The 57,671-nt window shown below is 52.7% G+C and carries 57 protein-coding genes (1 of these 57 running past the window's edge); 18 read left to right on the top strand and 39 right to left on the bottom strand.

What is annotated here, in order from left to right; genetic code table 11:
• The 5 genes from glgA to asd all read right to left on the bottom strand — a co-directional run.
• Positions 1-359 carry the start of a glycogen synthase GlgA gene (gene glgA / locus HEN33_RS04255; protein WP_001197646.1) on the bottom strand. It extends 1,075 nt beyond the left edge of the window, so the window shows 359 of its 1,434 coding nt (coding positions 1-359); it begins with the start codon at positions 357-359; its stop codon lies beyond the left edge, outside the window.
• A complete protein-coding gene (gene glgC / locus HEN33_RS04250) occupies positions 359-1,654 on the bottom strand; it encodes a glucose-1-phosphate adenylyltransferase (RefSeq protein WP_000253975.1) in 1,296 nt (431 codons plus the stop codon). Before glgC ends, glgA begins: the two co-directional genes overlap by 1 nt.
• A gap of 17 nt (positions 1,655-1,671) precedes the next feature.
• Positions 1,672-3,645, bottom strand: a complete 1,974-nt coding sequence (glgX, locus tag HEN33_RS04245; RefSeq protein WP_000192514.1) for a glycogen debranching protein GlgX — start codon at positions 3,643-3,645, stop codon at positions 1,672-1,674.
• Entirely contained in the window at positions 3,642-5,828 is a 2,187-nt protein-coding gene (gene glgB / locus HEN33_RS04240; protein WP_001283722.1) for a 1,4-alpha-glucan branching enzyme, read from the bottom strand. Before glgB ends, glgX begins: the two co-directional genes overlap by 4 nt.
• Before the next feature lie 272 nt (positions 5,829-6,100).
• On the bottom strand, positions 6,101-7,204 hold the full coding sequence (asd, locus tag HEN33_RS04235) for an aspartate-semialdehyde dehydrogenase (RefSeq protein ID WP_000799956.1): 1,104 nt from the start codon (positions 7,202-7,204) through the stop codon (positions 6,101-6,103).
• Between the two features lie 192 nt (positions 7,205-7,396).
• Between asd and yhgN the strand changes: the two genes are divergently transcribed.
• Positions 7,397-7,990 (top strand): NAAT family transporter YhgN, encoded by a 594-nt coding sequence (yhgN, locus tag HEN33_RS04230; RefSeq protein WP_001002544.1) that lies wholly within the window; start codon positions 7,397-7,399, stop codon positions 7,988-7,990.
• A 56-nt stretch (positions 7,991-8,046) separates the two neighbouring features.
• On the opposite strand, the gene gntU is transcribed toward yhgN, so the two are convergent.
• The 5 genes from gntU to HEN33_RS04205 form a co-directional block, all read right to left on the bottom strand.
• On the bottom strand, positions 8,047-9,387 hold the full coding sequence (gene gntU / locus HEN33_RS04225; protein WP_000210111.1) for a gluconate transporter: 1,341 nt from the start codon (positions 9,385-9,387) through the stop codon (positions 8,047-8,049).
• Positions 9,388-9,390: 3 nt separating this feature from the next.
• Positions 9,391-9,918, bottom strand: a complete 528-nt coding sequence (gene gntK, locus HEN33_RS04220; RefSeq protein WP_000108320.1) for a gluconokinase — start codon at positions 9,916-9,918, stop codon at positions 9,391-9,393.
• Between the two features lie 139 nt (positions 9,919-10,057).
• A complete protein-coding gene (gntR, locus tag HEN33_RS04215) occupies positions 10,058-11,053 on the bottom strand; it encodes a gluconate operon transcriptional repressor GntR (RefSeq protein WP_000730252.1) in 996 nt (331 codons plus the stop codon).
• A 224-nt stretch (positions 11,054-11,277) separates the two neighbouring features.
• The gene (gene yhhW / locus HEN33_RS04210) at positions 11,278-11,973 is read right to left on the bottom strand and encodes a quercetin 2,3-dioxygenase (protein WP_000639821.1); all 696 of its coding nucleotides are present in this window, start codon (positions 11,971-11,973) and stop codon (positions 11,278-11,280) included.
• A gap of 122 nt (positions 11,974-12,095) precedes the next feature.
• Positions 12,096-13,133 carry an oxidoreductase gene (locus HEN33_RS04205; protein ID WP_046081071.1) on the bottom strand — a complete coding sequence of 346 codons (1,038 nt, stop codon included), beginning with the start codon at positions 13,131-13,133 and terminating at the stop codon, positions 12,096-12,098.
• A gap of 332 nt (positions 13,134-13,465) precedes the next feature.
• Here HEN33_RS04205 and yhhY point away from each other — a divergent pair, with 332 nt between their 5' ends.
• On the top strand, positions 13,466-13,954 hold the full coding sequence (gene yhhY / locus HEN33_RS04200) for an N-acetyltransferase (RefSeq protein WP_001306331.1): 489 nt from the start codon (positions 13,466-13,468) through the stop codon (positions 13,952-13,954).
• 49 nt (positions 13,955-14,003) lie between these two features.
• Here the strand turns inward: yhhY and ggt are convergent, their stop codons facing one another.
• The gene (gene ggt, locus HEN33_RS04195; protein ID WP_176262956.1) at positions 14,004-15,749 is read right to left on the bottom strand and encodes a gamma-glutamyltransferase; all 1,746 of its coding nucleotides are present in this window, start codon (positions 15,747-15,749) and stop codon (positions 14,004-14,006) included.
• A gap of 119 nt (positions 15,750-15,868) precedes the next feature.
• On the opposite strand from ggt, the gene HEN33_RS04190 reads away from it, so the two are divergent.
• A complete protein-coding gene (locus tag HEN33_RS04190; RefSeq protein WP_176262957.1) occupies positions 15,869-16,309 on the top strand; it encodes a DUF2756 family protein in 441 nt (146 codons plus the stop codon).
• Here the strand turns inward: HEN33_RS04190 and ugpQ are convergent.
• The 11 genes from ugpQ to livK all read right to left on the bottom strand — a co-directional run bounded on the left by ugpQ (position 16,296) and on the right by livK (position 27,312).
• A complete protein-coding gene (ugpQ, locus tag HEN33_RS04185) occupies positions 16,296-17,039 on the bottom strand; it encodes a glycerophosphodiester phosphodiesterase (protein WP_000073568.1) in 744 nt (247 codons plus the stop codon). The genes HEN33_RS04190 and ugpQ overlap by 14 nt on opposite strands.
• Entirely contained in the window at positions 17,036-18,106 is a 1,071-nt protein-coding gene (ugpC, locus tag HEN33_RS04180) for a sn-glycerol 3-phosphate ABC transporter ATP binding protein UgpC (RefSeq protein WP_176262958.1), read from the bottom strand. Before ugpC ends, ugpQ begins: the two co-directional genes overlap by 4 nt.
• Before the next feature lies 1 nt (position 18,107).
• The gene (gene ugpE, locus HEN33_RS04175; RefSeq protein ID WP_176262959.1) at positions 18,108-18,953 is read right to left on the bottom strand and encodes a sn-glycerol-3-phosphate ABC transporter permease UgpE; all 846 of its coding nucleotides are present in this window, start codon (positions 18,951-18,953) and stop codon (positions 18,108-18,110) included.
• The gene (ugpA, locus tag HEN33_RS04170) at positions 18,950-19,837 is read right to left on the bottom strand and encodes a sn-glycerol-3-phosphate ABC transporter permease UgpA (RefSeq protein ID WP_000099289.1); all 888 of its coding nucleotides are present in this window, start codon (positions 19,835-19,837) and stop codon (positions 18,950-18,952) included. Before ugpA ends, ugpE begins: the two co-directional genes overlap by 4 nt.
• A gap of 97 nt (positions 19,838-19,934) precedes the next feature.
• Positions 19,935-21,251, bottom strand: a complete 1,317-nt coding sequence (gene ugpB, locus HEN33_RS04165; protein WP_000803191.1) for a sn-glycerol-3-phosphate ABC transporter substrate-binding protein UgpB — start codon at positions 21,249-21,251, stop codon at positions 19,935-19,937.
• Positions 21,252-21,610: 359 nt separating this feature from the next.
• Positions 21,611-22,357, bottom strand: a complete 747-nt coding sequence (locus HEN33_RS04160; protein WP_176262960.1) for a tetratricopeptide repeat protein — start codon at positions 22,355-22,357, stop codon at positions 21,611-21,613.
• A 118-nt stretch (positions 22,358-22,475) separates the two neighbouring features.
• On the bottom strand, positions 22,476-23,189 hold the full coding sequence (livF, locus tag HEN33_RS04155) for a high-affinity branched-chain amino acid ABC transporter ATP-binding protein LivF (protein WP_000416895.1): 714 nt from the start codon (positions 23,187-23,189) through the stop codon (positions 22,476-22,478).
• Between the two features lies 1 nt (position 23,190).
• Complete coding sequence (gene livG / locus HEN33_RS04150; RefSeq protein ID WP_000082101.1) at positions 23,191-23,958, bottom strand: high-affinity branched-chain amino acid ABC transporter ATP-binding protein LivG; 768 nt, start codon at positions 23,956-23,958, stop codon at positions 23,191-23,193.
• Positions 23,955-25,232, bottom strand: coding sequence for a branched chain amino acid ABC transporter permease LivM (gene livM / locus HEN33_RS04145; protein ID WP_000803807.1), 1,278 nt, complete (start codon positions 25,230-25,232; stop codon positions 23,955-23,957). The genes livG and livM overlap by 4 nt, the downstream gene beginning before the upstream one ends.
• Entirely contained in the window at positions 25,229-26,155 is a 927-nt protein-coding gene (livH, locus tag HEN33_RS04140) for a high-affinity branched-chain amino acid ABC transporter permease LivH (protein WP_001295097.1), read from the bottom strand. The genes livM and livH overlap by 4 nt, the downstream gene beginning before the upstream one ends.
• Positions 26,156-26,202: 47 nt before the next feature.
• Positions 26,203-27,312: a high-affinity branched-chain amino acid ABC transporter substrate-binding protein LivK gene (livK, locus tag HEN33_RS04135; RefSeq protein ID WP_001353622.1), complete on the bottom strand. Its 1,110-nt coding sequence runs from the start codon at positions 27,310-27,312 to the stop codon at positions 26,203-26,205.
• Between the two features lie 423 nt (positions 27,313-27,735).
• On the opposite strand from livK, the gene panM reads away from it, so the two are divergent.
• Positions 27,736-28,119: an aspartate 1-decarboxylase autocleavage activator PanM gene (gene panM, locus HEN33_RS04130; RefSeq protein ID WP_000778764.1), complete on the top strand. Its 384-nt coding sequence runs from the start codon at positions 27,736-27,738 to the stop codon at positions 28,117-28,119.
• 200 nt (positions 28,120-28,319) lie between these two features.
• Here panM and livJ read toward each other — a convergent pair whose 3' ends face one another.
• The 5 genes from livJ to ftsY all read right to left on the bottom strand — a co-directional run bounded on the left by livJ (position 28,320) and on the right by ftsY (position 34,054).
• On the bottom strand, positions 28,320-29,423 hold the full coding sequence (livJ, locus tag HEN33_RS04125) for a branched chain amino acid ABC transporter substrate-binding protein LivJ (protein ID WP_001022009.1): 1,104 nt from the start codon (positions 29,421-29,423) through the stop codon (positions 28,320-28,322).
• A 271-nt stretch (positions 29,424-29,694) separates the two neighbouring features.
• Positions 29,695-30,549: an RNA polymerase sigma factor RpoH gene (gene rpoH, locus HEN33_RS04120; protein ID WP_000130217.1), complete on the bottom strand. Its 855-nt coding sequence runs from the start codon at positions 30,547-30,549 to the stop codon at positions 29,695-29,697.
• Positions 30,550-30,793: 244 nt separating this feature from the next.
• Positions 30,794-31,852, bottom strand: coding sequence for a permease-like cell division protein FtsX (gene ftsX, locus HEN33_RS04115; RefSeq protein WP_001042003.1), 1,059 nt, complete (start codon positions 31,850-31,852; stop codon positions 30,794-30,796).
• Positions 31,845-32,513 carry a cell division ATP-binding protein FtsE gene (gene ftsE / locus HEN33_RS04110; RefSeq protein WP_000617723.1) on the bottom strand — a complete coding sequence of 223 codons (669 nt, stop codon included), beginning with the start codon at positions 32,511-32,513 and terminating at the stop codon, positions 31,845-31,847. Before ftsE ends, ftsX begins: the two co-directional genes overlap by 8 nt.
• A gap of 2 nt (positions 32,514-32,515) precedes the next feature.
• Positions 32,516-34,054, bottom strand: coding sequence for a signal recognition particle-docking protein FtsY (gene ftsY / locus HEN33_RS04105; protein ID WP_001040621.1), 1,539 nt, complete (start codon positions 34,052-34,054; stop codon positions 32,516-32,518).
• A gap of 149 nt (positions 34,055-34,203) precedes the next feature.
• Here ftsY and rsmD point away from each other — a divergent pair, with 149 nt between their 5' ends.
• Positions 34,204-34,800: a 16S rRNA (guanine(966)-N(2))-methyltransferase gene (gene rsmD / locus HEN33_RS04100; protein WP_176262961.1), complete on the top strand. Its 597-nt coding sequence runs from the start codon at positions 34,204-34,206 to the stop codon at positions 34,798-34,800.
• A complete protein-coding gene (locus HEN33_RS04095; RefSeq protein WP_002432827.1) occupies positions 34,790-35,059 on the top strand; it encodes a DUF1145 family protein in 270 nt (89 codons plus the stop codon). The genes rsmD and HEN33_RS04095 overlap by 11 nt, the downstream gene beginning before the upstream one ends.
• A gap of 2 nt (positions 35,060-35,061) precedes the next feature.
• Here HEN33_RS04095 and HEN33_RS04090 read toward each other — a convergent pair whose 3' ends face one another.
• Positions 35,062-35,421 carry a DUF2500 domain-containing protein gene (locus HEN33_RS04090; protein ID WP_000042869.1) on the bottom strand — a complete coding sequence of 120 codons (360 nt, stop codon included), beginning with the start codon at positions 35,419-35,421 and terminating at the stop codon, positions 35,062-35,064.
• Between the two features lie 140 nt (positions 35,422-35,561).
• On the opposite strand from HEN33_RS04090, the gene HEN33_RS04085 reads away from it, so the two are divergent.
• Complete coding sequence (locus tag HEN33_RS04085; protein ID WP_000964718.1) at positions 35,562-36,188, top strand: lysoplasmalogenase; 627 nt, start codon at positions 35,562-35,564, stop codon at positions 36,186-36,188.
• Positions 36,189-36,261: 73 nt separating this feature from the next.
• Positions 36,262-38,460, top strand: a complete 2,199-nt coding sequence (gene zntA / locus HEN33_RS04080; RefSeq protein WP_176262962.1) for a Zn(II)/Cd(II)/Pb(II) translocating P-type ATPase ZntA — start codon at positions 36,262-36,264, stop codon at positions 38,458-38,460.
• Positions 38,461-38,492: 32 nt separating this feature from the next.
• Here zntA and HEN33_RS04075 read toward each other — a convergent pair whose 3' ends face one another.
• Together HEN33_RS04075 and tusA are read right to left on the bottom strand one after the other, a co-directional pair.
• Entirely contained in the window at positions 38,493-38,801 is a 309-nt protein-coding gene (locus tag HEN33_RS04075) for a hypothetical protein (protein WP_032303952.1), read from the bottom strand.
• A gap of 356 nt (positions 38,802-39,157) precedes the next feature.
• On the bottom strand, positions 39,158-39,403 hold the full coding sequence (gene tusA, locus HEN33_RS04070; RefSeq protein ID WP_000130621.1) for a sulfurtransferase TusA: 246 nt from the start codon (positions 39,401-39,403) through the stop codon (positions 39,158-39,160).
• 220 nt (positions 39,404-39,623) lie between these two features.
• Here tusA and HEN33_RS04065 point away from each other — a divergent pair, with 220 nt between their 5' ends.
• Positions 39,624-40,289 (top strand): 7-cyano-7-deazaguanine/7-aminomethyl-7-deazaguanine transporter, encoded by a 666-nt coding sequence (locus tag HEN33_RS04065; RefSeq protein WP_176262963.1) that lies wholly within the window; start codon positions 39,624-39,626, stop codon positions 40,287-40,289.
• Positions 40,290-40,361: 72 nt separating this feature from the next.
• Positions 40,362-40,919, top strand: a complete 558-nt coding sequence (gene dcrB / locus HEN33_RS04060) for a phage sensitivity protein DcrB (RefSeq protein WP_001245295.1) — start codon at positions 40,362-40,364, stop codon at positions 40,917-40,919.
• Between the two features lie 3 nt (positions 40,920-40,922).
• On the opposite strand, the gene HEN33_RS04055 is transcribed toward dcrB, so the two are convergent.
• The gene (locus HEN33_RS04055) at positions 40,923-42,173 is read right to left on the bottom strand and encodes an MFS transporter (protein WP_123057336.1); all 1,251 of its coding nucleotides are present in this window, start codon (positions 42,171-42,173) and stop codon (positions 40,923-40,925) included.
• A gap of 98 nt (positions 42,174-42,271) precedes the next feature.
• On the opposite strand from HEN33_RS04055, the gene HEN33_RS04050 reads away from it, so the two are divergent.
• From HEN33_RS04050 to nikR, 8 genes are all read left to right on the top strand, one after another.
• A complete protein-coding gene (locus tag HEN33_RS04050) occupies positions 42,272-43,321 on the top strand; it encodes an AI-2E family transporter (protein WP_000449758.1) in 1,050 nt (349 codons plus the stop codon).
• A gap of 54 nt (positions 43,322-43,375) precedes the next feature.
• Positions 43,376-43,963, top strand: a complete 588-nt coding sequence (gene acpT, locus HEN33_RS04045) for a 4'-phosphopantetheinyl transferase AcpT (RefSeq protein WP_032303967.1) — start codon at positions 43,376-43,378, stop codon at positions 43,961-43,963.
• A gap of 110 nt (positions 43,964-44,073) precedes the next feature.
• Positions 44,074-45,648 carry a nickel ABC transporter substrate-binding protein gene (gene nikA / locus HEN33_RS04040; protein WP_176262964.1) on the top strand — a complete coding sequence of 525 codons (1,575 nt, stop codon included), beginning with the start codon at positions 44,074-44,076 and terminating at the stop codon, positions 45,646-45,648.
• Complete coding sequence (nikB, locus tag HEN33_RS04035) at positions 45,648-46,592, top strand: nickel ABC transporter permease subunit NikB (protein WP_000947080.1); 945 nt, start codon at positions 45,648-45,650, stop codon at positions 46,590-46,592. Before nikA ends, nikB begins: the two co-directional genes overlap by 1 nt.
• Positions 46,589-47,422, top strand: coding sequence for a nickel ABC transporter permease subunit NikC (gene nikC, locus HEN33_RS04030; protein WP_001008972.1), 834 nt, complete (start codon positions 46,589-46,591; stop codon positions 47,420-47,422). The genes nikB and nikC overlap by 4 nt, the downstream gene beginning before the upstream one ends.
• Positions 47,422-48,186, top strand: a complete 765-nt coding sequence (nikD, locus tag HEN33_RS04025; RefSeq protein ID WP_176262965.1) for a nickel import ATP-binding protein NikD — start codon at positions 47,422-47,424, stop codon at positions 48,184-48,186. Before nikC ends, nikD begins: the two co-directional genes overlap by 1 nt.
• Positions 48,183-48,989 (top strand): nickel import ATP-binding protein NikE, encoded by an 807-nt coding sequence (gene nikE, locus HEN33_RS04020; protein ID WP_176262966.1) that lies wholly within the window; start codon positions 48,183-48,185, stop codon positions 48,987-48,989. The genes nikD and nikE overlap by 4 nt, the downstream gene beginning before the upstream one ends.
• Positions 48,990-48,993: 4 nt before the next feature.
• Positions 48,994-49,395, top strand: coding sequence for a nickel-responsive transcriptional regulator NikR (nikR, locus tag HEN33_RS04015; RefSeq protein WP_001190062.1), 402 nt, complete (start codon positions 48,994-48,996; stop codon positions 49,393-49,395).
• Between the two features lie 119 nt (positions 49,396-49,514).
• Here nikR and HEN33_RS04010 read toward each other — a convergent pair whose 3' ends face one another.
• From HEN33_RS04010 to HEN33_RS03980, 8 genes are all read right to left on the bottom strand, one after another.
• Positions 49,515-49,874 (bottom strand): type II toxin-antitoxin system HicB family antitoxin, encoded by a 360-nt coding sequence (locus HEN33_RS04010; protein ID WP_000593555.1) that lies wholly within the window; start codon positions 49,872-49,874, stop codon positions 49,515-49,517.
• Positions 49,871-50,146 (bottom strand): type II toxin-antitoxin system HicA family toxin, encoded by a 276-nt coding sequence (locus HEN33_RS04005; protein WP_001260301.1) that lies wholly within the window; start codon positions 50,144-50,146, stop codon positions 49,871-49,873. Before HEN33_RS04005 ends, HEN33_RS04010 begins: the two co-directional genes overlap by 4 nt.
• A 72-nt stretch (positions 50,147-50,218) precedes the next feature.
• Positions 50,219-51,343 carry an ABC transporter permease gene (locus tag HEN33_RS04000; RefSeq protein ID WP_024212196.1) on the bottom strand — a complete coding sequence of 375 codons (1,125 nt, stop codon included), beginning with the start codon at positions 51,341-51,343 and terminating at the stop codon, positions 50,219-50,221.
• Complete coding sequence (rbbA, locus tag HEN33_RS03995) at positions 51,343-54,078, bottom strand: ribosome-associated ATPase/putative transporter RbbA (protein WP_032185361.1); 2,736 nt, start codon at positions 54,076-54,078, stop codon at positions 51,343-51,345. The genes HEN33_RS04000 and rbbA overlap by 1 nt, the downstream gene beginning before the upstream one ends.
• Positions 54,075-55,142, bottom strand: coding sequence for an HlyD family secretion protein (locus HEN33_RS03990; RefSeq protein ID WP_088542102.1), 1,068 nt, complete (start codon positions 55,140-55,142; stop codon positions 54,075-54,077). The genes rbbA and HEN33_RS03990 overlap by 4 nt, the downstream gene beginning before the upstream one ends.
• A 62-nt stretch (positions 55,143-55,204) precedes the next feature.
• Positions 55,205-55,318, bottom strand: a complete 114-nt coding sequence (gene yhiY / locus HEN33_RS26275; RefSeq protein WP_001296785.1) for a protein YhiY — start codon at positions 55,316-55,318, stop codon at positions 55,205-55,207.
• A gap of 189 nt (positions 55,319-55,507) precedes the next feature.
• The gene (locus tag HEN33_RS03985) at positions 55,508-57,130 is read right to left on the bottom strand and encodes a DUF4049 domain-containing protein (protein WP_176262967.1); all 1,623 of its coding nucleotides are present in this window, start codon (positions 57,128-57,130) and stop codon (positions 55,508-55,510) included.
• A 261-nt stretch (positions 57,131-57,391) separates the two neighbouring features.
• On the bottom strand, positions 57,392-57,671 hold a 280-nt coding region (locus HEN33_RS03980), incomplete at its 5' end, for a DUF4049 domain-containing protein (protein WP_183083416.1).

The following is a 57,671-nucleotide window of genomic DNA, read 5'->3' as shown; positions in this document are numbered from 1 at the left end:
ATTTCTGCCCCAACCCACCCCAACAGCGCAAAACGCAATACGTTGTCAGTGTAGGCAAATAAGTTGGTATCGTGATACGGGCTTCCCGGACGATCATAGAGATGCGGCGCGTCAATCAGGTAAATGCCAACCCCGTTGTAATGGCCGAACAACAGCGTGATATGCCCAGCGAAGGTATCACGGCGAGATACCACCTGCGCATCGGTTACGCCACGGCGAATATCGGGAAATGCAGGCAACAGTACGCGAGCGTCAACGCCGTCTGCGATTTGTGCTGCGGGTAATGCCCCAATAACATCAGCCAGACCGCCGGTTTTAAGCAGCGGGAACATCTCTGAACATACATGTAAAACCTGCATTATCGCTCCTGTTTATGCCCTAACTTCCGTAGCATTTCGCGCGTTACCAGCACGATGCCTTCTTCTGAACGATAGAAACGACGTGCATCTTCCTCTGCGTTTTCACCAATCACCATGCCTTCCGGAATAACACAAGCACGATCAATGACGCAGCGGCGCAGACGGCACGAGCGACCTACCCATACTTCCGGTAACAATACGGCGGAATCAATGTTGCAGAATGAATTCACGCGAACGCGCGAGAACAGAACGGACTGCACCACCACCGAACCGGAGATCACACAACCGCCGGAAACCAGTGAGTTAAGGGTCATCCCGTGGCTACCGGAGCGATCTTGCACGAATTTCGCTGGCGGTAATGATTCATTGTAGGTGCGAATTGGCCAATTGCGATCGTACATATCCAGTTCCGGCACCACTGATGCCAGATCGAGGTTCGCTTTCCAGTAAGCTTCAAGCGTACCCACATCGCGCCAGTACGGCTCGGCATCCGGGTCGGATTGTACGCAAGAGAGCGGGAACGGGTGCGCATAGGCCAGACCGGCTTCGGTGATTTTGGGAATCAAATCTTTACCAAAGTCGTGGCTGGAGTTCTCATCGCGATCGTCTTCTTCCAGCAGTTCATACAGATAGTCGGCGTCAAAGACGTAGATACCCATGCTCGCCAGAGATTTGCTCGGATCGTTCGGCATTGACGGCGGGTTAGCGGGTTTTTCAACGAATTCGATAATTTTATCGTTCTCATCAACCGCCATAACGCCAAATGCGGAGGCTTCTTCAATCGGTACAGGCATACAAGCGACGGTGCAACGTGCGCCTTTTTCGACGTGGTCGATAAGCATACGCGAGTAGTCTTGCTTGTAGATATGGTCGCCCGCCAGGATCACCACATATTCCGCTTTGTAACGGCGAATAATGTCGAGGTTTTGCGTGACCGCATCTGCGGTGCCGCGATACCAGTTTTCCCCTTTCATTCTCTGCTGCGCTGGCAACAGATCGACAAACTCGTTCATTTCTTCATTGAAGAATGACCAGCCGCGCTGAATGTGCTGCACCAGAGTATGGGACTGGTACTGGGTGATCACGCCCATACGACGGATCCCGGAGTTGATGCAGTTAGACAGTGCAAAGTCGATAATGCGGAACTTACCGCCGAAGTGTACGGCCGGTTTTGCTCGCTTATTGGTTAAATCCTTCAGGCGGGTACCACGTCCTCCCGCCAGTATCAGGGCAACAGATTTCAATGGCAGCTGGCGCGCCAACATTAAGTGATCGTTCTTCTCTAAACTAACCATGACTAACTCCTTTTTTATCATCTCTGGAACACACACAATCCGTGTGCAGGTCCCTGCCAGACAGCCGTAATCACTGGGTTATCCTCTCCAGCGAATGGGGGAATGGCGTGCCACTCCCCAGCAGGTAAAACAATCTCTGTTACCTCAAGCGTGGCGTTAATTGCGATCAAAAAGCGATCCGAGAGCAGAATTTGCAGCTGTTTCGGCCCGTTTTGCCACTCATCCGTGCTTAAAGGTTGAGCATATCGATTTAGCCAACGGACATTGCCGTCGCCTTCTTCCCACCAGCGATTCTCCACCAAAGCGGGAATGCGCTTGCGCAGATGGATTAACGCGGCGGTAAATGCGGTTAAACCACTGCTTGCCTGCGACCAGTCCAACCAGGTTAATTGATTATCCTGACAGTAGGCATTGTTATTGCCATGCTGGCTATGACCATGTTCGTCACCGGCCAGTAACATCGGCGTACCCTGGGAGAGCAACAACGTTGTTAACAGGGCGTGAATGCTGTCGCGCCGCCGTTCAACCAGGTCAAGAGTACCGCCTAATCCTTCTTTACCATGATTGTTACTGTAATTGTTGTTGGTCCCGTCGCGATTTTCTTCTCCGTTTGCTTCATTGTGTTTATGGTTGAAGCAAACGCAGTCGCGAAGCGTAAAACCGTCATGCGCGGTGACGAGATTAATCGCAGCACTCGGCAGACGACCATTACGTTTAAAAACATCGCTGGAGGCAGCAAAACGCCCGGCAAACGCCCCCAGAGGCAAATCATAATGCAGCCAGAAACGACGGGCAGCATCACGGAAATGATCGTTCCACTCAGCAAACAGTGGCGGGAAATTTCCCACCTGATAACCACCAGGCGCAATATCCCACGGTTCGGCAATTAACTTCACCTGCGAGAGCACCGGGCAGTTCTGAATTGCGGTAAACAACGGAGCATCCTGACGGAACTCAGGCGTACGGCCCATGACTGCCGCCAGATCAAAACGGAAACCATCGACGTGGCAGGTTTCTACCCAATAACGCAGGCAGGCGCTGGCATAATCCACCACCGCCGGATGACTCAAATTGAGCGTGTTGCCACAGCCTGTCCAATTGTGATAATCACCGTCTTCTCTTATCCAATAATAGCTACGGTTGTCGATCCCACGCAGAGAGAATAACGGACCGTCGAGGTCCAGTTCCGCACTATGGTTAAGCACGATATCAAGAATGACTTCGATACCCGCTTTATGCAGTGCTTTGATTGCATCGCGAAACTCATTCAGCGCCGTTTCTGGCGAGCAGGCATACGCCGGATGCAGCGCAAACATCGCTACCGGGTTATAGCCCCAGTAGTTACTTAACCCCATACGTTGCAGGCGTGGTTCGCTGGCAAATTGTGCCACCGGCAGCAACTCCAGCGCAGTAATGCCCAACTGTTTCAAATAGTTGATCATCACCGGATGCCCCAGGGCTTTATAAGTGCCGCGGATATCGACCGGGATCTCCGGGTGCAGATACGTTAATCCTTTGACATGGGCTTCATAAATGATAGTGCTGCCCCACGGCGTGCGCGGCGGGGCATCATCCTCCCAGTCATAGTGATCAACCACCACTACACATTTCGGCGCAATGGCGGCGTTGTCGCGATAGTCAGGTTCATTATGACCTGCGTGCAGCAGCGGGTTATCTTTAAACTCCCCGTCAATTTGCCGCGCGCAAGGATCAATCAACAACTTCGCCGGGTTAAAGCGATGTCCCTCGGCGGGTCGCCAGGGGCCATGAACGCGATAACCATAACGCAAACCCGGGCGCGCATCCGGCAGATAACCGTGCCAAATGTCGCCACTGTGCCCTGGCAAGTCATAGCGATGTTCCTGGCCATTGGCGTCAAAGATACACAGTTCTACCCGCTCGGCATGAGCGGAGAAAAGTGTGAAGTTGACGCCCTGACCGTCGTAATGCGCGCCGAGGGGTGCGGGTTTGCCAATGGCGAGTTGTGTCATTCTGCCTCCCGAACCAGCCAGATAGTGGCCAGCGGTGGTAGCGTCAGGCTCAGTGAATGCTGACGACCATGGCTGGCAATCTCATCGCTGTGTACCGTGCCGCCATTGCCTGCATTACTGCCGTGATAGTGCATGGAATCGGTATTGAGGATCTCACGCCATTTACCCGGCTGGTTAATGCCGAAGCGATAATCATGACGCGGCACCGGAGTAAAGTTACTGGCAACGATGATTTCGTTACCCTCTTTATCGCGACGCACAAAGATCAGCACCGAGCGTTCTTTGTCATCCACCACCAGCCATTCAAAACCGTACGGGTCAAAATCCAGTTCATGCATCGCTTTATGGTGGCGGTAGGTGAGGTTCAGATCGCGCACCAGACGCTGGACACCGTGGTGCCAGTTATCGCCGCCTTCCAGCAGATGCCAGTCGAGGCTGGCGTCATGGTTCCACTCGCGGCCCTGGGCAAATTCGTTCCCCATGAACAGCAGTTTCTTGCCAGGGAATGCCCACATCCAGCCATAGTAGGCGCGCAAGTTAGCGAATTTCTGCCATGCGTCGCCCGGCATCCGGTCGAGAATCGATTTTTTACCGTGGACCACTTCATCATGCGACAACGGCAGGACGAAGTTTTCAGTGTAGTTATAGAGCATCCCAAAGGTGAGCTTACCGTGATGATACTGACGATAAATCGGGTCGAGCTTCATGTAGTCCAGGGTGTCATGCATCCAGCCTAGGTTCCACTTGTACCAGAAGCCCAGACCGCCCATGTCCTGCGGACGAGAAACGCCAGGGAAATCGGTAGACTCCTCCGCCATTGTCACCGCACCGGAAACCTGCTCACCAAGAATACGGTTGGTATTACGCAAGAATTCAATCGCTTCAAGATTCTCGCGCCCGCCAAATTCGTTCGGGATCCACTCCCCCTCTTTACGGCTGTAGTCACGATAAATCATTGATGCCACAGCATCGACGCGCAGCGCATCAATACCAAAACGTTCGATCCAGTAAAGCGCATTACCGACAAGGAAGTTACTGACTTCACGGCGACCATAGTTGTAGATCAGCGTATTCCAGTCCTGATGATAGCCTTCGCGCGGATCGCTGTGTTCATACAAGTTCGTGCCATCAAATTCGGCAAGCGCAAAGTCATCGGTCGGGAAGTGGCCTGGTACCCAGTCGAGAATCACGTTCAGACCAGCTGCGTGTGCGGCATCAATGAAATAACGGAAGTCGTCGCGGGTACCAAAACGGCGGGTCGGTGCATACAGGCCGGTTGGCTGATAACCCCAACTGCCATCGAACGGATGCTCGTTAATGGGCAGCAGTTCGAGGTGGGTAAAGCCCATCCATTTAGCATAAGGCACCAGTTGATCGGCCAGCTCGCGGTAGCTCAACCAGAAATTGTTGTCGGTGTGGCGACGCCAGGAGCCCAGGTGAACTTCATAAATAGAGATTGGCGCATCAAACTGATTCGCCTTTTTGCGCTCTTCAGTCTGCACTACCTTTTCCGGCAGCCCGCAAATAAGAGACGCGGTTTCCGGGCGCATTTGCGCTTCGAAAGCATAAGGGTCGGACTTCAGACGCAAGTTGCCATTGGCATCAATCATCTCGTATTTATAGAGCTGACCGTTATGCGCCCCAGGGATAAACAGTTCCCAGATGCCGCTCTCTTTACGCAGGCGCATCGGGTGACGGCGACCGTCCCAGTAGTTGAATTGACCGACTACCGAGACCCGGCGGGCGTTTGGAGCCCAGACAGAAAAACGCGTACCCGTGACGCCATCCATAGTATCTGCATGCGCGCCTAAGGTTTCATATGGGCGCAGATGCGTACCTTCAGATAATAGCCAGGCATCCATTTCCTGGATTAGCGGACCAAAACGGTAAGGATCATCAATCAGGTTTTGCTGACCATGCCAGACAACAGCCAACTGATAGCGGAAAAAATTCTTACGCCGCGGAATGACGCCGCTAAAGAATCCACGTGAGTCGAGACACTCCAGTTTTGCGAGTTTGCGCCCGGTTTTCGGTTCAATCACCCACACATCGGTAGCGTCGGGTAAAAGGGCACGGACTTCCAGTCCCGCGGTGGTTTTATGCATTCCCAGTACAGAAAAAGGATCCGCAAAATGGCCTGCAATTAGCGCGTTAATCACGTCTCTATCGATACGATCGGACATGCTTGTCTTCCTGTTTTATTGTGTCACCCCATCCAACTGAATTTTTGACTTCTGGTTGTGACATTTTTTTGACCTGAACGGCGCAGCACTCTGTGCATCCTCTCTGCGTCGTCCTCACTTCAGGTAAGGCTGTAAATACTCTTGTATTCCGCCACCCTTAAAGAATAGCCAATGCTCTATTTAACTCCCGGTAAATCATGAAACATCTGCGCTTACTCCTGTATTACGCACTAACAGGGGCGGCATCGCGCCCCAGATTTAATGAATAAAGATTACGCCAGTTGACGAAGCATCCGACGCAGCGGCTCCGCGGCCCCCCACAGCAGCTGGTCGCCCACGGTAAAGGCTGACAGGAACTCCGGCCCCATATTCAGCTTACGCAGACGGCCTACCGGCGTGGTCAGCGTGCCGGTAACGGCAGCTGGGGTTAGCTCACGCATAGTGATTTCCCGATCGTTCGGAACGACTTTCGCCCACGGATTGTGCGCAGCCAGCAGTTCTTCCACGGTCGGAATAGACACATCTTTTTTCAATTTAATAGTGAATGCCTGGCTGTGGCAGCGCAATGCCCCGACACGCACACATAAACCATCTACCGGAATTACGGAAGATGTGTTGAGGATCTTGTTGGTTTCCGCCTGCCCTTTCCACTCTTCGCGGCTCTGACCGTTATCGAGCTGTTTGTCGATCCACGGAATCAGGCTACCCGCCAGCGGCACGCCAAAGTTATCCACCGGCAGCTCACCGCTACGGGTTAAGGTTGTGACTTTGCGTTCGATATCGAGAATAGCAGAGGACGGGGTCGCGAGTTCATCTGCCACATGGCCATACAGATGGCCCATCTGGGTTAATAACTCACGCATATGTCGCGCACCACCGCCGGAAGCGGCCTGGTAGGTTGCAACGGACACCCAATCAACAAGATCATTGGCGAATAAACCACCCAACGACATCAACATCAGGCTTACGGTACAGTTACCGCCAACAAAAGTCCTGATGCCATTATTTAATCCGTCGGTAATGACGTCCTGATTGACGGGGTCAAGAATGATGATGGCGTCATCTTTCATGCGCAGAGATGATGCTGCGTCAATCCAGTAACCTTGCCATCCGCTTTCACGAAGCTTTGGATAGATTTCGTTGGTATAATCGCCGCCCTGACAGGTCACAATGATATCGAGGGCCTTTAGCGCCTCCAGATCAAAGGCATCCTGAAGTGTGCCAGTGGTTCCGCCAAAAGACGGCGCAGCCTGGCCAAGCTGAGAAGTAGAAAAGAAGACAGGGCGAATGGCGTCGAAGTCGCGCTCTTCAACCATGCGTTGCATGAGAACGGAGCCGACCATACCGCGCCAGCCGATAAAACCAACATTTTTCATAAGCGTTTTTTTCCTGCAAAGATGTGTGCTGTATAAATGTGCCGGTCTCCTCGTGGCACATCTTTCACCATACAAAAAGCAGCCAAAGTCGCAAGTGAAATTAATCAATGATAGCGAAGCCATCAGTAATGCGACTTATCCTGCTTTGTTAGCACGCAGAAAGTCCGCGGCAATTATCAGGGAATTTGAGTTATGAATGAAATCATTTCTGCAGCAGTTTTATTGATCCTGATTATGGATCCGCTCGGAAACCTACCTATTTTCATGTCCGTACTGAAACATACTGAACCGAAAAGACGGCGGGCAATCATGGTGCGAGAGTTGCTTATTGCTCTCCTGGTGATGCTGGTGTTCCTGTTTGCGGGTGAGAAAATTCTGGCATTTCTTAGCCTGCGGGCAGAAACCGTCTCCATTTCTGGCGGCATCATTCTGTTTCTGATCGCCATTAAGATGATTTTCCCCAGTGCTTCAGGAAATAGCAGCGGGCTTCCGGCAGGTGAAGAGCCGTTTATCGTGCCGTTGGCAATACCGTTAGTCGCCGGGCCGACTATTCTCGCCACGCTGATGTTGCTGTCTCATCAGTACCCGAATCAGATGGGGCATCTGGTGATTGCCCTGCTGCTGGCCTGGGGCGGCACCTTTGTCATCCTGCTACAGTCTTCGCTATTTTTACGTCTGCTGGGCGAGAAAGGGGTGAATGCACTTGAACGCCTGATGGGATTGATTCTGGTGATGATGGCAACTCAGATGTTCCTCGACGGCATTCGAATGTGGATGAAGGGGTAACGAGGAGAGTTTTTCGAAAAGAGCCCGGTAGCGTCACAACTACCGGGCGAACAAACTTAACTCAACAGCTGGAACGCAATCATCCCGACGATGGCACCAACGGTGCCGAGGATGGTTTCCATCATGGTCCAGGTTTTCAGCGTTTCGGCTTCGGTCGCGCCGGTAAATTTACCGAACAACCAGAAACCGGCGTCGTTAACGTGGCTGACAACAATCGAACCACCGGCGATACAAATTGACAGCGCCGCCATTTGCGCACCGGAGTAGTTCAGCTGTTCAATAACCGGCATCACCAGCCCTACCGCCGTTAAACAGGCAACGGTGGCAGAACCCTGAATGATGCGCACTGCAGCTGCCAGCACGAAGCAGGTGATGGCAATCGGCAGGCCCATGCCGGTTAACGCTTCGCCCAGCGCCGGACCTACGCCAGAGTCAACCAGCACCTGTTTGAACACGCCGCCTGCACCAATCACCAGCAGAATAATCCCCGCCGGTTGCAGCGCGTGACCGCAAATCTCCATCACTTTGTCTTTCGGCATACCCTGACGCATCGCCAGGCCGTAAATTGCTACCAGGCAAGCGACCAGAATTGCGGTAAACGGATGACCGATAAACTCGAACCATTCGTAAGCGGTAGAGCCTTCCGGCACAAAACGTGCGGCAATGGTTTTCAGCCCCACCAGCACCAGCGGCAGCAGGATCAGCGACAGGCTGAATCCGAAGGACGGCATTTTGCCTTCGCCGAGATGCGGTTCGCTGATATCGTCAGGAATATGCAGCTCCACATAGCGGCTGATGAAATTACCCCACAGCGGCCCGGCAATAATCATTCCCGGGATTGCCGCACACAGGCCAATCAGGATCATCCAGCCAAAGTCAGCATTCATCTGCGATGCCAATAGCATTGGCGCAGGCCCCGGCACCAGGAACGCCGCCGCTGCCGCCACGCCTGCGAATAATGGGATTACCAGTTTCACCAGGTTCGTACCGGTGTGGCGCGCCATTGAGAAAGCAACGCTAATCAGCAGAACAATCGCCACTTCAAAGAACAGCGGTAGCGCACAAACCAGCCCCGCAAGGCCAATGGCATAATGCGCACGACTGTGACCGAAGGATTTGAGCATTTTGACGGCAATCTGATCGACTGCGCCGGTTTCATGTAAGATCTTGCCAAACATGGCTCCCAGAGCGACAACTACCGCCAGGAAGCCGAGGGTGCCTCCCATCCCTTTTTCCATCGTCGCTGCGATTTTATCGAGCGGCATACCGGAAAAAAGGCCAGCCCCCATAGACACCACCATCAAAGCCAGGAAAGCGTGCATACGCGCCTTCATGACTAAAAACAGCAGCAGTAAAACAGACCCTACTGCTGTTAAAACAAGCGTTAATGTAGTCACTACTTATTTGCCTTTTTTAATAACCTCAATGGTGCTTGCCACAACACCTTCCAGCGGTTGATCGATATCCACCACCAGTACATCGGTTTCGTCCGCACCCGGCTCCTGCAGCGTTTCAAACTGCGTCACCAGCATTTGGGTTTTAAAGAAATGGCCTTTGCGCGCTTTCAGACGGCTTTCAATTACATCAAAATCGCCTTTCAGGTAGATGAAAGAGAGATTCGGATTACCTTCACGCAGCAGGTCGCGATAGTGCTTTTTCAGTGCAGAACAGACGATCAGCGACACTTTATTGGTGCGCTGCATGGCAAACGCGGCGTCGTTAAGCGCCTGTAACCACGGTTTGCGATCGTCGTCATTTAGCGGTTCGCCAGACGCCATTTTTTCGATATTGCAGCGCGGATGGAGGAAATCGCCATCAAGAAACGCGGCATGAAGTTGATGCGCCACTTCACTGGCGACTGCAGATTTGCCGCTGCCCGATACGCCCATCAAGACGTAAATGTGGTGATCATGGTTAGTCGTGCTCAAAGTGGTGCCCCCACAATACAAGAATCAGAAAATGTTACGGGTAACTGTTATCGGTAACATTGTCCAGCCGGACAAAAACAGAAGCAATATCCATCCGTGCCTTAAGTGTATAAGTGTGAGCTACTTCAAATTTGTGAGCTTAAATAGATCCGCCCGGTGACAAGGTGAAACCTAAATCTAACATTTTCGGTGTCACAGATTCGCCACGAATACGCGCCAGCAGGCGCTCAGCGCCAATGCTGCCCATCCGCTCACGCGGCGTCAGCACGCTCGCCAGCCGTGGCTCCATCACCTGACCAATGTCATGACCGTGGAAACCGGCAATCGCCATATCGTCAGGAACTTTCAGCCCCAGACGCTGACATTCAAACGCCGCGCCGACCGCCAGGTCATCATTAGTACAAAATACGCCATCCAGCTGCGGATATTCCCGCCGCGCCTGGCGAATCAGTTCAATACCGGAAGAGTAAGAAGAAGATTGCTCGACCATCACGCTATACGGCACCAGGCCTGCATCCAGCATCGCCTGTTCATATCCCTTCTGTTTGATGATAGTACGTTCGTCGAGGCGTGCGCCGAGATAGGCAATGTGACGATGCCCGCGAGCAATAATGGCGGTGGTCATCTGGCGTGCCGCTTCAAAGTTATCAAAACCGACGGCGATATCGAGGCACGGCGACTTACTGTCCATCAGCTCCACCACCGGAATACCCGCTACTTCAATCATCTTTAAGGTGCGGGGCGTGTGGGTACGTTCGGTGAGAATAAGTCCGTCGATATTCCAGGAAAGCATTGATTCGAGGCGTTCTTGCTCCATTTCCGGTTTATAACCGTAGTGCGCCAGCATCGTCTGATAACCGTGTGCGTCGGTGACGCTTTCGATACCACGTAATACTTCAGCGAAAACCTGGTTGGTGAGTGAAGGTAACAGGACGCCAATCGCCCGGCTGGTGGCGTTAGAGAGGATATCGGGTGCGCGATTGGGAATATAACCCAGTTCATCAAGAGCGGCGGCAATCTTGCCGCGTAGAGCGACGGAAACCTGCTCCGGGTTGCGTAAAAAACGGCTGACCGTCATTTTGGTCACGCCTACACGGTCAGCCACATCCTGAAGTACGGGTCTTTTCTTTTTCATCGTCCTGAAAGGTACAAAAGAGATAGATTCTCTTAGTTTAACACGGACGCATCAGAACCTTCCCGGAGAAAACAGTGCTTGTTTACAATAATTAGATATACACTAAATCAATTGCAACGCATTGTGCTAAAGACGCGACAAAACCCCGGTCGCGTACATCAGCACGCGACCGGGGTGAGCGATGAAGCCCGCAAAAAGGCAGGCTTCAAAAATGCCGTTAAGTTTTAAACCGGCGGCAGATCGAACAGTAACACTTCGCTGTCGCTGTCAGCGTGGATGGAGATTGCCTGCTCATCCCAGATTGCCAGACCATCGCTGGTCGAAGCTTTTACGCCGTTAATGGTGACATTACCTTTCACCACCTGGATCCAGACGCGGCGTTCAGCGGCAATCTGATGCACCGACTGCTCATCTTTTACCAGCGCCCAGCGGTACAGTTCCATATCCTGATACACTTTCAATGAACCATCACGCGCATCCGGCGAGAGCACCAGCTGTTTACCCTGTACGGCATCGAAGCGACGCTGTTCATAACGCGGCGTAATACCGTTTTCTTCTGGCATGATCCAGATCTGATACAGATGCAGACGCTCGGTGCTGCTTGGGTTGTACTCTGAGTGACGAATACCCGTACCCGCACTCATAATCTGGAACTCTCCCGCCGGAACCTGCTCTTTATTGCCCATGCTGTCCTGATGCTCAACAGTACCTTCCAGCACGTAGGTCAAAATTTCCATATCTTTATGCGGGTGAGTGCCGAAGCCCTGCCCTGCTTCAATCACGTCGTCGTTAATCACGCGCAGCGCGGAGAAGCCCATAAAGTTCGGGTCGTAATAGTTGGCAAAAGAGAAAGTATGCCAGGAGTCCAGCCAGCCATGATTTGCATGACCACGTTCATTTGCTTTGCGTAAGTAGATCATTTGTATTCGCCCCCTGAATGATTTCGATGGGCTTAGTGTGGACCCGATCCGCCTGGGATGATAGAGGGTGAAAATTGACCCCTCTGTTCAAAAAAATTGAACTATTTGAGGGGCCATAAAACTTACTTCGCGAGAGTCACTGTGGAGGGAGAGGCTTGCTCAAATCCGCGTTCAAGGATTTCAAGATTGGTAAGAACTTCAGATTCCTTGACGTAATTTGGCGCCCCGCTGGTGATGGTTTGGTACAACGCATCATAAACGCGTCCGTAATCGCCCATCTCCGGCTTCATCTCTTCTCTGACCGTAACGCCCTCGTCATTGACATACTCCAGCACACCGACCGAATCATCCGCTGCGAATCCCGGCTCGCCCGGCATAATATTAGCCTTCAGGCTGGTTTCCTGCTGGTCGATACCGTATTTAATAAACGAACCTTTCTTACCGTGAACGATAAATTTCGGATAATCGATTTTCACCAGATGGCTGGTTTTGACGATGGCTTTTAGATCGCCATAAAACAGCTGCGCTTCGAAGGTGTCGTCAGGATTGGCTTTATTACGCAGGCTGCGGATGTCATAAGCGACGTGATCCGGGCGACCGAACAGCGAGATAATCTGGTCGAGGGTATGCACACCAAGGCCATAGAACGCGCCATCCTGCGGCAGTCCAGGTTTGGTTTCTGCCACTGGGCGGTAATAGTCAAAATGGCTTTCCACTTCAACAATCTCTCCCAGCTTGCCGCTTTCAATCGCTTTTTTCGCCGTCAGAAAACAGGAATCAAAGCGACGATTCTGATACGGCGTGACGGTCAGCCCTTTACTTTTCGCCAGCGCAAAAAGTTCTTTCGCCTGGGCAAGTGTCGGGGTGAACGGTTTTTCGACCAGCACATTTTTCCCGGCTTCCAGCGCGCGTTTCGCGTACTCGAAGTGGCTGTCCGCATGAGTGCAGACGACAATCAACTTAACGTCGGGATCGTTTAGCACTTCGTCGAGATCGCTGGTGAAATGAATATGGGAATAAATGGGAGCCTGTTCTTCCGGCTTCGCATGGCGGCGAAAAATATGCGCGACATGCCAGCTATCCTTGCGGTTAAGTACATACGGTAAATGGTAACGGGTGGTGCTTTTACCAAAGCCAATAAAGGCGCAGTTGATGACCATGATTTCGTCCTTTTTAAGGTGATTATTTACACCTTAGCGCAAAGCGGACGTGGTTCCTACTGGAGTGCGCATAACGAACACAAGCACTTCCCGTGGATAAATTGAAAACGAAAGATCAAAAAAAAAGCCAGCACCCGGCTGGCTAAGTAATACTGGAAGCAATGTGAGCAATGTCGTGCTTTCAGGTTCTCCGCGAGGGTCTTCCTGATCGCGAGACAATAATAATCATTCTCATTCGCACTTGTCCAACACTTTTTGCAAAAAATGCATTTGACTCGCATTTGAAAGTCAATGATGTTGAAAGGGACATTTACCCCAAAGAGGACAAAGGAATGAGTGAGATAGTGATACGCCACGCAGAAACACGGGATTACGAGGCCATCAGGCAGATTCACGCCCAGCCGGAGGTGTATTGCAACACGCTACAGGTGCCTCATCCCTCCGATCATATGTGGCAGGAGCGACTCGCCGATCGCCCCGGCATCAAGCAGTTAGTCGCCTGTATTGATGGAATCGTCGTAGGCCATCTCACCATTGACGTGCAACAACGCCCACGCCGCAGTCATGTTGCCGACTTTGGTATCTGTGTCGACTCCCGCTGGAAGAACCGCGGCGTCGCCAGCGCCCTGATGCGAGAGATGATTGAAATGTGCGACAACTGGTTGCGGGTAGATCGTATTGAACTAACGGTGTTCGTTGATAACGCGCCAGCAATTAAGGTCTATAAAAAATTCGGCTTTGAAATTGAAGGGACTGGCAAGAAGTACGCATTACGAAACGGTGAATATGTCGATGCGTATTATATGGCGCGGGTGAAATAGAGAATTTGTAATCTAAAAGCCCTCGCCTACCGGGAGAGGGCTTAAGATATTAATACCCGGCCGTTAAATCATCTACCGAACGTGGGTCGGAAGCGCCGTATAACTCACCGTCCGGCCCAACCATAATACTTTGCGTACTGCCCATCGCCTCTTTTAGCGCCACTTTCTGACCTTTTGCTTCCAGCAGCTTGAGCGTATCCGGGCTAAATCCTTTCTCGACACGCAGCTCGTCCGGCAGCCACTGATGGTGGAAACGCGGCGCATTGGTCGCTTCGGCGACATTCATTCCATAATCGATGCTGTTCACCACCATTTGCAGCACAGTGGTGATAATTCGGCTTCCGCCAGGGCTACCGGTCACCAGCCAGGTTTTACCGTCTTTCACCACAATGGTTGGTGACATCGATGACAGCGGACGTTTATTCGGCCCAACGGCGTTCGCATCACCGCCCACCAGCCCGTAAACGTTCGGTACGCCTGGTTTGGCGGAGAAATCATCCATCTGGTTATTGAGCAAAATACCGCTCTCGCCCGCGACAATGCCCGTACCGAAGGTGGTGTTCAGCGTATAGGTCACCGCCACGGCGTTACCGTCTTTATCCACCACTGAGTAATGGGTAGTTTGATTACTCTCATAAGGCGCAAGCTTGCCAGGACGAATTTCGCTGGATGGCTTCGCTTTATTGATATCGATTTGATCGGCAATAGATTTGGCATAGGCTTTATTGGTCAGCGCCTGCCACGGTACTTTGACAAAATCCGGGTCGCCAAGATATTCCGAGCGATCGGCGTAGGCATGTTTCTCCGCTTCTGCCATGATTTGCATCGCGTCGACGCTGCCAAAGCCGTATTTCTGCATATCGAAGTTTTCCAGAATATTGAGGATCTGCACGATATGGATCCCGCCGGAGGATGGCGGTGGCATGGAGTAAACCTGATACCCGCGATAATCGCCACTTATTGGTGTACGTTCGACCGCTTTATACGCCGCTAAATCTTCTTTAGTGATCAAGCCACCGTTTTTCTGCATCTCCAGGGCGATCTGTTCCGCTATCGTGCCTTTGTAGAATTCATCCGGGCCGTTTTCGGCAATCATCTCCAGGCTCTTTGCCAGATTCGTCTGTACCAGCTTGTCGCCCTTTTTCAGCGGTTCGCCCTCTTTCCAGAAGATAGCTTTGCTGTTTTCGTGATTTGGTAGCACTTCACTGCCGTAGGTTTTGAGATCGTCTGCCAGCGCATCGTTAACGATAAAACCATCGCGTGCCAGTTTAAACGCAGGCTGCACAACTTTGTTCAGCGGCATGGTGCCGTATTTCTCCAGCGCCAACGAGAAGCCCGCTACCGTACCGGGTGTGCCAGAAGCAAGATGCGAAGTGAGAGATTTTTTGCTGTCCGGGTTGCCCTGATCATCAAGGAACATATCGCGGGTCGCTTTGGCGGGTGCCATTTCGCGGAAATCGATGGCGGTGGTATTGCCATCTTTAGTGCGGATCAGCATAAAACCGCCGCCGCCCAGATTCCCTGCCTGCGGATGCGTTACCGCCAGCGCGTAGCCCACTGCCACGGCAGCATCAACGGCATTCCCGCCCTGTTTAAGGATATCTACCCCCACCTGAGTGGCAGTGGCGTCCACAGATGCTACCATCCCCTGCTTCGCGCGTACCGGATGGAAGACATCCTCCTCCACGCCATACGAGACTGGCGGCGGCGCAGGTGGCGCGGCGACAGCACTAAAACAACTTCCTGTGAGCAGAGCAGCAATAGCCACCCGGCGTAAAAACGTCGGTTTTATCATCGTTATACTCCAGAGATTAAGGGGCAACCCCAGCTAAGCCTGGTATATAACTCTGAATTAATCCTGATGATTGCAGGAAAGGAGTAAACTTAAAGAATATCTTCAGAGGAGGATACGCGATGAAACGACTTCTGCTTTTGACGGCACTCCTGCCTTTTGTCGGCTTTGCACAGCCCATTAACACTCTGAACAACCCTAACCAGCCGGGGTATCAGATCCCCAGCCAGCAGCGAATGCAAACTCAAATGCAAACGCAGCAAATCCAGCAAAAAGGGATGCTGAATCAGCAACTGAAAACGCAAACACAGTTGCAACAGCAGCATTTAGAAAACCAGATAAACAGTAACTCGCAGCGGGTATTGCAGTCACAGCCGGGGGAGCTAAATCCCGCCCGGCAGCAAATGCTGCCCAACACCAACGGCGGGATGTTAAACAGCAACCGTAATCCGGATAGTTCGTTGAATCAGCAGCATATGTTGCCAGAGAGGAGAAACGGCGACATGCTGAATCAGCCCAGCACGCCGCAGCCTGATATTTCGTTGAAAACTATTGGGCCGTAAAGTTCGGGCCAATCACATCAATCGCATCGGTACAGATGCAATCCACGCCCCAGCGCAGCAACTCTGCCGCGCGCTGGGGTTTGTTGACGGTATAAACCAGAATCCGTAATCCAGCGTCTTTCAACTGCATCACTCGCGCTTTATCGAGCAACTTATGATTGAGATGAATAGAGACGCAGCCCAGCCGCGTGGTCAGTTCGCGCCAGTCGTCGCGCCACTCATCCAGCAACAAACCGCGCGGCAGTTCCGGTGCAGCCTGTTGCGCGGCTTCTAAAGCATCAATCTCAAACGATGACAGCAGCGGCGGCGTCATACCAGCCCACAGTTCGCGCGCCGCCAGCGATACCATTTTGCCCGTTAATGGACCAGTGCCAGTGGTGGGTTTGATTTCAATATTTGCCATCATCCCATGTTCACGGCAGCGTTCCGCCACCTGCGAAAGCAACGGCAGCGGCTCACCTTTAAACGCTTTGCTGTACCAACTGCCCGCATCCACGCGCAGTAAATCCTGCCAGTTCAGATCGCCCGCGACGCCCCAGCCGTTGCTGGTGCGTTCGAGATTATCGTCATGCAGCAGGAAGATCTCACCATCTTTCGATAACTTCGCATCAAATTCGATCATCTTATGACCGTATTTTGCCCCAACGTCGATTGCCGCCAGGGTGTTTTCCGGGGCCAGCTTACCGCCGCCACGGTGGGCGACAATGCGGGGATAAGGCCAGTTACTCATACTCGTTGTCCTGTTTCACCATCAAAAAGATGCAGCTGATTTTCCGGCAGATGCAGCCACAGCGTGCTGCCTGTCGTCGGGCGCTCCTGATGCGCCAGTCGCACCACCAGCTTCTGTTCGCCCCAGCGTCCGTGCGCCAGGTTATCTGCGCCGAGGATCTCCAGCGTGTCCATCACCAGCGGTATGCCGCCTTCTGCCTGCGAGCTGAACGCAATATGTTCCGGGCGAATGCCAAGAGTCATTTTACGCCCGGCATACTGACGGTAGCCACCGTTTAGCGGTAGCGCGATACCGCCATCCAGTTCGAAATGCGTGCCTTCGTTATTCACGCGGCCTGTCAGCAGGTTCATCGCCGGACTGCCGATAAAACTCGCCACAAACAGAGTGGCGGGCTTTTCGTAGACTTCAACTGGCGTGCCAATCTGTTCGGCAACGCCGCCGTTCATCACCATTACCCGCTGAGCGAGCGTCATCGCCTCAACCTGATCGTGAGTAACGTAGAGTGAAGTCGTTTTCAGGCGACGGTGCAGTTGTTGCAGCTCAAGGCGCATCTGAACGCGCAGCTTGGCATCGAGGTTAGAGAGCGGCTCATCAAACAGGAACACCGCCGGATCGCGCACAATCGCACGGCCCATCGCTACACGCTGACGCTGACCGCCAGAAAGCTCACGCGGACGGCGCTTGAGCAGGCCATCCAGCTCCAGAATGCGCGCCGCTTCTTTAACACGTTCGGCAATTTGTTGCTTGCCCATGCCGCGAATTTTCAGCCCCCACGCCATGTTTTCTTCGACACTCATATGCGGATAAAGCGCGTAGTTCTGGAACACCATCGCAATCCCGCGATCTTTCGGCTCCATTTCGGTCACGCGTTGGTCGTTAATCCAGATATCGCCTTCGGTGACCCGCTCCAGCCCGGCAACCATGCGCAGCAGCGTGGATTTCCCGCAGCCAGACGGCCCGACCATCACGATAAATTCGCCATCCGCCACATCAAGGGTCAACGGTTTAATGACCTGGGTTTTGCCATCCCAGCTTTTGGTTACTGCCTGTAATTTCAGTCCTGCCATCTTATTTCTCACTATCGACCAGGCCGCGCACGAAGGCACGCTGCATCACTAAAACAATCACCACCGGAGGGATAAGCGTTAACAACATCGCCGCCATCACCGAATTCCATTCCGTGGTGCCTTCGCCTGTAGCGATCATCCCTTTGATCCCTGCCACAGTGGTGCCGAGATCAACGTCGGTAATAATCAACAACGGCCACAAATACTGGTTCCAGCCGTAAATAAAAGTGATCACAAACAGCGCCGCCAGATTGGTTTTCGACAGCGGGAAAACGATGTCGCAAAAGAAACGCATTGGTGACGCGCCGTCGATCCGCGCGGCTTCCACCAACTCATCCGGCAGCGTCATAAAGAACTGGCGGAACAGGAAGGTAGCGGTTGCCGAGGCCATCAGCGGCAGCGTTAAACCGGCGTAGCTGTCGAGCATTTTCAGATTGGCGATCACTTCCACCGTCGGGAAAATACGCACTTCAACCGGCAACATCAGAGTGATAAAAATCATCCAGAAGAAGAGGTTACGTAGCGGAAAACGAAACCAGACAATGGCAAAGGCCGAGAACATCGAGACGGTAATTTTGCCGAGCGTAATGCTGAACGCCATCACGAAGCTGTTAAGCAACATCCGCCAGAACGGCGCGCTATTTGTGCCTACCCCGTTCACCCAGATGTTGTGGATGTTTTCCAACAGATGCGTGCCGGGGATGAGCGTCATCGGCGCGGCGTAGACAGCCTGTTTATCCAGCGTCGCCGCAACAAACGCCACGTACAGCGGGAAGAGGATCACCGCGATCCCGAGGATCAGCATGGTATGGCTGAATATTGTCAGCCACGGACGGTTCTCAATCATTGGTAACGCACCTTGCTTTCAACATAGCGGAACTGCACCACCGTCAGCACGATGACGAGGAACATCAACACCACCGACTGCGCGGCAGACGAAGCCAGATCCAGTCCGGTAAAGCCTTCGCGGTAGATCTTATAAATCAGCGTCGTGGTGGCCTGTACTGGTCCGCCGGACGTGGCGGCATCGATCACCGGGAAGGTGTCGAAGAAGGCGTACACCAGGTTCACCACCAGCAGGAAGAAACTCACCGGCGCAATCAGCGGCAGCGCAATCTTAAAGAAGCGGCGAATCGGGCCTGCACCGTCGATGGCTGCGGCTTCAATCAACGAACGGGGAATGGATTGCAGCGCGGCATAGAAGAACAGAAAGTTGTAGCTGATTTGCTTCCATACTGAGGCAAACACCACCAGGAACATTGCCTGACCGCTGTTTTGCGCATGGTTCCAGTCGTAGCCGAACTCAGCGAGAAAATGAGTGATCAGCCCGCGACCAGGGTTAAACAGGAAGATCCACAATACGGCGGCAACGGCGGGAGCCACGGCATACGGCAGCAGCATTAAGGTTTGATAGAAACGGCTGCCGCGCACGATGTACTCCACCAGCGCCGCGAAGAACAGCGACACCAGCAAACCGCTGACCGTGACAAAGGTGCTGAATTTTATCGTCGTCCAGAAGGAGTCGAGATAGTAGCTGTCATGAAACAGCGTGACGAAGTTATCCAGGCCGACAAACTGGCTGGAAAAGCCAAACGGATCGACGCTTTGTAGCGAGTACCACAACGCTTCGCCCGCAGGCCAGATAAAAAAGATAACGGTGATGATAAGCTGCGGCGCGACCAGCAAATAAGGCAGCCAGCGCGAGCGGAACACCGGACGGGATGATGACATTACGGTTAATTCCTGAACTGTGCCGGATGCGCTTCGCTTATCCGGCCTACACGCGATGCCAGGTCAGATAAGCGAAACGCATCCGACATTTCACTGGTTAAGACTTCGTAGACTGCTCAAAGCGGCGCAGTAACTGGTTCCCACGCTCAACGGCGGTATCCAGCGCCTGCTGTGGCGTCTTCTTACCGGTCCACACGCTTTCCAGCTCTTCATCCACAATCACGCGGATCTGCGGCATATTGCCCAGACGCAGCCCTTTGGTGAACGGCAACGGCGGCTTGTTCAGCATCTGACGCGTCGCGGTATCCGCCCCTGGGTTTTTCTCGTAAAAGCCCTGCTCACGGGTCAGGTCATACGCCGCTTTGGTGATTGGCAGATAACCGGTTTTCTGATGCCACTCGGCAGCGTTTTCTGGCTTCGCGAGGAAGTCGAGGAACTTCGCCACGCCGGTGTAAGTTTCTTTATCTTTGCCCTGCATCACCCACAGGCTGGCTCCGCCGATAATGGCGTTTTGTGGCGCATCTTTCGCGTCGGCGTCGTATGGCATCATGCCTACGCCGTAGTTGAATTTGGCGTACTCGCGAATGTTGGCAAGAGAACCCGAAGAGGCGGTCGTCATCGCGCAATCACCGTTATAGAACTTCTCGGTAGATTCATCCTTACGCCCTACGTAACTGAAATCGCCCTTCTTGTTCATCTCTTCGAGCATGGCGATGTGTTTCACCTGCTCCGGCTTGTTGAACTCAAGCACCGCGTCCGTGCCGTCAAAGCCGTTGTTTTTGCTGGCAAACGGCAGACCGTTCCAGGCGCTAAAGTTTTCCAGTTGGATCCAGCCCTGCCAGCCGCTGGCGTAGCCGCACTTCATACCGGAGGCTTTCAGTTTCGCGGCATAGTCTGCCAGATCCTGCCAGGTTTTCGGCGGCTGTTCCGGGTCTAATCCCGCTTTCTTGAAAGCATCTTTGTTGTAATAGAGAACAGGAGTCGAGCTGTTGAACGGCTGGGAGAGTAAGTGGCCGGTTTTGCTGTCGGAATAGTAACCTGAAACCGTCGGCACAAACTGCGACTCATCGAATTGAATCCCCGCTTCTTTAAACACGTCATACACCGGTTTAATGGCTTTCGACGCCATCATGGTGGCGGTGCCAACTTCATAAACCTGCAAAATAGCCGGCGCGTTGCCGGTACGAAATGCGGCAATCCCCGCACTTAAATTCTGTTCGTAGTTGCCTTTATAGGTCGGTACAATTTTGTAATCCGGGTTTTCGGCGTTAAAACGTTGGGCCAGAGAATCCACCTCTTTACCCAGTTCCCCTTCCATAGAATGCCAGAACGGAATGGTCGTCACTGCCTGTGCATTCCCCATTAACGCCAGTCCGAGCGCCAGTGCTGAAGCTGTATAATGTAACGGTTTCATCGTTTATCTCTCTTGTTGTACCGAATGCGCGAATTCACGCTTTTTATGCTCGCGGGGTAACATGACATGCTCGAATTACAGAAAAATAACTTTTTTGTTACATTTTTAAGATAGTAAGGTGTCAGAAAGATGACAAGGCAGTGACGGCGTGGGTGAGGGAAATTGGGAGATGGGGCACGGATATCCCGAGAATGCACTGAAAAGAGGCGATTAACGGCCAGCTAATCGCCAGAACTCCTTACCATGAAGAGCAAAAATGGCAGCAAATTCTGCGTCCAGTTTTGCTGCCCGATGAGAGCTACATTTTTCAATTTTAACAAAAGATTGCCGCGACACTGGTCTAACGGCAAAGAAGATTTTCATTGCACCACACTCTGCTTCAGCCGTTCATTGGCGGTCTTAATCCACTCCCGGTGGTGTTTTCTATAATGAGGTCTTGAGCGTTTAGCCGTATCAACTACAGCAACATACTGCTCGTTGGCTTCACGTAACCGACTCATTTTCGCCAACATTTCCGCATAGTAAATACGTGCCTGCGGGCCGGGGTAATAAGAAACAAGCACCTCAAACTCGCTTTCCGCATCAGCGTATTTTTCTTGTGCGGCTAACACTCTGGCAAATAACAAATGCCCGTCTGCCGACTGAAAATCGGGGTTATAACGCATCACATCTTCCAGCGTCTGCTGACAGGCGGCGAACTCCTGAATAGCAAATTGCGCCTGCGCCAGGCTTAACATCATTACCGCTTCATGGGCGAAAATTCCGCTTAACGCCTGCTGATAATGGGGAACGGCTTCGTGATAACGCCCAAGGCGCGCCAGTTCGTTAGCTAACGCATAATGGTTTTGATTGGTCTCGGCAATCGCCAGCTCTTCGGTTAATTTGTGCAGGTGGCGTTCCGGGCTGATTTTGTCCTGCAGGCGCATCAGCAAAGTACGCCCGTGACGGTCAGCGCCCGTTTCAGGCAGCATAACCATGACGAAATACGCCACGCAGCCAATCACCGGAAAACAGAAGATAATAAAAATCCAGTATCGCTCTTGTCCGGTACGGTAAGCGTGAATACAGCAAAGCAGTTCAAGCATGACGACAACGGCATAATGCATGGGAGGGAACCTTTCCGTGGCAAATAAGTGGTCTGGTTTTAATCCTCCCGGTCAGTTGAAACAAGTCTGTATACGGACGAAGAACCCGGCAGAAGCTGGCTGCCGGGTATTCGATAATTTACCCGCCTAAATACGCACTTCTCACCGCTTCGTTTGCCAGCAGCGCATCGCCGGTATCGGAGAGCACCACATGACCGTTTTCCAGCACGTAGCCGCGATCAGCGAGCTTCAGCGCCTGGTTGGCGTTCTGCTCGACGAGGAAGATGGTCATCCCCTGCTCGCGCAGCTGCTCGATGGTGTCGAAAATTTGCTGGATGATAATCGGCGCAAGACCGAGCGATGGCTCATCAAGCAACAATAAACGCGGGTTGCTCATCAAAGCGCGACCAATCGCCAGCATCTGCTGTTCACCGCCGGACATGGTGCCTGCCCGCTGAACACGGCGCTCATGCAGACGTGGAAACAGTTCATAAACCCACTTTATGCGTTCCTGGAACTGGTCACGTTCAGCAAAAAAACCGCCCATCGCCAGGTTCTCTTCCACCGTCATGCGTGAGAAGACGCGGCGTCCTTCCGGGACAATCGCCACCGCTTCGCGCATGATTTTCGCCGTCTGCCAGTCGGTAATGTCTTTATCATCAAACACAATTCGCCCGCTGGTGGCGCGCGGGTCGCCACATAACGTGCCGAGCAAGGTCGTTTTTCCCGCCCCGTTCGCGCCAATGAGGGTGACAATCTCGCCCTGATTGATATGCAGGCTCACCTCATGCAGCGCCTGGATTTTGCCGTAGTGGGCGCTGACTTTGTCAAAGGACAACATGACTTTTTCCATCTTATGCCTCACCTAAATAGGCACGGATCACGTCCGGGTTATTACGGATCTGCTCCGGCGTACCGTTTGCCAGCGGCGTCCCCTGATTGACCACGTAAATTCTGTCTGAAATCCCCATCACCAGCTTCATATCGTGTTCAATCAACAAGATAGTGGTGTTGTGATGGTTACGCAGTTCGGCAATCAGCTCATCCAGCTCTTTCGTCTCTTTCGGGTTAAGACCTGCTGCCGGTTCGTCGAGCATTAAAATCTCCGGCTGCGTCACCATACAGCGGGCAATCTCCAGACGACGCTGGTCACCATAGGCCAGGTTGCTCGCCTGGCGGTTGGCGTGTTCGAGCAAACCAATGCGCTCAAGCCAGGTGGCGGCGCGGTCGAGCGCTTCACTTTGGGCGCGACGGAAGGATGGCGTTTTCAACAGGCCAGAGAACAGCCCGGTTTTCAGTTGCTGATGCTGCGCCACCAGCAGGTTTTCAATCACCGTCATTTCACGGAACAGACGCACATGCTGGAAGGTGCGCACCACGCCCATGCGGGCGATTTGCTGCCCCGGTAAACCTTCCAGATGCTGATCGCGCAGTAAAATGGTGCCGCCGGTGGGTTTGTAGAAACCGGTCAGGCAGTTAAAAACCGTGGTTTTTCCGGCACCGTTAGGGCCGATTAACGAGACGATCTCCTGCGGGTACAGTTCAAGATTGACGTTATTCACCGCCAGCAGGCCGCCGAAGCGCATCATCAGGCCGTTAACAGATAATAATGGCTGACTCATGCCTGCTCTCCTTTCGCTGCGCCGTTTTTCAGCTTGAGTTGCGGGCGCGTCATGGGCAGCAAGCCCTGCGGACGCCAGATCATCATCAGCACCATCAAACCACCGAGCATTAACATGCTGTATTCGTTGAAATCACGCATCAACTCTCGCGACACCACCAGCAAAATTGCCGCCAGAATCACTGCAAATTGCGAACCCATACCGCCGAGCACCACTATCGCCAGCACAAAGGCTGATTCGGCAAAGGTGAAGGATTCCGGGCTGACAAAGCCCTGACGCGCAGCAAACAGCGTTCCGGCAAAACCCGCAAACGCGGCACTGATGGTAAAAGCGGTCAGCTTGATACGACGCGGACTTAAGCCCAGCGAACGACAGGCGATTTCATCTTCACGCAACGCTTCCCACGCGCGGCCCAGCGGCATTCGCAGTAAGCGGTTAATGACAAACAGGCTTAACACCACCAACAGTAACGCCACCAGGTAGAGGAAGATGACGCGATCGGACGGGTCGTATTTCAGGCCAAAGAAATTGCTGAACGTATCCCAGCCGCCTTCGCGGGCGGTGCGACTGAACTCGAGTCCGAAGAGCGTCGGTTTCGGGATCTGACTAATTCCGTTCGGGCCGCCGGTAATTTCGGTGTTATTGAGCAACAATATGCGCACAATTTCGCCGAAACCGAGGGTAACGATCGCCAGATAGTCACCGCGCAGACGCAACACCGGGAAGCCGAGCAGGAAGCCCGCCGCCGCCGCCATCAACCCGGCAATCGGCAGACAGGTCCAGAAGCCGAGACCGTAATAGTGATTGAGCAAGGCAAAGGTGTAAGCGCCGATGGCGTAAAAACCACCGTAACCCAGTACCAGTAAGCCAGACAGCCCCACCACCACGTTCAGCCCGAGGCCGAGGATAATGTAGATCATAGTCAGGGTGGCGATATCCACCGTCCCGCGCGACACCATAAACGGCCACGCCACCGCAAGCACCAACAGTGCGACGAGGAACAGCTTTTGCTTCACCGTGGAGCCATCAATTGCGGGCAGAATAAACTTCGGCCCGGAAACGCTTTTCAATCCTTTCTGAAACGCAGGTCGCACAAGCTGGAAGAAAAAGACCACCGCCGTGCCAATAAACACCCACTGCCAACGGATGTCCGAAGCCGTATCGACCACCAGTTTGGTGCCGTCCAGCTCCAGTTGCACACCCATAAAGACGCCCGCGAGAACAAAGAACATGGCGGCAGAGAGCAGCGCCATTGCAATATGCATCGGTTTCATACTTTCTCTACCTCCGGGCGACCCAGAATACCGGTCGGCATCACCAGCAGTACCAGAATCAGCAGGGCAAATGAAACCACATCCTTATATTCCGTACTCAGATAGGCAGAAGAGAGCGCTTCCGCAATCCCCAGGATCAGGCCGCCAATCATCGCTCCCGGAATACTGCCAATCCCACCGAGTACCGCAGCAGTAAAGGCTTTCATCCCGGCCATAAAGCCGATGTAGGGGTTAATTACGCCATAGAACTGACCGAGCAGCACACCCGCCACCGCCGCCATCGCCGCGCCAATCACAAAGGTCAGCGCAATCACCCGGTCAGTGTTGATGCCAAGCAGGCTCGCCATTTTCAGGTCTTCCGCGCAGGCACGACAGGCGCGCCCCATGCGGGAATAGCGGATGAAAATTGTCAGCGCCAGCATAGCAAGGAAGGTAACAATCCAGATAACTGCCTGCATGGTGGTAATAGAGGCAGAGAAGTTCTCACTATGGCCCACAACCCACTGACCGTTAAACAGGCTGGGTAGCGCCACGTCGCGCGAACCTTCGGTCAGGCTGACGTAGTTTTGCAGGAAGATGGACATGCCGATTGCCGAGATGAGCGCAATCAGGCGTTTAGAGTTACGCACCGGGCGATAGGCCACCCGTTCGATACTCCAGCCGTAGGCGCTGGCAATGACGATTGCGCCGACGAATCCCGCCGCCACCAGCAGCCAGCCGGTATCAATGCCCAGCATCATCAGTGCGGCGATGATCATAAAAGAGACGTAGCTGCCAATCATATAAACCTCGCCGTGGGCGAAGTTGATCATGCCGATAATGCCGTAAACCATGGTGTAGCCGATGGCTATCAGCGCGTAGGTACTGCCCAGCGTGACGCCGTTAAACATCTGCTGCAAGAAATACAAAAACTGCTCAGACATAAGGTAACCTTTCTAAAACCGCCCGCATTTCACGGGCGGTGGGATGATCACTTGGCTGCCGTCGATGAACCGTCGGCGTGCCACTGGAAGACACCAAAATCAAATCCCTTAAGATCGCCTTTTTCATCCCAGTTCAGCGGCCCAATCACGGTGTTTGCACCGTTAGCTTTTAAATCTTTCACCAGCGCCAGCGGCTCATCGCTGCCGGTACGCTCAAGGGCAGTCGCCAGAGATTGCACCGCCGCGTAGGTGATCCAGACATAAGGTCCGGACGGATCTTTCTTGTCTGCTTTCAGCGCATCAACGATGCCTTTGTTTGCCGGGTCCTGGTCATAGCGTTTTGGCATAGTGACCAACATACCTTCGGCGGCATCACCAGCAATGTTCGACAGCGACGCATTACCCACCCCTTCCGGCCCCATAAACTGAGTTTTCAGGCCAACGGAACGGGCCTGGCGCAGCATCTGCCCCATTTCCGGGTAGTAACCGCCGTAGTAAACGAAGTCGATATTTTCTTTTTTCAGGCGGGCGATCAGCGCGGAGAAATCTTTCTCACCAGCGGTAATACCGTCGAAGAAGACGACGTTGGCATTGGCTGCTTTCAATCCGTCCTGCACCGAACGCGCCAGCCCTTCGCCATACTGTTGTTTGTCGTGAATGATGGCGATGCGCTGGGGCTTCACCGTCTCAAGAATGTATTTTGCCGCTGTTGGCCCCTGGGAAGAGTCCAGCCCGGCAGTACGCATGATGTGTTGATAACCGCGTTGAGTCAGCTCCGGGTTGGTCGCCCCCGGCGAGATCATCAAAATACCTTCATCTTCGTAGATATCTGATGCAGGTTGGGTAGAAGAAGAACACAGATGACCAATAACGTATTTAATGCCGTCGTTAACGATTTTGTTGGCGACCGCAACGGCTTGTTTCGGGTCGCAGGCGTCGTCATATTCCACGCCCACCAGCTTATCGCCTTTAATTCCCCCTTTGGCATTAATGTCTTTAATCGCCTGACGCGCGCCGTTAAATTCCATATCGCCCCACTGGGCAATCGGACCGGACATCGCGCCGACAACGGCAACTTTAATATCGTCGGCCATAGCGGTGTGTGAAATTGTCAGTGCAATCATCCCTGCGATGATAGTTTTCGCATTCCGTTTCATAGTCAAAAATCCCCATTCGTGATGTTGTGTTGCTTTGTTTTTATGTGTTAACAAATCAGACTGTACTTTTTTTATACTGCACTGTTTTTGCCTGTCGGATTAAGGGTTTAGCGCAGTGTTTTGTGATAATAGCGATTAAAATCCCTATTTTTCAGTCGATTAAGAACAGATAATATTCTGAATTTATTGATAGATAAACAGAAAAAAGCGCCGTTGTCAGCATAAAATAACGGTACAAAGGGCGGAATAATTCACTACCATTCAGGGGATTATGCTGGACATTTTTCATTCTCTAATGTTTTTAATTTGTAATTATTGCTGTTAAAAAATTAATCACCTGCCAAAAGAAATAAAAAAGAGAAAGCCTCCGATTAAATTATTTCGCTACACTGGTTCCACTTTTGTGATTTACACGGGTTCCCCATGAAGCTGACCATCATTCGATTAGAACACTTTAGCGACCAGGACCGGATTGATCTGCAAAAGATCTGGCCGGAGTACTCCCCTTCCTCTTTACAGGTTGACGATAACCACCGCATCTACGCCGCGCGTTTTAACGAGCGCCTGCTCGCGGCCGTGCGGGTAACCTTAAACGGCACCGAGGGGGCACTGGATTCCCTGCGCGTGCGGGAAGTCACCCGCCGTCGCGGTGTGGGGCAATATCTGCTGGAAGAGGTTTTGCGTAACAATCCTGGCGTTTCAGGCTGGTGGATGGCAGATGCAGGCGTGGAAGATCGCGGCGTGATGACGGCGTTTATGCAGGCGCTGGGGTTTACGGCACAACAGGGCGGCTGGGAGAAGCGTTAATCGTCAAGTTTGATTTCAAAAGTGATGACCAACGAGAAATGGCCTGATGCGCTACGCTTATCAGGCCTACAATGTGTGCTGCAATTTACTGATTTCTTTGGATCTTGTAGGCCGGATAAGGCGTTTACGCCGCATCCGGCATGAAGCATGCGTACTCGATATTAGCAATTTGGCGGCAACCCAAAGTTGCCGATTAATGATTACTTCGCATCGGTCGCCGTGCCGTTGGCGTGCCAGTCAAATACGCCGAACTCAAAGCCTTTCAGATCGCCTTTCTCATCCCAGGTCAGCGGCCCCATCACGGTATCCACGGAGTTCGCTTTCAGGTATTTGGCGATTTCAGCCGGATCGTCAGACTGATTCAGGCCCGCCTGCAAAGATTGCAGCGCGGCGTAGGTGGTCCAGACGAACGCGCCGCTTGGGTCCTGTTTTTTCGCTTTGATCGCGTCAACAATTGGTTTGTTCGCCGGAACCTGATCGTAGTTCTTCGGCTTGGTTACCAGCAACCCTTCAGCTGACTCGCCCGCAATGTTAGACAGCGAGACGTTAGCCACGCCTTCCGGCCCCATAAACTGGGTTTTCAACCCTGCCGCGCGTGCCTGACGCAGGATCTGCCCCATTTCCGGGTGGTAACCGCCGTAGTAAACGAAGTCGATATTCTCTTTCTTCAAACGCGCCACCAGCGTTGAGAAATCTTTTTCCCCGGCGGTGATGCCATCAAAGAACACTACGTTAGCATTGCCTTTCTTCAGGCCGTCCTGCACCGCTCGCGCCAGGCCTTCGCCGTACTGCTGTTTGTCGTGAACGATAGCAATACGCTGCGGTTTCACTTTCTCAAGAATATATTTCGCCGCCGTCGGCCCCTGGTCGGAGTCCAGGCCGGTGGTGCGCAGGATCAGCTGATAGCCACGGGCGGTCAGCTCTGGCGCGGTTGCCGCTGGGGTGATCATTAAAATGCCTTCGTCTTCGTAGATGTCAGACGCTGGCTGCGTTGATGAAGAACAGAGGTGGCCAATGACATATTTAATGCCGTCATTAACGACTTTGTTCGCCACCGCAACCGCCTGTTTCGGGTCACAGGCATCGTCATATTTTACGATTTGCAGTTTGTTGCCTTTCACGCCGCCTTTAGCGTTAATATCCGCAACTGCCTGCTCTGCGCCAGTAAACTCCTGGTCGCCATACTGGGCCACCGGACCGGACATTGCGCCCACAACCGCGACTTTAATATCTTCTGCCAGAGCCATATTGCTGAATGCCAGCGCGATACATCCTGCCAGTAACGCTTTACCCTTTATATTCATCCTGAGAATCCCCATTCATCTGGTTATTACGTGTGTTGTGATGTTGTTGTTCAGCACTTTATTTCGTTTTATGCATGACTACCCGTGCTTTAGCAGCATACTCTGCTAAAACATACCCGATTTTTATGATATTGGAATAGCTATTTTGACAGTTTATTAACAATCTGCGTGGGGATTGGCGTTTTGTCGGAGGGGGTAATTGATTATTGCAGAGGTCCAAAAAACAAAAACCCCGGACTCTCATCCAGGGTTCTCTGATTAATAGTGGAAATTACGCTTCAATAGCAGCGCGAAGTTTTTTCATCGCGTTCTTTTCCAGCTGGCGCACACGCTCAGCGGAAACACCGTAACGGTCAGCCAGTTCCTGCAACGTGGACTTGTTGTCTTCGTCCAACCAGCGTGCGCGGATAATGTCCTGGCTACGCTCATCCAGGCCCTGCATCGCGTCGGTCAGACGGTTTGCCGCCTGCTCTTCCCAGTTATCATCTTCAATGCCGTCGGCAAAGTTGGACGATTTATCCTGCAGATAGAGCACCGGAGCCATCGGCTGGCTGTCGGAATCGTCATCGGAAGACAGGTCAAAGGTCATGTCCTGTGCCGCCATACGCGATTCCATCTCACGTACGTCTTTGCTGGTTACGCCCAGTTCACGGGCCACCATTTCGACTTCATCCTGATTAAACCAGCCCAGACGCTGCTTGGTTTTACGCAGGTTGAAGAACAGTTTGCGCTGCGCTTTGGTGGTCGCAACTTTGACGATACGCCAGTTGCGCAGAACGTATTCGTGGATCTCTGCTTTGATCCAGTGAACGGCGAAGGAGACCAGGCGCACACCCACTTCCGGGTTAAAACGGCGCACTGCTTTCATCAGGCCGATGTTACCTTCCTGAATCAAATCCGCCTGTGGCAGGCCATAGCCCGCATAATTACGAGCAATATGAACAACAAACCGCAGGTGAGACAGGATCAGCGTTTTTGCTGCTTCCAGATCGCCATGGTAATGCAGCTTTTCAGCCAGCGCCCGCTCCTCGTCAGCCGACAACATCGGCCACGCGTTAGCTGCCCGGATGTAGGAATCCAGGTTGCCAACAGGGGCTAAAGCTAAACTTTGCATTTTGTCAGTCATTCAAATCCTCTCAATCGATATCTTCTGGCGCTTCAGTGGTAGCAACAACTGTGCCAGAGCTTAAGAGCAACGAGGTTATCATTCACTGTTTTATCAGACCGTGATTTTATCCACAAGTTCAATGCAACGCTGTGAATAAATTACGCACAAAATGTGACATAGAGATGAAATACCGGGAAGAGACAACGGGGTCTCTTTCCCTGCTACGGAACCCATTGCAGGGAAAGAGTATAACACGCTTTTATTATTCAGGCGTAAAGTGGCGTAAATGTTGTACCGTGGCAAGCCAGGCTGCCACCCAGCCAATCATCGAGCATACCAGCAGCAATAGCAGGCATTCATCGAAAGATAAGCCATTGATATCAAACTTCGTTCCGAAAACCTGTGCCACTTCCGCAACCGCCGAAGACAAACGCAGGACCAGAATTTCCGACAAAATTAATGACAGCAATGCGCCAGAAAATCCCAGCAATGCGCCACCGTACAGGAATGGGCGCAGGATGAAACCATCTGTCGCACCAATCAGTTTCTGTACGTTAATGGAGTCACGGCGAGCAAAGATGCTCAGACGCACACTGTTACCGATGACGAGGAACACTGCCGCCACCATCAATACGCCGATCATTGCCGAAACGCGCCCGACCAGCCCGGTCAACGCCGCCAGACGGGCAAACCAGCTGTCATCCATTCGCACTTCGTCAATGCCGTTGATCTGGGTGATACGATCGCGCAAGGTATTCAGTGACTCGGTCCCCTGAAAATCGAGTTTCGGGATTACCACCGCCACTGCCGGAAGCGGGTTTTCTTCCAGCATATCCAGCGCACCACCAAAACCAGACCAGTTACGGAACTCGCCCAGTGCGTCTTCACGAGAAAGATAATTCACTTTCTCTACGCCTTGCTCGGCCTGCAACTGTGCCACCACGCCCGCAGCGGCGTCATCGTCCAGCGTTTTTTGCAGATAAACGGTGATTTGCGGTGACGGATAATACTGCGTCGCCGCCTGGTTAACGTTTTTGTACACCATATAACAGACGCTGGGCAGCGTCAGAGAGATGGCGATAACCATCACCGTTAAAAACGTGGCGAACGGTTTGCTTTTCAGATCCTGCAAAGCGCCGTGGAAAGCATAGCGCACCTGTTCGTTGAAAACGTTAGTTTTGCGGTTTACCGGTTTTGGCGAGGATTTCGCGCGTTTCGGCGCATTACGACCGCCGTCGCCAGAGCCGCCGACCGATTTACGGAAGCGATCCAGACGCCCGCCAAACTGCCGGATATGATTGATTGCATCGCGCTTATTCATGGCCCACGCCTCCATGCAAGTGACCATCGCTCAGGGTGAGCATGCGATAGGAACGCCGCGAAATCAGGTTGATGTCGTGCGTTGCCATCAATACGGTTACCCCAACGCGGTTAAATTCTTCAAACAGACGTAGAATTCCTTCTGACAACGCGTCGTCAAGGTTACCGGTCGGTTCATCCGCCAGCAGTACCGCGGGTTTGTTCACCACCGCGCGGGCAATGCCAACACGCTGTTGTTCACCGCCGGAAAGCTGAATAGGGAAGTTCTTCGCTTTGTCCAGTAGCCCGACTTTATCCAGCGCCGCCGATACACGACGACGAATATCGTCACCGCTGGCACCGGCGATAATCAGCGGGATCGCCACGTTATCGTAGACAGTACGGTCCATCAGTAGATGGTGATCCTGGAAAATCATGCCAATCTGGCGGCGCAGAAACGGAACTTCACGGTTTTTCAGACGCGTGATGTCATGGCCGCTAAACCAGATTTTCCCGGCGCTGGGCCGCTCAATCCCACAGATCAGCTTCAGGAGGGTACTTTTCCCTGCGCCGGAATGACCGGTCAGAAACGCCATCTCACCCGGCTGCATATGGAACGTAACGCCCTGCAGCGCCTGTCTCCCACCGAGATAAGCCTTGCTGACATGTTCAAAGCGAATCATTGTTAATCCTCTCGGGCAAAAAGTGCCTCTATAAAGTCGTCCGCTTTAAACGGACGCAAATCCTCAATACGTTCGCCGACACCAATGTAGCGGATAGGGATACCAAACTGGTCAGCCACCGAGAAAATTACCCCGCCTTTCGCCGTGCCGTCCAGTTTCGTTAGCGTGATGCCGGTTAAGCCAACGGCTTCGTGGAACAGTTTGGCCTGGCTTACTGCATTCTGCCCGGTACTGGCGTCGATAGTCAGCATAACTTCATGCGGAGCTTCAACGTCGAGTTTCTTCATCACGCGGACGATTTTCTTCAACTCTTCCATCAAGTGCGATTTGTTCTGCAGGCGTCCGGCGGTATCGGCAATCAGAACGTCGATGTTACGCGCTTTAGCGGCCTGAATGGCGTCGAAGATAACAGAAGCGGAATCCGCACCGGTATGCTGGGCAATCACCGGAATATTATTACGCTGACCCCAGACCTGAAGCTGTTCAACCGCTGCTGCACGGAAAGTATCGCCCGCCGCCAGCATCACTGATTTACCCTGCTGCTCAAACTGACGCGCCAGCTTACCGATCGTCGTGGTTTTACCCACACCGTTGACGCCCACCATCAGGATCACGAACGGCGTTTTACCTTCAACGTTCAGCGGTTCATCGACTTTCGCCAGAATCTCACCCATCTCTTCTTTCAGTAGGCCATAGAGCGCCTCGGCATCACGAAGCTGCTTGCGGGTCGCACCTTCTGTCAGATTGGTGATAATTTTACGCGTGGTTTCCACGCCCACATCGGCGATGAGCAATTGCTCTTCCAATTCTTCAAACAGATCATCGTCGATTTTTTTACCGCGGAACAGGCTGATAAATCCGGAACCGAGGTTTTCTTTGGTTTTTAACAGGCTGCGTTTCAGGCGCGCGAAGAAACCTTCTTTGGTCGGTTTTTCCTGCTCCTGAGCGATTTCTTCCACCGGCTGCTCTTCTTCTGCCGGAGGAACCACCATCACCGCCTCTTCTGCCGCTTCGGCAGCCAGCGCCTGTGCTTCCAGCTCTTCGTCGGTGATTTCGTCTTTAGCCGCTTCTTCTTCCGCCGCTTCGACAATCTCTACGGTTTCCGCTTCGGCCTGCCACTCTTCTGGCGAAACCTCTTCGGCTTTGACGTCTTCCGGCAACGGCAGCTCTTCACGCTCGATAGCCACAGGCTCTGGCGTAACTTCAGGTTCAATGACTGACGCTGGCGTTTCTTCAACTATCGTTTCCGGCTCAGTAATAACTTCCGGTTCAGCAACAGCTTCAGGCTGCGCTTTTTCACTTTCAGCAACCTGTTCAGTAACTTCCACAACGTCGGCAGCAAAAGTTTCCGCCTCGGCTTCAGTATGCGCCTGCGGCTGCTCTTCAACGGCTTGTTCAGAAGCCTTCGCAGGCTCTTGCGCCGGAACGATTTCTTCTACAACCGGTTGTTCGTTCTGGACTTCTGTCTCTTTTTCCGGGGTCTGCTCTTTTTGACCAAAGCCCAGCCAGGAAAAAAAGCCACGTTTTTTTTCTTTCGCCATTTGCGACTACACTCCTCGCTGTTGCTTCATGGCACAGCGTTAACGCTATGTACATAGCAGCTAAAAAAATGATGAAATAGTCTATCACTTAACTTAATTCACATCACCGCCTGCAAGTATGTGTTATCTGGCGGATTGAGCAATTTATCATGAAAAAACCGAATCATTCCGGCAGCGGCCAAATCCGCATTATTGGCGGGCAGTGGCGAGGCCGTAAACTCCCGGTTCCTGATAGCCCAGGTCTGCGCCCCACCACCGACCGCGTACGCGAAACGTTGTTTAACTGGCTGGCTCCGGTCATTGTTGACGCCCAATGTCTGGATTGCTTCGCCGGGAGCGGCGCGCTGGGGCTGGAAGCGTTATCGCGCTACGCTGCGGGGGCCACGTTGATTGAGATGGATCGCGCGGTTTCTCAACAGTTAATTAAGAATCTGGCGGCACTAAAAGCAGGCAATGCACGCGTGGTGAACAGCAACGCGATGTCATTCCTGGCGCAAAAAGGCACTCCGCATAATATCGTTTTTGTCGATCCACCGTTCCGCCGTGGCTTGTTAGAAGAGACGATAAATTTACTGGAAGATAACGGCTGGCTGGCTGACGAAGCCCTGATTTATGTCGAAAGCGAAGTCGAAAACGGGCTACCCACCGTTCCGGCGAACTGGTCATTACATCGGGAAAAAGTGGCAGGTCAGGTGGCTTACCGCCTGTATCAACGCGAAGCACAAGGAGAAAGTGATGCTGATTAATATTGGTCGTGTGTTAATGCTCTGTGTTTGGGGATTTTTAATCCTCAACCTGGTGCATCCCTTCCCGCGTCCGCTGAATATTTTCGTTAACGTGGCGCTGATTTTCACCGTGCTGATGCATGGTATGCAGCTGGCGCTGTTGAAATCCACTTTACCGAAAGATGGCCCGCAGATGACCACCGCCGAAAAGGTGCGCATTTTCCTTTTCGGCGTGTTTGAACTGCTGGTCTGGCAGAAGAAATTTAAAGTTAAAAAATAACCTTATTGTTCGCCAACAAAGCTGACAAAGCGCGTTCCTTTATAGCTCAGCGTACCTTTATCGCCCACTGTCAGGGCATGGTACTGCTGGGCGTCGAGGCGAAAGGTCTGTTCCATTCCTCCGCTTTGCGGTTTGAAGCTCGCCTCATAGCGCATGCTGGTACCAGCCGGTGTCACTTCCTGCTGGCGCGAACGGCGATCGTTAATCGGTTTTTCCCGCTTATTGCTCACCACCACCAACTTTTGCTGGAGTGGCGCTATATCATTATCAGCTTTTTCCCGTCGTTGTTGCATAAAACGAAACGATGCGGCGACGATGATTAAGCCAATGATAACAATAAAGAAAAGAGGTGGTTTGCTCATCTTAATCCCTCATCGGAAAATGCGGAAATAAGCATACCCTGCCAGTTATGGTGTTGTCATCCGTCCACCCTCGCCACTAAACTGGAAGCAAGACCGTAGGCATTCCGCTTACGAAAAAATAACGAATTCAAGGAACTAAGATGCTTTGGTCGTTTATCGCTGTCTGTCTTTCCGCATGGCTATCTGTGGATGCATCGTATCGTGGGCCAACCTGGCAACGCTGGGTATTTAAACCATTAACCCTTCTTCTCCTGCTGTTGCTGGCCTGGCAAGCGCCGATGTTCGACGCCATTAGCTATCTGGTGCTGGCGGGGCTGTGCGCCTCACTGCTGGGCGATGCGCTAACCCTGTTGCCACGTCAACGTCTGATGTACGCCATCGGCGCGTTTTTCCTCTCGCACCTGCTTTACACCATCTATTTCGCCAGTCAGATGACGCTCTCTTTCTTCTGGCCTCTGCCACTGGTATTGCTGGTTCTGGGCGCGCTGTTACTGGCGATTATCTGGACGCGTCTGGAAGAGTATCGTTGGCCTATCTGCACGTTTATCGGCATGACGCTGGTGATGGTATGGCTGGCAGGTGAACTGTGGTTCTTCCGTCCAACCGCTCCGGCACTTTCTGCATTTGTCGGCGCTTCGTTGCTGTTTATCAGTAACTTTGTCTGGCTGGGTAGCCACTATCGCCGACGCTTCCGTGCGGATAACGCGATTGCCGCCGCTTGTTATTTTGCCGGACATTTCCTCATCGTCCGCTCGCTGTATCTCTGATAAAACTTGACTCTGGAGTCGACTCCAGAGTGTATCCTTCGGTTAATGAGAAAAAACTTAACCGGAGGATGCCATGTCGACTCCTGACAATCACGGCAAGAAAGCCCCTCAATTTTCTGCGTTCAAACCGCTAACCACGGTACAGAACGTCAACGACTGTTGCTGCGACGGCGCATGTTCCAGCACGCCAACGCTCTCTGAAAACGTCTCCGGCACCCGCTATAGCTGGAAAGTCAGCGGCATGGACTGCGCCGCCTGCGCGCGCAAGGTAGAAAATGCCGTGCGCCAGCTTGCAGGCGTGAATCAGGTGCAGGTGCTGTTCGCCACCGAAAAACTGGTGGTTGATGCCGACAATGACATCCGTGCACAAGTTGAATCTGCGGTGCAAAAAGCGGGCTATTCCCTGCGCGATGAACAGTCCGCCGACGAACAACAAGAATCACGCCTGAAAGAGAATCTGCCGCTGATTACGCTAATCGTGTTGATGGCAATCAGCTGGGGTCTGGAGCAGTTTAATCATCCGTTCGGTCAACTGGCGTTTATCGCGACCACGCTGGTTGGGCTGTACCCGATTGCTCGTCAGGCATTACGGCTGATCAAATCCGGCAGCTACTTCGCTATTGAAACCTTAATGAGCGTAGCCGCTATTGGTGCGCTGTTTATTGGCGCAACGGCTGAAGCTGCGATGGTGTTGCTGCTGTTTTTGATTGGTGAACGACTGGAAGGCTGGGCCGCCAGCCGCGCGCGTCAAGGGGTCAGCGCGTTAATGGCGCTGAAACCGGAAACCGCCACGCGCCTGCGTAATGGCAAGCGTGAAGAGGTAGCAATTAACAGCCTGCGTCCGGGCGATGTTATCGAAGTTGCGGCAGGTGGGCGTTTACCTGCCGACGGTAAACTGCTCTCGCCCTTTGCCAGTTTTGATGAAAGCGCCCTGACCGGCGAATCCATTCCGGTGGAGCGCGCGACGGGTGATAAAGTTCCTGCAGGCGCCACCAGCGTAGACCGTCTGGTAACGCTGGAAGTGCTGTCAGAACCGGGTGCCAGCGCCATTGACCGGATTCTGAAACTGATCGAAGAAGCCGAAGAGCGCCGCGCGCCCATTGAGCGGTTTATCGACCGTTTCAGCCGTATTTACACGCCAGCGATTATGGCCGTCGCCCTGCTGGTGACGCTGGTGCCACCGCTGCTGTTTGCCGCAAGCTGGCAGGAGTGGATTTATAAAGGGCTGACGCTGCTGCTGATTGGCTGCCCGTGTGCGCTGGTGATCTCAACACCTGCGGCGATCACCTCCGGGCTGGCGGCAGCAGCGCGTCATGGGGCGTTGATTAAAGGCGGTGCGGCGCTGGAACAACTAGGTCGTGTTACCCAGGTGGCGTTTGATAAAACCGGCACGCTGACCGTCGGTAAACCGCGCGTTACCGCGATTCATCCGGCAACGGGTATTAGTGAATCTGAACTGCTGACACTGGCAGCGGCGGTCGAGCAAGGCGCGACGCATCCACTGGCGCAAGCCATCGTACGCGAAACACAGGTTGCTGAACTCGCCATTCCCGCCGCCGAATCACAGCGGGCGCTGGTCGGGTCTGGTATTGAAGCACTGATTAACGGTGAGCGCGTGTTGATATGCGCTGCCGGAAAACATCCGGCTGTTGCATTTGCTGGTTTAATTAACGAACTGGAAAGCGCCGGGCAAACGGTAGTACTGGTGGTGCGTAACGATGAAGTGCTGGGTGTCATTGCATTGCAGGATACCCTGCGCGCCGACGCCGCAACTGCCATCAGCGAACTGAGCGCCCTGGGTGTCAAAGGGGTGATCCTCACTGGCGATAATCCACGCGCCGCGGCGGCAATTGCCGGGGAGTTGGGGCTGGAATTTAAAGCGGGCCTATTACCAGAAGATAAAGTCAAAGCGGTGACCGAGCTGAATCAACATGCGCCTCTGGCGATGGTCGGTGACGGTATTAACGACGCGCCAGCGATGAAAGCCGCCACCATTGGGATTGCAATGGGCAGTGGCACAGATGTGGCGCTGGAAACCGCCGATGCAGCATTAACCCATAACCACCTGCGCGGCCTGGCGCAGATGATTGAACTGGCACGCGCCACTCACGCCAACATCCGCCAGAACATCACCATTGCATTGGGGCTGAAAGGGATCTTCCTCGTCACCACGCTATTAGGAATGACTGGCCTTTGGCTGGCGGTGCTGGCAGATACGGGTGCGACGGTGCTGGTGACAGCGAATGCGTTAAGATTGTTGCGCAGGAAGTAAAGGTGTTGCCTGATAGCCTCTGGCTATCAGGCTTAGTGCTGGGCCGGGAACGGCGGCATAGTCAGGAAAGCATAATAAAGCGCTAACATCAGAATGACGGAGATAACACAGCATGCAGCAACCAGGCGGGATGCTATGGATGGCCTTTTGAACATCAACCACAGGGCATAAGCAAGCCCGACACCGTTAAGTAAAGGTAAAAAAATCATTAGCCAGAGCCAACCCCAGGCAAGTACCCCCAGCCATCCCCCCACGACGATAAAAACAGGGATCAGCCAATTGGGGGTGAAGATCGCGAGCAATCCCAGCAATGCCAGACAAACTGGAATTAAATAATCCATTTGTGCATTCCATTACGTTTGCGTGCCGGATGCGGCGTAAACGCCTTATCTGGCCTACACAGGGCATTGAACTCGTAGGCATGATAAGACGCGACAGCGTCGCATCAGGCATCCACACACAACCGCCGGATGCGGCGTGAACGCCTTATCCGTCCTACACAGAGCATAGAACTCGTAGGCATGATAAGACGCGACAGCGTCGCATCAGGCATTGTGCACCGTATCGCCAGATGCAGCTTGAACGCCTTATCCGTCCTACAAACCGGTTTCAAGCAGCAACATTGAGTGCGATCGGTCCCCTCACCCTAACCCTCTGGGGAGAGGGTTAGGGTGAGGGGAACAGTCCGTGATCCACCTTAACCACCTTTACGAATCAAATAACGATAAGGCAGTCCATCGGTCTCTTTCGCAACCAGTTCGTGTTCCATAAAGGTACAAAACCCAGGAATATCGCGTGTCGTCGCCGGATCGTCAGCAATAATCAGCAACGTTTCACCTGGCTGCATATTGCGCACAGTTTTGCGCACCATCATTACTGGTTCCGGGCAGCGCAGGCCAAGTGCGTCGAGTGTGTGGTCAGGGCTGGAAAAGAGATCGGTCATTTTCTTCTCATCACATAAAAAAACGGCGCTAGTTTACGCCCTGTGAGTCCGTAAGCAAACCAGGTTAACGATTGCGTGAAAATTAACCATTGCATTGTCAACGTAAAGCAGTATCATGCGGCGGCTCGAAAAAAGGGTCAGCACGTTATTATGTTAAGGTAACAGACGTGTCGTACGTATTGGGTTCCCTCACCCCAATGGTTAATCAAAAAGGTACAATATGAACGTTTTCTCGCAAACTCAACGCTATAAAGCGTTGTTCTGGTTATCGTTATTTCATCTGTTGGTGATCACCTCCAGTAACTATCTGGTTCAGCTTCCCGTATCCATTTTTGGTTTCCATACCACCTGGGGCGCGTTTAGCTTTCCGTTTATTTTCCTTGCTACCGACCTGACTGTGCGTATTTTTGGCGCACCGCTGGCCCGTCGTATCATCTTTGCGGTGATGATCCCGGCGTTACTGATCTCCTACGTCATCTCGTCGCTGTTCTATATGGGTTCCTGGCAGGGATTCGGCGCGCTCGCCCACTTCAACCTGTTTGTCGCCCGTATCGCCACCGCCAGTTTCATGGCCTACGCGCTGGGGCAAATCCTCGACGTGCACGTTTTTAACCGCCTGCGTCAGAGTCGTCGCTGGTGGCTGGCACCGACGGCTTCCACCCTGTTTGGGAACGCCAGCGACACGCTGGCCTTCTTCTTCATTGCCTTCTGGCGCAGCCCCGATGCCTTTATGGCTGAACACTGGATGGAAATCGCGCTGGTCGATTACTGTTTCAAAGTGTTAATCAGTATCGTTTTCTTCCTGCCAATGTATGGCGTATTACTCAATATGCTGTTGAAAAGACTGGCAGATAAATCCGAAATCAACGCTTTGCAGGCGAGTTAAAGGTTCGTTATCAGAGTTGTGATAAGATGGATGAATGAGCCGTTATGGCCGTTTATCGAAAGGAAGAAGTCAATGCGCAATCTGGTTAAATATGTCGGAATTGGCCTGCTGGTTATGGGGCTTGCGGCCTGTGATGATAAAGACACTAACGCTACGGCGCAGGGTTCGGTCGCGGAAAGTAACGCTACCGGGAATCCCGTCAACCTGCTTGATGGCAAGTTAAGTTTCTCGCTGCCAGCGGATATGACCGACCAGAGCGGTAAGCTGGGAACGCAGGCTAATAACATGCATGTCTGGTCCGACGCCACCGGGCAAAAAGCAGTCATCGTCATCATGGGCGATGATCCGAAAGAAGATCTGGCGGTGCTGGCGAAGCGCCTGGAAGATCAGCAACGTAGCCGCGATCCGCAGCTGCAAGTGGTAACCAATAAAGCCATTGAGCTGAAAGGTCACAAAATGCAGCAGTTAGACAGCATTATCTCCGCGAAAGGCCAGACGGCGTACTCTTCCGTTATTCTGGGTAACGTGGGTAATCAACTGCTGACCATGCAAATTACGCTGCCAGCTGACGATCAGCAAAAAGCACAGACCACCGCAGAAAACATCATTAATACGCTGGTTATTCAGTAAGTTTTAAGATGATGAGATGGCCTCAGGTACTTCCACCGGAGGCCGTTTTTTTAATCGCCACGTCAGTAATAACGCGATTGCGACCAGTCCCGCCGCCGCCAGATAAATCACCGGGACGCCCGCCCAACTCATCACCAGCCCAGCCAGTGGTCCGGTCACGCCAAGCGATAAATCCATAAATACGGTGTAAGTTGCCAGCGCCGCCCCCTGATTTTGCTGCGGCACTGCTTTGACCGCCACCACACCAAGCGCCGGGAATACCAGAGAAAAACCAGCCCCTGCCAGTAAGACGCCAATTTTCGCCATCCACGGCATGGTCGCCACGCCGACCAACAGCAGGCCAATAATCTCAACGCTAAAGCAGAGCATCGCCACATTTAAGCCGCCGATACGATTTATGCCGTTAGGGAATAACAAACGCGTACCGACAAACGCACAGCTAAACAGCGTCAGCGCGAAAGCCGCACCGTCCCAACCTTTAGCGTCATAAAACAGCGTGATAAAGGTGGCGATGACGCCAAACCCGGCAGAAGCCAGAGCCAGCGCCATCCCGTACAGCCAGACGCGCCCAAGCACCGCGCGAAACGGCAGTGGTTTGCCTTTACTGGCTTTTACCGTCGGACGCGGGATCGCTAACAAAATGGCCACCAGCGCCACGCCCATAATGATTAACGCTAACGCCTGCAAGCCGCCCCAGTGATAAAACACCACACCTAACGGCGCGCCCATTGCCATCGCCCCGTAAGTGACAATGCCGTTCCACGAAATCACCCGCCCGATATGCAGCGAACCAACCACGCCAACGCCCCATAGGGTCGATCCCGTTCCGGCAAAACTTTGCCCAATCCCAAGGATCACGCGCCCCAGGCACAGTAATAACAGGCTGATGACGGGCAGACTGGCGGTTAATCCTGCCGTCAGATACCCCAAACCGCTCAAAAAGCAGCCGCATAAACCGAAGACGACAATCTTTTTAGGTCCCAGCAAATCGGCATAACGCCCGGCATGAGGACGACTCAGCAAAGTGGCGAAATATTGCAGACTGATAACCAACCCCGCCCAGAAGGCGCTAAAGCCCATCACATCATGGACATAGCCCGGCAGCACGGCGAGCGGTAACCCAATGGTCAGATAGCTGGCGAAGTTAAACATGACAATGGAGACAATGCGCAAATTCAGGCGCAATCCGTTTAGCGCGGGTTCGGCTACGGGTTCGGGCATGAGGATCACCACATTTTTACAACAGTGTTTCATTTTTACCACGTGCTGACGTGAAAATCAGCAGTAAGAATCAGAATATTGCTGGCGTGACTCCCGCTACACTTAATACAAAAAGTCACAAGGAAGCCCCAATGGAAACCCCTCAACCCGATAAAACGGGCATGCACATTCTGCTTAAACTGGCCTCGCTGGTAGTGATCCTCGCGGGCATTCACGCAGCGGCAGATATCATTGTGCAACTGTTACTGGCGCTGTTTTTTGCCATCGTCCTCAACCCGCTCGTCACCTGGTTTATTCGTCGCGGAGTACAACGCCCCGTTGCCATTACGATTGTGGTGGTGGTGATGCTGATCGCACTTACCGCACTGGTCGGTGTACTGGCAGCTTCGTTTAACGAATTTATCTCTATGCTGCCGAAGTTTAATAAGGAGCTGACGCGCAAACTTTTTAAATTGCAGGAGATGTTGCCTTTTCTTAATTTGCATATGTCGCCGGAGCGAATGCTGCAGCGGATGGACTCGGAAAAAGTGGTTACCTTCACCACGGCGCTAATGACCGGGCTTTCCGGGGCAATGGCGAGCGTGCTTTTGCTGGTGATGACCGTAGTTTTCATGCTGTTTGAAGTGCGCCACGTCCCTTACAAAATGCGTTTTGCGTTGAATAATCCACAGATTCACATCGCCGGACTACACCGCGCCTTAAAAGGTGTTTCGCACTATCTTGCATTGAAGACACTGCTAAGTTTATGGACAGGCGTAATCGTCTGGCTGGGGCTGGCGCTAATGGGCGTACAGTTTGCGCTGATGTGGGCAGTACTGGCGTTTTTGCTCAACTACGTCCCCAATATCGGCGCGGTAATTTCCGCCGTACCGCCAATGATTCAGGTGCTGCTGTTTAATGGCGTTTACGAATGTATTCTGGTCGGCGCATTGTTTTTAGTGGTCCATATGGTCATCGGCAATATTTTAGAACCGCGGATGATGGGCCATCGCCTGGGGATGTCCACCATGGTGGTATTTCTTTCATTGTTAATTTGGGGATGGCTGCTCGGCCCGGTAGGGATGCTACTTTCGGTACCATTAACCAGCGTGTGTAAAATCTGGATGGAAACCACCAAAGGCGGTAGCAAACTGGCGATTTTACTGGGACCAGGCAGACCGAAAAGTCGATTACCGGGATGAGGCGACAAGTGATACGATACGCACTTTCATTTTCCATTAAACGTTGGCCCTGATATGTATCGGATAGTTCTGGGGAAAGTTTCGACCTTAAGCGCAGCTCCACTGCCACCGGCTTTACGCGATAAAGCACCGCAAGGTCCACGGCGCGAACGCTGGCTGGCGGGGCGTGCATTGCTTTCACACACGCTTTCCCCGCTACCGGAGATCATCTATGGCGAACAAGGCAAACCTGCATTCGCGCCGGAAACGCCGCTATGGTTCAACTTAAGCCATAGCGGTGACGATATCGCCCTGCTGTTGAGCGATGAAGGCGAAGTCGGCTGCGATATCGAAGTGATTCGCCCGCGTGCCAACTGGCGCTGGCTGGCGAACGCGGTGTTCAGCCTCGGAGAACATGCCGAGATGGACGCCGTGCATCCAGATCAGCAACTGGAAATGTTCTGGCGCATCTGGACACGCAAAGAAGCCATCGTTAAACAACGTGGCGGCAGCGCCTGGCAAATCGTCAGCGTAGACAGCACCTATCAGTCCTCGCTGTCAGTCAGCCATTGTCAGCTTGAAAATTTAAGTCTGGCGATCTGCACCCCTACTCCCTTTACGCTCACCGCCGACAGTGTGCAATGGATCGATTCAGTTAACTGATCAGCCCATCCGACTGCCCATCTATTGATCCAGAACAGGTTATCAGTATGACGAATACTTAAAATCGTCATACTTATTTCCGCCATCTATTTTAATCCATTGGGGTTACCATGTTCTCCACACTCCGCCGCACTCTATTTGCGCTGCTGGCTTGTGCGTCTTTTATCGTCCATGCCGCTGCACCAGATGAAATCACCACCGCCTGGCCGGTGAATGTCGGGCCACTAAACCCGCACCTTTACACACCCAACCAGATGTTCGCCCAGAGCATGGTTTATGAACCACTGGTGAAATATCAGGCAGACGGTTCGGTGATCCCGTGGCTGGCAAAAAGCTGGACCCATTCAGAAGATGGCAAAACCTGGACCTTCACCCTGCGTGATGATGTGAAATTCTCTAACGGTGAACCGTTTGATGCAGAGGCCGCGGCAGAAAACTTCCGCGCTGTGCTCGACAACCGTCAACGTCACGCCTGGCTGGAGCTGGCAAACCAGATTGTTGATGTCAAAGCTCTCAGTAAAACCGAGCTGCAAATCACCCTGAAAAGCGCCTACTACCCTTTCCTGCAAGAACTGGCCCTGCCCCGTCCTTTCCGCTTTATCGCCCCCTCGCAGTTTAAAAATAATGAAACCATGAACGGGATTAAAGCGCCGATTGGCACCGGGCCGTGGGTTTTGCAGGAATCGAAACTGAATCAATACGATGTCTTCGTCCGTAACGAAAACTACTGGGGCGAAAAGCCGGCGATTAAAAAGATCACTTTTAACGTGATCCCGGACCCGACTACCCGCGCAGTAGCGTTTGAAACCGGCGATATCGATCTGCTATACGGTAATGAAGGGCTATTACCGCTCGATACCTTCGCCCGCTTTAGCCAGAACCCGGCCTACCACACCCAACTGTCACAGCCGATCGAAACCGTGATGCTGGCGCTTAATACCGCCAAAGCCCCCACCAACGAACTGGCCGTACGTGAAGCTCTCAATTACGCGGTAAACAAAAAATCGCTGATCGATAACGCGTTGTATGGTACCCAGCAGGTCGCCGACACCCTGTTTGCCCCTTCCGTGCCCTATGCCAATCTCGGCCTGAAACCGCGCCAGTACGATCCGCAGAAAGCGAAAGCGTTGCTGGAACAAGCAGGCTGGACGCTGCCCGCAGGCAAAGACATCCGCGAGAAAAATGGTCAGCCGCTGCGCATTGAACTGTCGTTCATCGGCACCGATGCGTTAAGCAAATCAATGGCCGAAATCATTCAGGCTGATATGCGCCAGATTGGCGCGGATGTCACGCTGATCGGCGAAGAAGAGAGCAGTATCTATGCTCGTCAGCGCGACGGTCGTTTTGGCATGATTTTCCACCGTACCTGGGGCGCGCCATACGATCCACACGCCTTCCTGAGTTCAATGCGCGTACCGTCGCACGCTGACTTCCAGGCACAGCAAGGTTTAGCCGACAAGCCACTGATTGATAAAGAGATTGGCGAAGTGCTGGCGACACACGACGAAACACAACGTCAGGCACTGTATCGCGACATTCTGACCCGTCTGCATGACGAGGCGGTTTATCTGCCCATCAGCTATATCTCAATGATGGTGGTTTCAAAACCGGAACTGGGTAACATCCCCTACGCGCCGATCGCCACCGAAATCCCGTTCGAACAGATTAAACCGGTGAAACCTTAATGTTGCGTTATGTATTACGCCGCTTTCTGCTGCTGATCCCGATGGTGCTCGCCGCCTCGGTGATCATTTTTCTGATGCTGCGCCTCGGCACCGGCGACCCGGCGCTCGATTATCTGCGTCTGTCTAACCTACCGCCGACGCCGGAAATGCTGGCTTCTACCCGCACCATGCTGGGGCTGGATCAGCCGTTGTACGTGCAGTACGGAACCTGGTTGTGGAAAGCGCTGCATCTTGACTTTGGTATCTCATTCGCCAGCCAACGCCCGGTGCTGGACGATATGCTGACCTTCCTGCCCGCCACGCTGGAACTGGCGGGCGCGGCGCTAGTGTTAATTCTGCTCACTTCCGTGCCGCTCGGCATCTGGGCGGCGCGCCATCGCGACCGCCTGCCGGATTTCGCCGTGCGTTTTATCGCGTTTCTTGGCGTGTCGATGCCTAACTTCTGGTTGGCGTTTTTACTGGTGATGGCATTTTCAGTGTATCTGCAATGGCTGCCCGCGATGGGTTACGGCGGCTGGCAGCATATCATTTTGCCTGCGGTTTCCATCGCCTTTATGTCGCTGGCGATTAACGCGCGTCTGCTGCGCGCCAGCATGCTGGACGTCGCCGGTCAGCGTCATGTGACCTGGGCGCGGCTGCGCGGCCTGAACGACAAACAGACCGAACGCCGCCATATCCTGCGCAATGCCTCGCTGCCGATGATCACCGCCGTGGGGATGCACATTGGCGAACTGATTGGCGGGACGATGATTATCGAAAACATCTTTGCCTGGCCGGGCGTCGGGCGCTATGCGGTGTCGGCGATTTTTAACCGTGACTATCCGGTGATCCAATGCTTTACGCTGATGATGGTAGTGGTTTTTGTGGTCTGTAATTTGATTGTCGATTTGCTCAACGCCGCGCTGGACCCGCGCATTCGTCGTCATGAAGGAGCGCACGCGTGAACTTTTTCCTCTCTTCTCGCTGGTCGGTACGCCTGGCGCTCATCATTATCGCCCTGCTGGCACTGATTGCGCTCACCAGCCAGTGGTGGCTGCCATACGATCCCCAGGTCATTGATTTGCCGTCGCGTCTGCTTTCTCCGGATGCACAGCACTGGCTGGGCACCGATCACTTAGGACGCGATATTTTCTCACGGCTGATGGCGGCGACCCGTGTGTCGCTTGGCTCGGTAATGGCCTGCCTGCTGTTGGTGCTGACATTAGGGCTGATTATTGGCGGCAGCGCCGGGCTGATTGGCGGGCGCGTTGATCAGGCCACCATGCGCGTGGCGGATATGTTTATGACCTTCCCGACGTCGATTCTGTCGTTCTTTATGGTCGGCGTACTCGGCACCGGGTTGACCAACGTGATTATCGCCATCGCCCTTTCGCACTGGGCGTGGTACGCGCGCATGGTCCGCAGTCTGGTGATTTCACTGCGCCAGCGCGAGTTTGTGCTGGCATCACGGCTTTCTGGCGCGGGCCATGTGCGGGTGTTTATCGATCATCTGGCGGGCGCGGTGATCCCTTCACTGCTGGTGCTGGCGACGCTGGATATCGGCCATATGATGCTACACGTCGCGGGGATGTCCTTCCTCGGTCTCGGTGTGACCGCCCCGACCGCCGAATGGGGCGTGATGATTAACGATGCACGTCAGTATATCTGGACCCAGCCGCTGCAAATGTTCTGGCCGGGACTGGCGCTGTTTATCAGCGTGATGGCCTTTAACCTGGTGGGTGACGCACTGCGCGATCATCTGGACCCTCATCTGGTGACGGAGCACGCACACTAATGCCGCAACAGATTGAACTACGTAATATCGCGCTACAGGCCGCGCAACCGCTGGTGCACGGCGTATCGTTAACCCTGCAACGCGGGCGCGTGCTGGCGTTAGTCGGCGGTAGTGGTAGCGGGAAGTCGCTGACCTGCGCTGCGACGCTGGGCATTCTGCCCGCTGGCGTTCGCCAGACGGCGGGGGACATTTTGGCCGATGGCAAACCGGTTTCTCCCTGCGCCCTGCGCGGTATCAAAATTGCCACCATCATGCAGAACCCGCGCAGTGCCTTTAATCCGCTGCACACCATGCACACGCACGCGCGGGAAACTTGCCAGGCACTGGGGAAACCCGCCGATGACGCCACGCTTATCGCCGCTATAGAAGCGGTAGGGCTGGAAAACGCCGCACGCGTGCTGAAGCTGTACCCGTTCGAGATGAGCGGCGGCATGTTGCAGCGCATGATGATTGCGATGGCAGTGCTATGTGAATCACCGTTTATCATCGCCGATGAACCGACCACCGATCTTGATGTAGTAGCGCAAGCACGCATTCTGGATCTGCTGGAAAGTATTATGCAAAAACAAGCGCCGGGAATGCTGCTGGTTACCCATGATATGGGCGTGGTAGCGCGTCTGGCAGACGATGTGGCGGTGATGTCTCACGGTAAGATTGTTGAGCAGGGCGATGTCGAAACGCTGTTTAACGCCCCCAAACATGCGGTAACGCGCAGCCTGGTTTCTGCTCACCTCGCCCTTTATGGTATGGAGCTGGCATCATGACTTTACTTAACGTCTCCGACCTTTCACACCAGTACGCACACGGAGGATTCAGCGGTAAGCACCAGCATCAGGCAGTGCTCAATAACGTTTCGCTGACCCTGAAAAGCGGTGAAACCGTCGCCCTGCTGGGACGCAGCGGCTGCGGAAAAAGCACTCTCGCGCGGCTGCTGGTAGGCTTAGAGTCGCCCTCACAAGGGAATATTAGCTGGCGCGGCGAATCGTTGGCAAAGCTCAATCGCGCCCAGCGTAAAGCGTTCCGCCGCGATATTCAGATGGTATTTCAGGACTCCATCAGCGCCGTGAATCCGCGCAAAACCGTGCGCGAGATCCTGCGTGAACCGATGCGCCACCTGCTATCACTGAAAAAATCCGAACAACTGGCGCGCGCCAGCGAAATGCTGAAGGCGGTCGATCTCGATGACAGCGTTCTAGACAAACGCCCATCGCAGTTAAGCGGCGGTCAGCTCCAGCGCGTCTGCCTGGCTCGCGCGCTGGCGGTCGAACCGAAACTACTGATTCTGGATGAAGCCGTTTCTAACCTTGATCTCGTGTTACAGGCGGGCGTCATTCGCCTGCTGAAAAAGCTACAACAACAGTTTGGTGCCGCCTGCCTGTTCATCACCCACGACTTACGCCTGGTGGAACGCTTCTGTCAGCGGGTGATGGTGATGGACAACGGACAAATCGTCGAAACCCAGATGGTGGGAGATAAATTAACCTTTTCCTCTGACGCCGGACGTGTGCTACAAAACGCGGTATTACCCGCATTCCCAGTGCGCCGTCGCGCCACAGAAAAGGTTTAAGTCAATGCAACGAGTCACCATCACCCTTGATGACGATTTACTGGAGACGCTGGACAGCCTGAGCCAGCGTCGTGGTTATAACAACCGTTCCGAAGCTATCCGCGATATTTTGCGTAGTGCTCTGGCGCAGGAGGCCACCCAGCAGCACGGCACACAAGGTTTCGCGGTGCTGTCGTATGTGTATGAACACGAAAAACGCGACTTAGCCAGCCGTATTGTCTCCACCCAGCATCATCACCACGACCTCTCAGTCGCCACGCTGCATGTGCATATCAATCACGACGATTGCCTGGAAATCGCCGTGTTGAAAGGTGACATGGGCGACGTGCAACATTTTGCCGATGACGTTATCGCCCAGCGCGGCGTGCGGCACGGGCATTTGCAGTGCTTGCCGAAGGAAGATTGAGTTATTTCTAAAACGAGGAAAGAAAAGATATTAACTGAACTTAATTTATAAAATTAAGTTCAGTTGCATAGATAGATCCTGTAAAGGCAGATATTCTGCGTATTGTACGCCGCTAAAATTTATAAATGATTCAAACGCTCATTTAGCGTTTCAATAATATAAGTATTTACAGAGACTTGTTGCTGCGCAGCCGCATTATTAAGGCGTTCACTCAGCGATTCTGGATAGCGTAATGTAAAGGTCTTAATCTTTTCTGTACGCGCATACGGCTCAATACCCGCAGCTTTACAATCCTCAAGATACTCTCGCAGGGAAAGCTCCCCTTCTTTTTGCAGCCCCTGAATGCTGTCAGAGACAAAATCACAATAACCTGACAAGCCCAGGAATTTGCCACGAAATGCATTCAGTTCTGGCACGTAAGTGATAACAGCAGGTTGCCCGGCAATCTCCATAGAGTTTGGCGTCTTCAGTTTGATCATGGTTTTACCCCTATACTTAGTAACCAGTCACGCACGCTTTCTACAGCGCCTTTATCGGTATCTGGCGACGGATGAGGCCGATGGAAACACGCAACGCTCATATTTAGTATGAACTTACAACGCGAACCTCTTCCTTCCTTAATTTCTCCGCCTAATGCTTTAACCAGTGACTCGATATCAGACCACTTAATCCCTTGAGGAACAGGAGATTTAAATATTTGATCCAATGTATTTTTTTGTTTCTTCCGTAAAGCCTGTACCTGGGTTCTCATGGCATGTCCTTATGACTTCACTTTATGACATCAATAGTATGACATCACAATATGAAGTCAAGTTTCCCTTCCTTACGCCATTGTCCCAATCGTCTTCCTGAATCGCAGCAACGCGATGGTGAAAAACGCGCCGCCAATTGCCATCAACGTCAGGAACTGCGGCCAGACGATTTCGAATCCTGCACCACGGTAGAGAATGGCCTGCGCGAGGCTGACAAAGTGTGTCGTCGGCATGGTCAGCATAATGTCCTGCACCATCTGCGGCATACTTTCGCGCGGCGTGGAGCCACCGGAAAGCATTTGCAGCGGCAGTAGCACCAGAATCACCAGCAGCCCCAGTTGCGGCATTGAACGCGCTATCGTCCCCATAAAAATTCCGATTGACGTGGTGGCAAACAGACTGAGCGCCACGCCAAGCATAAACAGCGGGATCGAGCCTTCAATCGGTACGCCCAGCACGCCTTTTACCATCAGCACCAGCGATAATCCCGATACCACCAGCACCACCAGCCCCATCGACCAGACCTTCGCCATCATGATCTCAAACGGCGTTATCGGCATCACCAGTAAGTGTTCCACCGTGCCGTGTTCACGCTCGCGGATCAGCGCCGATCCGGTCAACACAATCGCCAGCATGGTAATGTTGTTGATGATCGCCATCACCCCGCCAAACCACGCGGGATCGAGGTTCGGATTAAAGCGCATGCGGGTTTCCAGCGATACCAACGGTTCGCTGTTATCACGGTAGCGCGCGACAAAGCTGTTCACTTCACCGTTGATAATATTCTGGATATAACCGTTGCCAGTGAATGCCTGGCTCATGCGCGTGGCATCGACGTTCACCTGAATATCCGGCTGGCGTCCTGCGAGGACATCACGCTGAAAATTAGGCGGAATATTTATCGCGAAGGTATAGCGCCCGGCGTCCAGCCCAGCATCCATCTCATCGGCGGTGATCATCTCCGGGGGCAAAAACCACGGGCGGTAGAAGCTGTTAACGATCCGGTTCGATAACTGCGATTGATCCATATCGGCAATAGCGATCGGTGCCAGATTCAACGATCCTGGCGTGACGGTCGCTGACGAATACACCGACACCGTAAACGAGAAAATAATCAGCGTCAGCATCGCTTTATCACCAAGCAGACTGCGCAACTCTTTGATACCCAGATTAAAAATATTGCGTAAATGGCGCATCATCCCTCCTGTTTTTTCAGCAGCAGGATGCTTAAGCCCATCACCAGTGGAATGGCTATCAGCAACGGGATAAAAAGTTGCCATAAATCCGTCAGATCCAGCGCCTTCGAGAACGTCCCGCGGGCGATAGTCAGAAAATGACTGGTAGGGTAAACCTCGCCGATCCAACGTCCTGGACCTTCCAGCGAAGCTACCGGATCGATCATCCCGGAAAACTGCGTCGCCGGGATCAACGTGATAATCGCCGTACCGAAAATGGCGGCAATCTGGCTTTTCATAAAGGTGGAGATCAGCAGCCCCATTCCGGTGGCGATGATGATATACAGCAACGCCGCCAGAGTGAGCGTCAGGAAACTGCCTTTATGCGGCACGCCAAACACAAACACCGACAGGCCGCAGAGCAGGAAAAAGTTCAGCATCCCCAGCGCGATGTACGGTAGCTGTTTGCCAAGCAAAAATTCGCTACGGGTGGTGGGAGTCACGTAAAGGTTGATAATCGACCCCAACTCTTTTTCCCGCACCACGCTAAGGGCGCTTAGCATTGACGGAATCATCATCAGCAGAAGCGGGATCACCGCCGGAACAATCGCTGGCAGGCTTTTTACGTCCGGGTTATAGCGATAGCGTGTCTCAATATTCATCAGCCCGCTTTGGCTCGCGGGCGTGGATTGCCGACTCGCCACATCCTGTAGCCAGCTCTGGTGCATGGCCTGCACGTAACCTTTTACCGTTTCGGCACGACTGGGCATCGCACCGTCGATCCAGACACCGAGTTCCACAGGCGTACCACGCGCGATATCGCGCCCGAAATTGGGTGGAATCTCAATCGCCACCGTGATATCGCCCGCACGCATCCGACGATCAAGCTCGTCATAACTGGTGAGCGGCGGCTGCTCGATAAAGTAACGGGAACCGGAGAGATTGAGCGTCCACGCCTGGCTACTGACGGTCTGGTCGCGGTCGAGCACCGCAAAGCGCAGATTTTCCACATCCATACTGATGCCATAACCCATTATCAGCATCAGGATCACCGTTCCCATCAGCGCCAGCGTCGAACGTACCGGATCGCGGCGCAGTTCCAGTGCTTCGCGACGGCTGTAGCTAAACAGACGTCGCAGGCTAAATCCCTGACGCGGCGCGTGGGTGGTGTCATGTACCACAGGCGGCGCTTCGGCTTCGTTGCTCTGCCCTGCCGCTTCCTGCAAATAGGCGATAAATGCCTCTTCCAGACTGGCGGCTCCGCGTTTCTCAACCAGTTCCTGCGGTGTACCGCTGGCAAGCACTTTTCCGGCGTGCATTAGTGAGATGCGGTCGCAGCGTTCCGCTTCGTTCATAAAGTGGGTGGAGATGAAAATGGTCACTTTGTCCTGGCGCGAAAGATCGACCATTAACTGCCAGAACATATCCCTCGCCACTGGATCGACGCCAGAAGTAGGCTCATCGAGGATTAACATCTCCGGGCGATGAATCACCGCCACCGCCAGCGAAAGCCGCTGGCGAATGCCGAGCGGCAATGACTCCGGCAGAACATCTTCAACGTCGTTGAGCTTAAAACGCTCGCTCATTTCAGCCACTCGCGCGGGAATTTCCGCTTCCGGAATGTGAAACAAACGGGCATGTAACTCCAGGTTTTGCCGCACGGTGAGTTCGTTATAGAGCGAAAACGCCTGCGACATATAGCCCACCCGACGGCGAGTATCGATATCTTTTGGATCAACCGGTTGCCCGAACAGCCACGCCTCACCTTCGCTGGCAGGCAGCAGTCCGGTAAGCATTTTCATGGTGGTGGATTTACCGCAGCCGTTCGAACCGAGGAAGCCAAAAATCTCCCCGCGTGGAATGCGGAAATTGACGTGATCAACGGCAACGAAGGAACCAAAACGCATGGTCAGATCGCGCGCTTCGATGGCAATCTCTGCGTTTTCAGGTTGATACGGTGGGATCACTACCGCCTGATGCGCCTGCCGTTGTGCTTGCGGTAACAGATTTATAAATGCTTCTTCCAGCGTGGCGCTTTGCGTTTGCTGCCGCAGCTCTTCGGCGCTGCCAGTCGCCAGTACTTCTCCGGCATTCATCGCTACCAGCCAGTCGAAGCGTTCCGCCTCTTCCATATAGGCGGTGGCAACCAGCACGCTCATATTGCTCTGCCGCTGGCGAATACTGTCGATCAGATCCCAGAACTGGGCGCGAGAGAGCGGGTCAACCCCCGTTGTTGGCTCATCAAGAATCAACAATTCCGGGTCGTGGATTAACGCACAGCACAGCCCCAGTTTTTGCTTCATCCCGCCGGAGAGTTTACCTGCCGGACGATCGCGAAACGGTGCTAACCCGGTGCTGGTCAGCAGCTCATTAATTCGGACTTCCCGCTCCGCTTTGTCGTGACCGAACAGGCGGGCGAAAAAATCGACGTTTTCATACACCGACAAGGTGTGGTAGAGGTTTTTGCCCAGTCCCTGCGGCATCCAGGCAATGCGCGGGCAGACGTCACGGCGATGCCTCGGGTCGCGCATATCGCCGCCCAGCACGATCACGTTGCCCTGCTCAATGACGCGGGCACCGGAAATCAGTGACAACAAACTCGACTTCCCAACGCCGTCCGGGCCAATCAGCCCGACCATGCAGCGGGCCGGAATATCGAGAGTGATATTGTTCAGCGCAACGGTTTTTCCATAATGCTGGCTCACGCCCGCCAGTTGCGCGACAGGCGGGACGGGAACCAGTTCCAGATGCGTCATTGCGGCAACCTCACCGCAAGGTCGTCAGGCCACGGAAGTTCTTCGTTCACCCGCACCCACGCCACGCCCGGCAAACCGGTTTTGACATATTCCAGATGTTGCTGGAGTAATTCCGGTGGGATACGCGCTTTGACGCGGAACATCAGTTTCAGCCGCTCATCGCTGGTTTCGACGGTTTTTGGCGTGAACTGGGCGACGCTGGCGACAAAGCTGATGGACGCAGGAATACGCAGATCTGGCGCGGCATCGAGGATCAGTCGGGCTTCGCCGCCCAGTTTCAGCGTGCCCGCCTGTTCGGTTGGCAGGAAGAAGGTCATATAGACATCGCTGAGATCGACCATATTTAGCACCCGACCGCCTGCTGCCAGCACTTCGCCTGGCTCGGCAACCCGATACTGCACGCGTCCGTCACGCGGGGCTTTCAGTTCACTGTCATCGATATCTGCGGCAATGCGCCGCTCAGTGGCTTGTGCCGCTTCGACGCGGGTTTGCGCCTGAATGATATTGGTGCGTGCTGCTTCTATAGCCGCTTTAGAAGCCGATACCTGAGCTTTCGCCGATTCCAGCGCGGCTCGGGCGCTCTCGGCGGCGGCGCGATCGTCATCCAGCTGTTGCGCAGAAATAGCCCCCCGTTGGGCAAGCGAGCGGGAACGCGTATGACGTTTAGCCACGGAGTCCAGTTCTGCCTGGCGTTGATTAACCAGCGACTGTGCGGCGCGAGTTTCGCTTTGCCGTTGCTCCAGCAAAGCCTGCGCGGCGGCAACGGCGCTTTGTGCTTCTTTGATTTGCGCGATGGCTTCCAGTCGCTGTTCCTGCAACACGCGAGTATCCATCTTCGCCAGCACTTCGCCTTCGCGAACAAACTGGCCTTCTTTCACCAGAATGGTATCGATACGCCCGGCAATTTTGCTGGCGATATCCACTTCCGTCGCTTCAATGCGCCCATTGCTGACGGCAAAGCCTTCCGGCACACCTGCCGGGCGCAACAGCCACCACGCCACGACGGCAGCCACCGCCAGTAACCCGACAACCCACCACGCCAGATGGCTCTTACTCTTATCCATAATCGACCCGCCATAATCCCTGTAAACAAACGACGCGTGTTACAACTGCCGCCGAACGACGTTCAGCGGATTCTTCCATCCGGGATAAGAAGGAAACGGCAAATACGACCAGCGCGCAGAGCATTGAGCGCCAATGGGGAAGGCTTAGTGAAAACGGGTAGTAATGTTGTCATCATCAGCATTCCTGGCCGTAAATGAAACACGCATACTCATAAGTGTGATCTATAAAACTGGCTGATAAAACGGTATCCATCCTGTTGGATAGCGTTTCACGCCTGTTCAGTTGCAGGAACAGAGCATTCCTTTTTACGTTTTATCAACAGTCTCAACCAGATAGTAACATTAATATTCATGTTGTCTATGGTTCAAAGCTGTAACAGCGTGCGCCTTCTACTCAAAGGCATAAGTTCATTTCTGTTTTTTTCATGCTGGTAAGACGTCCAGGGAGCGGTTACCTCAGGCCCTGCACCAGGATTAATTTGGCAATTATGCATACTGTACATCCTTCCGGCATGTTTACTGTCACGGGCGTTCAGACCTAAAACAGCCCCCATTTCACCTATGAGTTCTCTTCCACCATTACCGTTATGTGCAACAACTTGATTTATACCTAACATTTGTGAGCATGCTAATAGTGCTTCAAGTTTGGGCCTGTAATCTGTCGAGATGGAAAAATAACGATTAAAAGATTGACAAGAGATGGCCCGGCTAATTTTAAATTTTTTACCATTAATTATGGTATGATGCTTTTTATTAATGATTGCCGCTAATTCGACCGGATCGAGAACATTGGTCATTTCATCTTTAGAGACTGTTATCGGACCTAAAATGTAACGTTCGCGTTGTATGTCGAAAGTTATCCCATGATGATTTGCCATTATTTTATATTTGGGGTCATAGAAACATACAGGATAATCTTTTATCCCAGCGTAGGTATCTTCATTAAGTGGTTTCATACGCGTGAAGTTCTGCATATAGTTACCATTGCAATTTGTTTCATGATTTCCAGCTAATACATGAACATTTTCATTGATACTCATTATGCGTTTTAACAAATCGATGATAAATTGATCGCCACAGATATTACTAAACCGATCGCCGGTTTGGTCACCCAGAAACGTACATGGCGTCACTGCGCCTTTATTAATAACCAAATAAGGCTGAAGACTTTCTAAAACTATATCTCTTCTGTTCAGAATACTGATTATTGTATTAACATTAGTGTCAAGTTGCTCATTAAAGTTCTCCCTTAGCAATACGTTGAGAACTTCATCTTCTATATTAAGCAACTGACTAAGGAAATTTTCTCCTTCAGCCATAATACCCAAATGACCTGTTGCAGTAAGCGCATACAAAACGGCACCGACTGAGCCATCAGTATCACCGAAATAGGTCGGTCTGGTACTTGTAGGATCAACGGGTGAGCAATTTGAGAAATAGACTCTATTAGCAAAATGGGCCTTTATTACTGTTTCGAATTTAATATCAAATATATTGTATTGCGAAGTTTTCCAGTCCCAGAGGGGTTTGTACGACTCAGTAACTACAATATCATTCATATTACCATCTTCTGTCATGGCATTAAGAAAACAAACAATGCTGCACCAATTTATTTCTATGTTATCAAGAGGGCAACCGTAATTTTTTCCATTAATTGTCACAATAAACTGATAACTATTATTCCTGCGTAGGATATGAACACGCATGCCCGATAGCATACTATATTTTTCTGATTGATACGTCTGTATGGAAAATGAAATCTTGTCATCTTGAAAAGATTGTTGGAAGCGTTCTATTTGCCAGTCATCTATTTTTTCCACAACTTCACCGAGCATTGTCCTGGCAATACTTGATATGTCATCACCTAAGCCATTTGCTATATACCCAAACAGTTCTTTAGTGAAGTTGGTAACATGATCTTGCATAATATCATTTGCGGGGATTGTCGTCGTACTGTCGTGAGTACCGGTCACAGCTCCAATTTTCATTTTTTACCTCATGCTATTCACTGCGAGGAATACGTAGTTAATATTTAATCTTATGACATACACCTCATGTTCGATGGAAAAACAATTATATTTTGCACAAATCATTCAGCCTTAAGGCATAATATGAAATTTCTTATCTCAAAGTAGACAAAATCCCTAGAGATTGTAGAGGCGTTATCAGAACATACCTCTACAATCGATTAAGAAAACCTATGAAATACTTTCAGGATTAATAAGACATACCACAGTATTCATGGAGTTTTAATGAGATTGAAAACAACTAAGCCCTGATGAATAAATTATTTTATTATTTTTATCACGTACTTCCTTCCGGGAATTTAGACCCATAATACCATTATCAAATTGTTGATTCTGATCTACCCCGAGCCCATGATGGCCATATTTTTGTCTAATGTATTTGCTGGGGTCTTCACATTTGAGTTTCTCTCCACATTTAAAGATATCTTCAGGTTTTGGTCTGAAAGCAGTAGTGTTATTAAAATAATCAGTATATAAAGCAGTGGGTTTCATCATATTGCTT

The sequence above is a fragment of the Escherichia sp. 94.0001 genome (genome assembly GCF_013369155.2).
Lineage (GTDB): Bacteria > Pseudomonadota > Gammaproteobacteria > Enterobacterales > Enterobacteriaceae > Escherichia > Escherichia coli_F.
Note: the sequence above shows the minus strand (reverse complement) of the source record. Positions and strands in the feature narration are given on the sequence as shown.

Bases quoted from the DNA above. Each gene is read 5' to 3' on its own strand.
- glgC (WP_000253975.1), bottom strand. From the start codon at position 1,654: ATGGTTAGTTTAGAGAAGAACGATCACTTAATGTTGGCGCGCCAGCTG.
- glgX (WP_000192514.1), bottom strand. From the start codon at position 3,645: ATGACACAACTCGCCATTGGCAAACCCGCACCCCTCGGCGCGCATTAC.
- glgB (WP_001283722.1), bottom strand. From the start codon at position 5,828: ATGTCCGATCGTATCGATAGAGACGTGATTAACGCGCTAATTGCAGGC.
- asd (WP_000799956.1), bottom strand. From the start codon at position 7,204: ATGAAAAATGTTGGTTTTATCGGCTGGCGCGGTATGGTCGGCTCCGTT.
- yhgN (WP_001002544.1), top strand. From the start codon at position 7,397: ATGAATGAAATCATTTCTGCAGCAGTTTTATTGATCCTGATTATGGAT.
- gntR (WP_000730252.1), bottom strand. From the start codon at position 11,053: ATGAAAAAGAAAAGACCCGTACTTCAGGATGTGGCTGACCGTGTAGGC.
- yhhW (WP_000639821.1), bottom strand. From the start codon at position 11,973: ATGATCTACTTACGCAAAGCAAATGAACGTGGTCATGCAAATCATGGC.
- HEN33_RS04205 (WP_046081071.1), bottom strand. From the start codon at position 13,133: ATGGTCATCAACTGCGCCTTTATTGGCTTTGGTAAAAGCACCACCCGT.
- yhhY (WP_001306331.1), top strand. From the start codon at position 13,466: ATGAGTGAGATAGTGATACGCCACGCAGAAACACGGGATTACGAGGCC.
- ggt (WP_176262956.1), bottom strand. From the start codon at position 15,749: ATGATAAAACCGACGTTTTTACGCCGGGTGGCTATTGCTGCTCTGCTC.
- HEN33_RS04190 (WP_176262957.1), top strand. From the start codon at position 15,869: ATGAAACGACTTCTGCTTTTGACGGCACTCCTGCCTTTTGTCGGCTTT.
- ugpQ (WP_000073568.1), bottom strand. From the start codon at position 17,039: ATGAGTAACTGGCCTTATCCCCGCATTGTCGCCCACCGTGGCGGCGGT.
- ugpC (WP_176262958.1), bottom strand. From the start codon at position 18,106: ATGGCAGGACTGAAATTACAGGCAGTAACCAAAAGCTGGGATGGCAAA.
- ugpE (WP_176262959.1), bottom strand. From the start codon at position 18,953: ATGATTGAGAACCGTCCGTGGCTGACAATATTCAGCCATACCATGCTG.
- ugpA (WP_000099289.1), bottom strand. From the start codon at position 19,837: ATGTCATCATCCCGTCCGGTGTTCCGCTCGCGCTGGCTGCCTTATTTG.
- ugpB (WP_000803191.1), bottom strand. From the start codon at position 21,251: ATGAAACCGTTACATTATACAGCTTCAGCACTGGCGCTCGGACTGGCG.
- HEN33_RS04160 (WP_176262960.1), bottom strand. From the start codon at position 22,357: ATGCATTATGCCGTTGTCGTCATGCTTGAACTGCTTTGCTGTATTCAC.
- livF (WP_000416895.1), bottom strand. From the start codon at position 23,189: ATGGAAAAAGTCATGTTGTCCTTTGACAAAGTCAGCGCCCACTACGGC.
- livG (WP_000082101.1), bottom strand. From the start codon at position 23,958: ATGAGTCAGCCATTATTATCTGTTAACGGCCTGATGATGCGCTTCGGC.
- livM (WP_000803807.1), bottom strand. From the start codon at position 25,232: ATGAAACCGATGCATATTGCAATGGCGCTGCTCTCTGCCGCCATGTTC.
- livH (WP_001295097.1), bottom strand. From the start codon at position 26,155: ATGTCTGAGCAGTTTTTGTATTTCTTGCAGCAGATGTTTAACGGCGTC.
- livK (WP_001353622.1), bottom strand. From the start codon at position 27,312: ATGAAACGGAATGCGAAAACTATCATCGCAGGGATGATTGCACTGACA.
- panM (WP_000778764.1), top strand. From the start codon at position 27,736: ATGAAGCTGACCATCATTCGATTAGAACACTTTAGCGACCAGGACCGG.
- livJ (WP_001022009.1), bottom strand. From the start codon at position 29,423: ATGAATATAAAGGGTAAAGCGTTACTGGCAGGATGTATCGCGCTGGCA.
- rpoH (WP_000130217.1), bottom strand. From the start codon at position 30,549: ATGACTGACAAAATGCAAAGTTTAGCTTTAGCCCCTGTTGGCAACCTG.
- ftsX (WP_001042003.1), bottom strand. From the start codon at position 31,852: ATGAATAAGCGCGATGCAATCAATCATATCCGGCAGTTTGGCGGGCGT.
- ftsE (WP_000617723.1), bottom strand. From the start codon at position 32,513: ATGATTCGCTTTGAACATGTCAGCAAGGCTTATCTCGGTGGGAGACAG.
- ftsY (WP_001040621.1), bottom strand. From the start codon at position 34,054: ATGGCGAAAGAAAAAAAACGTGGCTTTTTTTCCTGGCTGGGCTTTGGT.
- rsmD (WP_176262961.1), top strand. From the start codon at position 34,204: ATGAAAAAACCGAATCATTCCGGCAGCGGCCAAATCCGCATTATTGGC.
- HEN33_RS04095 (WP_002432827.1), top strand. From the start codon at position 34,790: ATGCTGATTAATATTGGTCGTGTGTTAATGCTCTGTGTTTGGGGATTT.
- HEN33_RS04090 (WP_000042869.1), bottom strand. From the start codon at position 35,421: ATGAGCAAACCACCTCTTTTCTTTATTGTTATCATTGGCTTAATCATC.
- HEN33_RS04085 (WP_000964718.1), top strand. From the start codon at position 35,562: ATGCTTTGGTCGTTTATCGCTGTCTGTCTTTCCGCATGGCTATCTGTG.
- zntA (WP_176262962.1), top strand. From the start codon at position 36,262: ATGTCGACTCCTGACAATCACGGCAAGAAAGCCCCTCAATTTTCTGCG.
- HEN33_RS04075 (WP_032303952.1), bottom strand. From the start codon at position 38,801: ATGGATTATTTAATTCCAGTTTGTCTGGCATTGCTGGGATTGCTCGCG.
- tusA (WP_000130621.1), bottom strand. From the start codon at position 39,403: ATGACCGATCTCTTTTCCAGCCCTGACCACACACTCGACGCACTTGGC.
- HEN33_RS04065 (WP_176262963.1), top strand. From the start codon at position 39,624: ATGAACGTTTTCTCGCAAACTCAACGCTATAAAGCGTTGTTCTGGTTA.
- dcrB (WP_001245295.1), top strand. From the start codon at position 40,362: ATGCGCAATCTGGTTAAATATGTCGGAATTGGCCTGCTGGTTATGGGG.
- HEN33_RS04055 (WP_123057336.1), bottom strand. From the start codon at position 42,173: ATGAAACACTGTTGTAAAAATGTGGTGATCCTCATGCCCGAACCCGTA.
- HEN33_RS04050 (WP_000449758.1), top strand. From the start codon at position 42,272: ATGGAAACCCCTCAACCCGATAAAACGGGCATGCACATTCTGCTTAAA.
- acpT (WP_032303967.1), top strand. From the start codon at position 43,376: ATGTATCGGATAGTTCTGGGGAAAGTTTCGACCTTAAGCGCAGCTCCA.
- nikA (WP_176262964.1), top strand. From the start codon at position 44,074: ATGTTCTCCACACTCCGCCGCACTCTATTTGCGCTGCTGGCTTGTGCG.
- nikB (WP_000947080.1), top strand. From the start codon at position 45,648: ATGTTGCGTTATGTATTACGCCGCTTTCTGCTGCTGATCCCGATGGTG.
- nikD (WP_176262965.1), top strand. From the start codon at position 47,422: ATGCCGCAACAGATTGAACTACGTAATATCGCGCTACAGGCCGCGCAA.
- nikE (WP_176262966.1), top strand. From the start codon at position 48,183: ATGACTTTACTTAACGTCTCCGACCTTTCACACCAGTACGCACACGGA.
- nikR (WP_001190062.1), top strand. From the start codon at position 48,994: ATGCAACGAGTCACCATCACCCTTGATGACGATTTACTGGAGACGCTG.
- HEN33_RS04010 (WP_000593555.1), bottom strand. From the start codon at position 49,874: ATGATCAAACTGAAGACGCCAAACTCTATGGAGATTGCCGGGCAACCT.
- HEN33_RS04005 (WP_001260301.1), bottom strand. From the start codon at position 50,146: ATGAGAACCCAGGTACAGGCTTTACGGAAGAAACAAAAAAATACATTG.
- HEN33_RS04000 (WP_024212196.1), bottom strand. From the start codon at position 51,343: ATGCGCCATTTACGCAATATTTTTAATCTGGGTATCAAAGAGTTGCGC.
- rbbA (WP_032185361.1), bottom strand. From the start codon at position 54,078: ATGACGCATCTGGAACTGGTTCCCGTCCCGCCTGTCGCGCAACTGGCG.
- HEN33_RS03990 (WP_088542102.1), bottom strand. From the start codon at position 55,142: ATGGATAAGAGTAAGAGCCATCTGGCGTGGTGGGTTGTCGGGTTACTG.
- yhiY (WP_001296785.1), bottom strand. From the start codon at position 55,318: ATGATGACAACATTACTACCCGTTTTCACTAAGCCTTCCCCATTGGCG.
- HEN33_RS03985 (WP_176262967.1), bottom strand. From the start codon at position 57,130: ATGAAAATTGGAGCTGTGACCGGTACTCACGACAGTACGACGACAATC.